We start from the raw sequence: 41175 nt of genomic DNA, 5'->3' as shown, positions 1-41175 counted from the left end.
ATCAGCCGCGATGCGATCACCAGCATTCGCGGCCAGGGCCACTCGCGCGAGGCATCGTTGCAAATTATTCGCGGCTAAAGCCGCTCCTACAGCGGCGCACCCGGGAATGATTCGGCGTAGGCCCGCCGCTAAACCCGGTCGCAAGCAGTCGCGGCTGGAAGCCGCTCCCACGAGCGCACCGGAAACCTTATGTCGAATCGCCGGAATGCCGACGTGTTTTTTCCTTTGTTCGGATAAAGTCCGTCGATAATCTGTCGATAGATTACGCAAGTGTGACGGAAGTCCGTCTTTTTAACCTGAGTCGGCGTCAAATTGTGATCGTCATCACAGGCATACCGACAACACACTGGTAGCTTTTTGGCTACCAGTCATGTTTATGTCAAACATGACGCTATGACGAGGACTGTCATGGATTGGTTTACGACATGGAGAAGTCGATGCATGCGAAAGAATCTGCTGTAGCTATCCGTTCGACTGGTACACCCGGGCAACCGGACAGATACAAAGAACACATTTCGCAGAGCCTCGGCTCGAAGCCAACCGGACTTTATCGTCCATGCGGCAAGTCCGGCCTGGTGACGATGGTGCACCGCCTGATCGACCAGGTTGCCACGTACGACACCAACGTGCTCGTACTGGGCGAATCCGGCACCGGCAAAGAGCTGGTTGCCCGCAATATCCACGAACTCTCCGATCGGGCTAACAAGCCATTCGTACCCGTCAACTGTGGTGCGATTCCGGCCGAACTCATCGAAAGCGAACTTTTTGGCCACGAAAAAGGCGCGTTCACTGGTGCAATCACCGCACGCAAGGGTCGTTTCGAAATGGCCGAGGGCGGAACGCTTTTTCTCGATGAAATTGGCGATATGGACCTGTCGATGCAGGTCAAACTGCTGCGGGTGCTGCAGGAACGCACCTACGAGCGGGTCGGCGGCAACCAGAGCCGCCACTGTAACGTCCGCATCATTGCAGCCACCCACCGTAACCTGGAGCAGCGCATTACAGAAGGCACCTTCCGCGAAGACCTCTACTATCGGCTGAGTGTATTTCCAATCGAGATGCCGCCGCTGCGGCAACGCATTGAAGACCTGCCGGAATTGATCCGCCATCTCGCCACCCGCACAGCCGCCAAAGGCCACCGCCAGCTGCGCTTTACCCGCGCGGCAATGAATTCACTGGCGCAGTGCGAGTGGCCGGGCAACGTCCGCGAACTGGCCAACCTGGTCGAACGACTCGCAATCACCAGCCACGATGACAATATCGACGTTGCCGCTCTGCCGCCGAAGTATCGTTCAGCCGAACCGGGCAGTATCAGCACCGATATCGAACATGCAGCAGCCGTGCCTGCAGCACCGGAATACGTCGATCTGCCGCCCGACGGTCTGGACCTTAAAGACTACCTGCGCAACATCGAACAACGACTGATCCGGCAGGCTTTGGGAGAAACCGACGGCGTCGTTGCCCGAGCTGCGCGCCTGCTACATATGCGACGAACCACGCTGGTGGAGAAAATGCGCAAATACGAAGTGCGCGCCAGGCCCTGAATACAATACCGCTGCGAAAGGAATCGCCAATGTCACCAACCACGAACAGCCCAACCCAAAACCGCGTCGCGGAGCTGGAGCAGGCTTTCAATGAATTCACCCGCACCTCACTGCAGCTCGAGGAAGCCTATCGCGAGCTCGAGGAGCGCGTCGAAATCCTGAGCAGCGCGCTGGCGCAGGCGCAGGACGAGCGCCTGGTACAGCTCGCGGAAAAGGAAAAGCTCGCGGACCGCCTGCAGGGGCTACTGGAAACACTTCCCGCCGGAGTCATCGTGCTCGACGGTGACGGGGTGATCCAGGAGTGCAATCCCGGCGCTACGGCTCTGCTGGGCGACGAACTGGCCGGTCATACATGGATGGAGATCGTCGAAGACAGGTTCGCCATGGAAGGCGACGCCGCCGGTGAGTTTATGCTGCACAGCGGTTACGAGGTAGAAGTTCGCAGCTGCCTGCTGCAGGCACACTCCGGGCGCATCGTGCTGATCAACGACATCACTGAAACGCGCCGCATGCAGCGCGTGCTGACGCGCAACCAGCGACTTACTGAAATGGGACAGATGAATGCACGCCTGGCTCACCAGCTGCGCACACCGCTGGCGACCGCGCTGCTTTATGCCTCGCAGCTGACCGGCAAGAATGGAACCGAGCGCAGCAACAAGTACGCGGGCAAGATTCTCGGCAGTCTCAAGTCGCTGGAACGCATGGTCAACGACATGCTGCGCTTTGCCGGCGGTAACAGTGGCGGCAGTGATGAAGAAATTGCAATCAACGAACTGTTCGCTGAAGTTGCAGCACACATGGAAGCCCACCTTGGTGATGGAACAATTCTCGAGTTTGGCGCTGCCAGTGGGTTGAATATCAACGGCAACCGCGAAGCTCTGGCTGGCGCGCTGCTGAATCTGGCTAACAACGCCGTCGAAAACAGCAGCGCGGGTGCCCATATAGTAATGAGTGCCGCCCGTACTGATGACGAGGCAGTCATTACCGTGAGTGACGACGGCCCCGGCATTGCCGATGAGCTCAAACAAAAGGTCTTCGAACCTTTCTACACCACCCGTAGCAACGGCACCGGCCTCGGTCTTGCGGTGGTTGCATCCGTCGCCCGTGCTCACGGCGGCCGGGTGGAGCTGCGCGATGCCGATGAGGGCGGTACGGCGTTTTCGATCGTGCTGCCCGTGATCGAAACTCCGGCGATACCCAGCGGTCGCAAGGCCAGCTCTATTGTCGAGGCGGTCGGGGAAGTTGCATGACTGAGCGCGCGGTGCTGGTAGTTGAAGACGATTCATCACTGCGCGACGCGCTGGCCGATACGCTGGAAAGCGCCGGTCACCAGGTGATTACTGCCGGTGACGGCCTGGCCGCACTGGCTGAACTCGAGCGCAGCGATATAGGCGTGATAGTGAGTGATGTGCAGATGGAACCCATGGGTGGTGACCAGCTGCTGCGACAGGTGCGCACTACCCGGCCCGACCTGCCGTTCGTGCTGATTACCGCATTTGGCACGATCCAGAAAGCGGTTACCGCAATGCGTGACGGCGCCACAGATTACCTGGTCAAGCCCTTCGAGGCCGATGTCCTTGTCGACATCGTCGATCAGTATCGCGGTGATGACACCCGCGATGATGACATCGTAGCGGCGGATCCGAAAAGCGCAGAATTGGCCGAACTGGCGCGCCGGGTTGCCGGCAGTAATGCCACAGTGTTGTTGAGTGGCGAAAGCGGCACCGGCAAGGAAGTCTATGCACGTTACATTCACGCTCATTCGGATCGCGCCGAAGGCCCCTTCGTGGCAATAAACTGTGCCGCTATTCCCGATAACATGCTCGAAGCGGTGCTGTTCGGCCATGAAAAAGGCGCCTTCACCGGTGCGGTGACGTCACACGCGGGAAAATTCGAACAAGCGCAAAATGGCACGCTGCTGCTCGATGAGATCTCCGAAATGGATCTGGCGCTGCAGGCCAAGCTGTTACGGGTTCTGCAGGAACGTGAAGTCGAACGTGTCGGAGGTAATAGTCAGATTGCTCTGGACGTGCGGGTGCTCGCGACCACCAACCGCGAACTGACCGAGGCGGTCGCCGATGGCCGCTTCCGTGAAGACCTCTACTATCGTCTCAACGTCTTTCCGCTAAAGCTCCCGCCGCTGCGCGAGCGGCCGGGAGATATCGTAGCGCTGTCGCAGAAACTGCTCGAGCGGCACTGCTCCGGCAAGCGCACGGTACCAACAATCAGCACGGCGGCCCGGACGCGGTTGCTGCAACACAACTGGCCAGGCAACGTGCGCGAGCTGGACAACCTGCTGCAACGGACGCTGATTCTGCTAAGTGGCGACACGATCGACGTTGTGGACCTGCATTTTGAAGCGGCCAGCCCGGCAACGGCGGCTGCCGATGCAGACCCGGACAGCGCGCCGCTGCAAAACCAGCTGCGTGATCGCGAGCACCGTCTGATTCTCGACGCTTTGCGCACCGGCGGCAGCCGCAAGGCAGCCGCGGAGATACTTGGCATCAGTCCGCGCACCCTGCGATATAAGCTCGCAAGGCTGCGCGAAGCCGGCATTGATATCCCTGCGCGAGTTGGCGCGCAAATTGCATAACTGACTATAGCCCGGTCCGCGTGACGGAATTCTGACACTTATGGGTATGACGAGATGAGCGAAATCGATATCAGCCGCGTCCTTGCAGACATGCGGGCACTGGCAGCACAGGCAAAGCAGCAGCCGACGGCAGCAGACAAACCGGCGGAAACCGGTCAGGCCGATTTCGGTGAACTGCTGCGCCAGTCAGTCGACAAGGTAAACGAGACACAGAAGGCGGCTGGAGCCATGGCAGAGAAGTTCGAGTCGGGTGATCCGAACGTCGATGTGACTCAGGTCATGCTGGCGCTGCAGAAGGCGGACGTTTCTTTCAAGGCGATGACCGAGGTACGCAACAAGCTGGTCGAAGCCTATCGCGAAATCATGAACATGCCGATCTGAATATCGTGATCATGGAGCGACACCCGGCCCAGGGATGGGCCAAGCAAGGATGAAAGCAGACAATGGCTGAAGCGACAACGACTGGTGCCCTGAGCACTACCAACCTCATGGACATCCCGGCAGTGCGCCAGGGCTTGCTGCTGACAGGCATTGCTGCCGCGGTTGCGATTGGTGTGGCAACGGTGCTGTGGTCGCGTACCCCGGATTACAGCTTGCTGTATGCCAACCTCGCCGATCGCGATGCGGGTGCAATAGTCAACGCACTGATGGCAACCGAAATCCCTCACAAGCTGGACCAGGCCAGCGGCGCGGTGATGGTGCCGGCCGATCGCGTACACGAGGCACGCCTGCTGCTTGCTGCCGATGGTCTGCCACAAGGCAGTGGCTTCGGCTTCGAGACAATCAATGAAGAAACCGGACTTGGCACCAGCCAGTCCATGGAACGAGCCCGGCTGCAGCACATGGTGGAAACCGAGCTGGTACGCACGATCAGTAACCTGCGCCCGGTGCAGGCTGCCCGCGTACACCTGGCGTTGCCGCGTCAGTCGGTTTTCGTCCGCAACCGGCAGCCCGCCAGCGCATCAGTCATGGTGCAGCTCTATCCCGGCCGCCGGCTGGAACAGTCGCAGGTGGCTGCAATCATAAACCTGGTTGCATCGAGCGTGCCGGATCTTGAGTCCGGGGACGTCACTATCGTCGACCAGCAGGGTCGACTGCTGACTGACAGCACGGCTTCGTCAGACCTGGGACTTACCGCGCAGCAGTTCGAGTACCGAACCCGGGTCGAGAATGCCTATGCCAGTCGCATTGAAAAGCTGCTGACGCCGCTGGCAGGTCAGGGCAGAGTGCGCGCCCAGGTCACCGCCGAGATGGACTTCACCATCACCGAACAAACCCAGGAGATCTTCGACCAGGACAACCCGGCGGTACGCAGCGAACAAAGCAGCAGCCAGACGCAACAGGGAGATGGCGCGATTGCCGGTGGCGTACCCGGCGCACTCAGCAACCAGCCGCCGGCACAGGCCGCGGCAGAAAACACGGAAACGACTGCGCGCAGCTCAACCAGCAGCGCGGTGAGAAACTTCGAGCTCGACCGCACCGTGAGTCACGTGCGTCAGCCAACCGGATTGATCCAGCGGCTCTCGGTAGCGGTTATCGTCGACGATCGCACAGCAACCGACGAAGATGGCGCAATCACGAACGAGCCACGCAGCGAGGATGAACTCGCTCGCATGACAAACCTGGCACGGGATGCGATAGGTTTTGATGAGCAGCGTGGCGACACGCTAAGCGTGGTCAATGCCTCATTCACCCGGCCCGAATCTGCGGATGCCGTTGCCCCGGCCTGGTGGGAAAAGCCACTGGTTGGCAGCGCAATTCGCCAGGTGGTTGGCGTGGTGCTGATCCTCGGGCTGATATTCGGCCTGCTGCGCCCGACGGTGCGCCACCTGCTGAAACCGGCCCCTGCCCCGGTCGCTGCGCTGCCGCCCGGCAGCCCGGAATATGCCGCGCTTGGTCAACCCGTCGCGCCGTCGCTCACGCATGAACAGAACATCGCCGCGGCGCGTTCGCTGGTCGGCGAAGACCCCCGGCGCGCCGCACGAGTGATGAAGGAATGGGTCGCTGAAGATGAGTGAAGCGGATCTGAAAGGTCCGCAGCGCGCGGCCGTCTTTCTCATGTCGCTAAAAGAGGAAGAAGCGGCCGAAATACTGCGTCACATGTCGGCTGACGAAGTACAGAAAGTCGGCACGGCGATGACCAGCCTGGCCAAGGTCTCGCGCAGCCAGCTGACCGAGGTGGTAACCGAATTCAATACCCAGGCCGGCGACCACACTTCGCTTGGTGTAGGCGTCGACGATTACGTGCGGCGACTGTTGACCAATGCACTCGGCGCCAAGCGCGCCCGCTCGTTGCTCGATCGTATCTTGCATCGCGCTGAAAGCACTGGCCTGGAAGCACTGGAGTGGATGGAAACGCCCGCAATTATGGAAATGATTGACGGCGAGCATCCGCAGATCATGGCCATCGTACTGGCGCACCTGGACCCCGATCGTGCAGCAGAAATTCTCAACCAGTACGAAGACGAGCTGCGTAACGAGGTGTTTCTGCGCATTGCAACGCTGGACGACATCCAGGACAACGCGCTGCAGGAACTGGAAGCCGTCATGTCGCGTCATGCAGAGCCGGGCGCCGGCAGCAAATCATCCAGTGTCGGCGGGCTGAAAGTAGCAGCCGACATACTCAACTCCCTGGGTGAAGCTGAGGAAAAAGTTATTGAGTTCGTCAACGAAACTGACGAAGAGATGGGCGAGAGAATCCAGGACCTGATGTTCTCGTTCGACATGCTGCTGCAGATCGATGACCGCGGCATGCAGACGCTTCTGCGAGAGATCTCGTCGGAAACCCTGACGGTCGCGCTGAAGGGCGCCGACCAGGAAATCCAGGACAAGATTTTCGACAACATGTCCAAGCGCGCGGCGGAACTGCTGAAAGACGACCTGCAGGTGCGTGGACCGATGCGCCTGTCAGAAGTAGAGGCAGCGCAAAAAGAAATACTCGGCGTCGCCAAGCGCCTGTCCGACGAGGGCACCATCATGCTGGGCGGCAAGGGAGAAGAGTTTGTCTGACGCCGTACGCCGCGGACGGGCCGTCGACTGCAAACCGTGGGCAGCGCCACAGGTGGGCCCGGGCGGACATGGCGCCACGCCCGGCGATATCGCACGATTGCGACAGCAGGCGCAGGAGGAAGGCTTCCAGCGCGGCCGCGCCGAGGGGCTCGAAGCTGGCCGTCAGACCATCAGTCAGCTGGCTACCCGTCTCGAACAAATAGTGTCTGCAATGCAGGAACCGCTGGAGGCCGCAGACGATGCGGTGCTGCAGCAGGTAACCAACGTCGCCATCGCAATCGCACGGCGGCTGGTACGGCGCGAACTGCGCACCAACCGTGATGAAGTTGTCGGCGTAGTACGCGAAGCGCTGGCCGTTCTGCCGCTGGGGCTTACCAACATTCGCGTTCACCTGCACCCGGAAGATGCGCGGCTGGTCGGCGAGGTACTGGTACCGGCCGAAGGTGAGGCCGCGTGGCAAATCGTCGAAGACCCGGTTATCAGCCGCGGCGGCTGCCGGATCAGCTCAAGCACATCACAGGTTGATGCCACCGTCAGCACGCGGCTCGAGCGAGTCATCAATTCAATGCTTGGCGGCGAGCGCGACAAGGATGCCGGTCTATGACCGACCAGCAGGCCGACTCACTGTCCACAGCCCGGGTCACACGCTGGCTGACGCGGCTGGAAGACTACCAGCAGCGGGTCAGGACCAGCCCCGGCCCGGCCGTTGAAGGCGTCTTGCGCCGTGTCATCGGCATGACTATGGAAGCAGAAGGCTGCCAGGCACCGGTCGGTGCCCGTTGTCATGTCATCGCGCCGGACGGCAATCGCTTCGAAGCCGAAGTCGTTGGCTTCGCCGGCGAAAAACTGTTCCTCATGCCGACCGGCGACATGCGCGGCATCGTACCGAATGCGCGCATAATTCCCGCGCAACGCGTCGACGAAATCCACGTCGGCGAAGAACTGCTGGGCCGCGTAATCGATGGCGCCGGACAGCCGCTGGACGGACTTGGCCCGATACCCAGAGACGAGCGGGTACGTCTTGCCGGCACCTCCATTAATCCGTTGCAGCGCCAGCCCATTCGCGAACCACTCGATGTGGGCATACGCGCAATCAACTCGCTGCTGACCGTCGGCCGCGGACAGCGGCTCGGACTGTTTGCCGGCAGCGGCGTCGGCAAAAGTCGACTGCTCGGCATGATGACCCGCTTCACCAGCGCCGATGTCACTGTCGTTGGCCTGATCGGCGAGCGTGGCCGCGAGGTAAAGGAATTTGTCGAAGATGTGCTGGGGCCCGAGGGCATGCGCCAGGCGGTCGTCGTAGCAACGCCGGCCGATAACCCGCCGCTGATGCGCATGCACGGCGCGTTTCTGGCAACCAGCATCGCCGAGTATTTCCGCGACCGCGGCAAGAAGGTGCTGTTGCTGATGGACTCGCTGACACGATTTGCGCAGGCACAGCGCGAGATCGCGCTGGCCATCGGCGAGCCCCCCGCTACGCGTGGATATCCGCCGTCGGTATTTGCCCGACTGCCACAACTTGTCGAGCGCGCCGGTAATGGCGCAGCCGGCAAGGGTTCGATTACGGCTTTCTATACCGTGCTGGTTGAAGGCGACGACCAGACTGACCCGATCGCCGATGCCAGCCGGGCAATACTTGATGGCCATATCGTGTTGTCACGCCAGCTTGCCGAGGCAGGTTTATATCCGGCTATAGATGTCGAGGCATCAATAAGCCGCGCGATGACAGAAATTACCAGCGAGCAGCAGCAGGAACGGGTGCGCCGGTTTCGCCAGCTGTACAGCACCTACCGCCACAATGAAGACCTGATCAGCGTCGGTGCCTACCGCAAGGGCAGCGATCCACGCATTGATGACGCTATCAAGTACTGGCCACGGATTCAGGATTTCATGCGCCAGGGACTGCAGCAGCCGGTCAACTGGCAAAACAGCCTGGCCGACCTGGAGAAACTGCTGGCACACACGCCCGCCATCGCGGAGGAAACAACTGAAACATGAACCGGTCCAAACGCCTGCAGCCAATCGCCGAGTTAGCGGCGCATCACGAGAAAGAGGCGTCAAAACAGCTGGCGGACAGCCGCGAGCGTGTGGCACAGCAGGAGCAGATGCTGGTCGAACTGATTGATTACCATGCCGAGTACAGCTCGACCGAACTGATGTCACATGCAGCAACTGCCAACCCGGTGCGTCTGCAGGACTATCGCCTGTTCCTCGACCGCCTCGAGCACGCCATCATGCGCCAGCGCGAACTGATTGCACGCCTGCGTGAAGACCTTGATCACAGCCACACCCACTGGAGTGAGCGACGCAGCCAGCGCAAGGCGCTCGATAACGTTACCGATCGCTATGCGCGTGCCGAGGCGCGCGACGAACAGACACGCGAACAGCGCCAGCTCGAAGAAGTCAGCGCCCTGCTGCGCACCCGCAAAACGCACACCAGATAGCCCTCACTGCCGGGCAGCCAGAACTGGCACGCCCCTTGCAACACTATGGCAACCAATACCTGAGCGGGCCGGCTGCCGGCCCTGACGAGGACACCATAGTGGGACCGACGACACCGTCTGCCTTGCCATTTATGCCGCTATCCGGCGCCTTGCCGGATGGGCTGCAACCCCTGAAAATACAGGGTAATACGCCTGCGTCTGCCAACCCGGTCCAGGGCGATCTGTTTGCCGTACTGCTCGACCACGCCACCATCGGCACGCCTGCCGTACAGCCGGCAGCACCCGGAGCCCGACCGGTCCTGCTGAGCCTGACCCCGGCAACGACAGACGAGCTTTTGCCGCAAACCGGCAATCTGTTGCCGCAACTCATCCAGGCCACCGGGGCTGCTGACACCGTACCGCTGCCGCAGGTCGTGCAGTTGCAGAACCAGGCTCCCGCCGAATTGACCGCAGCCGTCACCGACGACACCACCGAACAGGCACAGATCCTGCCATTGCCGCCGCTGCCACTTGAGGTACAGCTGAAAGTACCGGCATCACAACATCCACCGGTAACACAAGCCGGTCCGGTGGTCGTCACCAGGCATGCTATTGAACCGGCAATTACCGCGGATTCGTTGTCAGGCGCGAAGCCTGCGCAGATGCCGACCGATATCCGCACAACCGCACCGATCATCGCCACCGCGGGAACCGAGGACAATCCGGCGTTAACCACGCAGGGACAGACACAGGCGCCAGTACCGCAGACAGCACCGCAAGCGGCAAATGCCGCAGCAAGCTCCATCACCATCGATGGCGGGTCTGCGCCGTTACCAGCTGCCGCACCGCAGGCCGGACAGCAGCAACCCGCCTTGCAGGCTACGCAGACGGCACCGCAGAGCTACCAGCTCCATCCCCCGGTGGCTGACACGCGCTGGGGTGATGCACTCGGCCAGCGACTGGTGTGGATGACTGAGGCCGGTATCGGCCGTGCCGAAATCCGGCTTAATCCGCCGGAACTTGGACACATAGATGTCCGGGTTACTGTGGCCAACGACGAAGCACGCGTTGCCTTCAGTGTCCAGCACGGCACCACACGAGAAGCGCTGGAAGCGGCCATGCCGCGCTTGCGCGACATGTTTGCCCAACAGGGAATAGAACTGACCGATGCCAGCGTATCGCAGCATTCACCCGGAGAGCAGCAGCAGGCAGACAGCACGGGTGACAACGAAACCGGCATCAGCAGCGGCGAGGCCGACGCAGGCGAAAGCCATGCCGAGCATGAATCGGTGATAGCACTTGGTGACAGCCTGATCGACACTTACGCTTAAGTCTCTTTATCGCGCCTCCACTCAGGCCGGTACACGGATATTGTCCACCAGCTGCTGCACAGTCGCCGGCGGCGCCGCAGTCCTGCGTGACACCAGCCAGGCAACACTGAAGTTCACCGCCGCGCCGACGGCGCCAAAGGCATTCGGCTCGATGCCGAGGAACCAGTTCTCAGGCAGGCCACCAAGGAATGATGTGCCCGGCACAAACATGATGCCCTTGTGCTGGAACACGTACAGCAAGGTCACGCTCAGGCCCGCGATCATGCCGGCGATGGCCCCTGCACGGTTCATGCGGCGGCTGAAAATACCCAGCATCAGCGCCGGGAAAATGGACGATGCCGCCAGGCCAAACGCCAGCGCTACTGTACCGGCGGCAAAATCCGGCGGGTTGAAGCCGAGCGTGCCTGCAACAACTACAGCACCACCCATGGCCACGCGGCTGGCAAGCAGCTCCTGTCTTTCACTGATATCCGGCGCGAACACGCCCTTCAACACGTCATGCGATATCGCTGAAGAAATAGCCAGCAGCAGTCCGGCCGCAGTCGACAGCGCCGCCGCTAGTCCGCCGGCTGCCACCAGCGCGATAATCCAGTTGGGCAGCCGGGCAATTTCCGGATTGGCCAACACGATAATATCGCGGTCCACCCGGACCATTTCGTTGCGACCAGCGTCAGCCTCGTAGTTGATCAGGCCATCTCCGTTCTTGTCCTCGAATTGCAGCAACCCGGTCGTTTCCCAATTGCGAAACCAGTCGGGACGTTGCTCGTACTCGAGCTGCTGGCCCGGCTGCGGCTCGATGGTCTTTATCAGGTTATACCGCGCCATGGCACCAACAGCCGGCGCAGTGGTGTAAAGAAGAGCGATAAATACCAGCGCCCAGCCAGCCGAGATGCGCGCATCGCTGACCTTTGGCACGGTGAAAAAACGAATAATCACGTGCGGCAATCCGGCCGTGCCAATCATCAGGGACAGCGTATAGAAAAACATGTTGAGCTGACTCAGCCTGGCGGTAGTGGTGTATTCGTCAAAACCAATGTCGCGGACAATCTGGTCAAGCTTGTCCAGCAGGTAGGTTTCGCTGCCATTGAGCGTGCTGCCCAGGCCAATCTGTGGAATCGCGATTCCGGTCAGGTTCAGCGAGATAAATATTGCCGGAATCGTGTAGGCGAAGATCAATACGCAATACTGTGCAATCTGGGTATAAGTGATGCCCTTCATGCCGCCCAGCACCGCATAAAAGAACACGATACCCATGCCAATCACCAGGCCAATGTCATACGGCACTTCAAGGAAACGCGAAAACGCCACGCCGATTCCCTTCATCTGCCCGATTACGTACGTCAGTGAAGCGATTATCAGGCAGACCACCGCGACGATGCGCGCAGTTTTGGAGTAGAAACGCTCACCGATAAACTCCGGCACGGTAAACTTGCCAAACTTGCGCAGGTACGGGGCGAGCAGCATGGCCAGCAGCACATAGCCACCGGTCCAGCCCATCAGGAATACCGAGCCACCGTAGCCGAGAAACGCAATCATGCCCGCCATCGAGATGAACGATGCCGCCGACATCCAGTCCGCTGCCGTGGCCATGCCGTTGGCCACCGGGCTGACGTGCCCGCCGGCGACGTAAAATTCGCTGGTGTCGTGCGCCCGCGCCAGGATCGCGATGATGATATACAGGCTGAATGTCAGCCCGACCACCAGGTAGGTCATTGCTGTTAATGACAGCTCAGTCATCATCGTCGTCGACACCGTATTGGCGGTCCAGCCGGTGCATGCGGTGCGCATAGACGAAAATCAGTATGACGAATACGTAGATTGATCCCTGCTGGGCAAACCAGAAACCGAGCTTGTAGCCACCGATGCGGAACTGGTTGAGGAAATCAACCAGCAGGATGCCGCAGCCGAATGAAACCGCGAACCAGATCACCAGCAGGCCGGCCATCAGGCGCAGGTTGGCTCGCCAGTACTTGTGGTGATGAGGATCTGACACAACGGCCACAACAATAACGCCTGTCTGACGTTTTTCTGACGCGTATTCCCGCTGTGGGTGGTCAAGCTTCTGACGCTTCTGTCACGGTGCAAACGTAACTTGCTGCTTTTATTGCGTTTAAGCTTTCTGGCACGGTTGTTGCTGTATAGGGGCAACGCGTTTAAATGCACAGGACCCGACATGGCTGAACAAGCAACTGCGCCCGAGGATGTAGAAGAGAAAAAATCCGGCGGCATGATGAAGACGATGATGATGGCCGTCGGCATTTTTATCATTGTCCTGGTCGCTCAGACGGTAGCTCCTCTAATTTCAAGCAAGCTCGGGCTCGCACCGCCGGTTGTCGTGCAGGCGCCCGAGGGTGAAGCCGCGGCCGGTGAAGACGGCGAACCGGCAGTGAAACCACCAATATACTGGCCGCTCAAACCAGCCATGGTGGTCAATTTTGCCGGCTCGGGTGGTTCCAGTTTTCTGCAGATCGAAATGGAAATAATGGCGCGTGACCAGGCCACTGTCGATCAGGTCAAGGAGCACACCCCGGCGTTACGCAACGCGTTACTGCTGCTATTGGCAAGCCAGACCGACGAAGACATCTTCAGCACCGAAGGGAAACAGGCGCTGCGCGAGAACGCGCTGATTGCCATAAACGAGGTGCTGACCCCGTACATTGACGAAGACGCACCGGTTGAAGCCGTTTACTTCACGAGTTTTGTCGCCCAATGACCACCGAATCCGACACGCCGCGCGAGGAAATCCTGTCGCAGGAGGAAACGGATGCCCTTCTGCAGGGTATCGATGAAGGTTCCGTCCCAACCGAAAGCGGTACGGCAGCGAGCGGCTCGGCGAGGCTTTACGACTTTGCCGACTGCGAACGGCTGGCGCGTGGCGCCATGCCGACGCTGCAAATCATCAACAATCGAATTGCCCGGCGATTACGCGATTCGCTAAGTGAACTGTTGCGCCGGCCGGTCGAGGTCGAAGCCGAACCCAACGTGGCCGTGCGTTTTGGCGAACACGTGCCGACATTCACGCTGCCGGCATGCCTCAACCTGGTGCGGGTAGCACCGCTGCCCGGCACGATGCTGGTCGTTCCCGACGTGCGCATGGTCTACATGACCGTAGACTGCTTTTTTGGCGGTCGCGGCAAAGTCCCGGAAAATCCTGAGCCACGCGAGTTTACCCAGGTCGAGCAACGCATGGTCTCCCTGCTCCTGGAGCGCGTCTTCGAGGCGGTCAGTGATGGCTGGGAACCAGTGATGGAGCTGGAGCCTGAGCTGATCGGCCAGGAACAAAATCCACAGTTTGCCGCGATTGCCAGCAGCAGAGACGAGGTGATCGTCAGCCGCTTTATCGCAGAACTGGCCGGCGAGAACCTGGCGCTGGAAATGATCATGCCGCGCGCATTGCTCGAGCCGATCGAAGAATCGCTCGACTCGGCACCACGCACCGACGCGGAACAAGATGATGGACACTGGACGGCTGCGGTACGCGAACGACTGGAAACAACGCAAATCGGCCTGCACTCCACGCTCACACGAACGACGCTGCGCCTTGGCGATGTGCTCAGCCTGCAGCCGGGCGATGTAATCCCGGTTGATCTGCCCGACCAGGTCGTACTGCGAGCCGCGGGCACGCCAGTGTTTGCAGCCCGCATCGGGATATCACGTAACCGCAATGCGGTCGAAATCATTGCCCCTGCCGAACCGGAATCAAGCCAGAACTGAGAGAACACGAATGAGTGACACACCGACAGTAGATGACACGGACGCAGTCAGTGCGCAGGCAACGGATGCCGACGATACAACCGCAGTGGTCAGCGGCGACAGCAGCGCAGGGCTGCCCAAAGCTCAGCTGGACCCGCTGTCGGGCAACCCGTCACGACCGGCCGGCAAGGATGTTGGTCTTGAACTGATACTCGATGTGCCGGTTACGGTAACGCTGGAGCTTGGCCGCACCACGCTGACGGTGCGTGATCTACTGCAGCTCAACCAGGGCTCGGTAGTTGAGTTTGATCGCCGCGTTGGCGAACCGCTGGACCTGCTGGTCAATGGCACGCTGTTGGCGCACGGCGAACTGGTGGTCATAGACGACGGCTTTGGCATTCGCCTGACCGAGGTGATGAGCCCGAGCCAACGACTGGAAAAACTGAACTGATGATTACTGCCACGGATGGCAAAAAACGAACCCAAGGGCCGGGCCGGCTCTGCCAGGTGTTGATGGTCGCAACCTTACTCTCCCCCTCCATTGCGACTGCGGCGGAGTCGGTCCTGCCTGCGGGCTCTTTTGAAAGTGCCGGCAGCTTCATTTCAGTCATTGTCAGCCTCGCAGGTGTGCTCGCTCTTATCCTGCTGGTTGGCTGGTTCATGAACCGGCTGCAGCGCGTGCGCCGTGGCGGCAGCGCAACCCTCGAGGTTGTCGATGTGCTGCCGGTAGGGCCGAAAGAAAAGATCCTGCTGATACGGGCCGGTGAAAAACAGGTGCTGCTCGGCATGGCGCCAGGCAGAATCAGCGCGCTGGCCGAATTTGAACCCGAAGCTGCAAAACCGAAACCAAAATTCAGCATTGCCGAGCATGCCGCATGAGACTGCTGCTCCTCGCCATTGCACTGTTAAGCCCGTTATCGGCACTGGCCGAACCGGGCATCCCTGCGCTGACGATCGAAACCAGTGCGGACGGTGCACAGAACTACACGCTGACTATCCAGGTGCTGGCAATAATGACGCTGCTGACCATGTTGCCGGCAGCTCTGCTTACGATGACATCCTTCACACGCGTGATTATCGTGCTGGCAATCCTGCGTCAGGCGCTCGGCACACCGCAGTCACCGCCGAACCAGGTGCTGCTGGGACTGGCACTGTTCCTGACCATGTTCATCATGTCGCCGGTGCTCAACAACGCCTGGATTAATGGCGTGCAACCGTACATGGACGGCGACACGGAAGCGGTCACGGCTCTGAAAACCAGCACCGCACCATTCCGTGAATTCATGATCAATCAGACGCGTGACTCCGACCTCGCCCTGTTCGCCCGCATCGCGGGCGACCTGCAGTTCGATACCCCGGCAGATGTGCCGCTGTCCCTGCTGGTCCCGGCTTTTGTCACCAGCGAACTGAAAACCGCTTTCCAGATCGGCTTTCTGGTATTCATACCGTTCCTGATCATCGACCTGGTGGTCGCAAGCGTGCTGATGTCGATGGGCATGATGATGCTTTCGCCGATGCTCATCTCCCTGCCGTTCAAGATCATGCTGTTTGTGCTGGTCGATGGCTGGTCGCTGCTGATGGAAACGGTTGCCGCGAGTTTCTTCGTATGACGCCGGAAACCGTACTCATGGTGGGACAGAAATCGCTGCAGCTGACGGCGATGCTGGCCTCGCCGCTGCTGCTTTCGGCGCTGGCGGTCGGCCTGTTGATCGGCATGTTCCAGGCCGCCACCCAGATCAATGAAATGACGCTCAGCTTCATACCAAAGCTCATCACGCTGGCTGTTGCACTGGCTGCCGCAGGGTCATGGATGTTGCGGCTGATCATGGATTTCACCCGCCAGCTCATCAGCAATATCCCGTACCTGATCAGCGGCGGTTGAACCCGACTACAAGGATGGAAGCAAGTGCAGGATGCACCTGACCGACACACAGATTATCGCGTGGATAAGCAGCTATATGCTGCCGTTTGTGCGCATAGCGGCGGCACTGACCGTTGCCCCGGTGTTCAGCGCCCGGCTCGTGCCGGCTCGTATCCGGCTGTTGCTGGCGTTCGGTCTCACGCTGGTTATCGCACCGTTGCTGCCGCCGGCGCCGGTAGAGAACCCGCTCAGTGCTGCAACGGCGCTCATTGTTATACAGCAGTTTGTAATCGGCCTGATTATTGGTGCGGTATTGCAGATGGTATTCGATGCCATGGTGGTGGCCGGGCAGACGGCCGCCATGAGCATGGGGCTGGGCTTCGCATTCATGATCGATTCGCAACGCGGCGTCTCGGTGCCGGTACTCAGCCAGTTCTTTCTGGTGCTGACAACGCTGGTCTATCTCGCTATCGACGGGCACCTGGCCCTGATAAAACTGCTTGCCGACAGTTTCACGACCCTGCCGGTGGGCGAAGCCGGCGTTCTGCGCGACGGCATCTGGGCTACCGCCCTGTGGGGCAGCAAGCTGTTTGCCGGCGCCATGCTGGTGGCACTGCCGGCCGTTGCCGCACTGCTGGTGGTGAATTTTTCCTTCGGCGTCATGAGTCGTGCCGCACCGACGCTGAACCTGTTCGCCGTCGGTTTCCCGGTAACCCTGACACTCGGTTTCGTGATCATTCTGTGGAGCCTGCCGGGCCTGCAGTCAGCGATGCTGGCGATGACGGCAGATGCGTTTGCCTTCCTGAACGAGTTTCTGGCGGGTTAAAGCATGGCTGAAGAACAATTCCAGGAACGCACTGAACGCGCGACGCCGAAACGGATAAAAGACGCGCGCGAGAAAGGACAGGTTCCGCGTTCACGCGAGCTCAATGCCGCAGCAATCATGGTTGCCTCGTCTGCCTCGCTGTTCCTGCTTGGCGACAACATGAGCCGCAGCATCGCCCAGATCCTGCGCACCGGCCTGACGTTGCCGCGGGCAACCATATTCGATACCACCGCGTTGAGCGCACAGTTCCTCGCGATGGTCCGCGAGGGGCTGATTCTGATTGCCCCCTTCCTGGTTATCTGCCTGATCGTTGCCATCGCTGCGCCTACGCTGCTGGGCGGATGGTCATTTTCCACCAAGGCGCTGGCGTTCAAGGCCGAAAAGCTAAACCCCATCGCCGGGTTCAAACGTCTGTTTGCGCTGCGTAGCCTGGTAGAGCTGCTAAAGGCGCTCGCCAAGTTCGCGGTCGTCACGGCCGCAGCAATCCTGATGCTGCGCCAGCTGGCCGGCGAGTTCCTGATGCTGAGCAACGAGCCAGTGCCTTCAGCACTGGCACACACCGCCTGGCTGTGCGCGCTGTCACTGCTGGCAATGAGCAGCGTGCTGATTCTGATTGCGGCGGTCGACGTGCCGTTTCAGCTGTGGGATCACGCCAAGAAGCTGCGCATGACGCGTCAGGAAGTGCGCGACGAAAACAAGGAAACCGAGGGCCAGCCCGAGGTGAAGTCACGCATCCGCCAGACGCAGCAGGAGCTGGCGCGGCGGCGCATGATGGAACAGGTACCGGATGCCGATGTCATCGTCACCAACCCGCTGCACTACGCAGTCGCATTGAAATACGACGACAACATGGCCGCGCCCCAGGTAGTGGCCAAAGGACGCGAGCTGATCGCGCAGCAGATCCGCAAGGTCGCCATTGCTCACCGCGTACCAATTCTTGAAGCGCCGCCGCTGGCGCGTGCCCTGTACGCAACTACCGAAATCGGCGAAGAAATTCCCGCCCGGCTTTACGCCGCGGTTGCCCAGGTCATGGCCTACGTATTCCGGCTGCGCGATGCACGTGCGTCCGGCGATACACCGCCTGACAGGCCGAACATTAATTTCAGCGAGGATGATGAATGAACGCTGCCGTCGCGCTGAATCACGCCCAGACTTTTGCCCGCCGTGGCCTTGGCGTGCCGGTATTGCTGATCCTGATGCTGGCAATGATGGTGCTGCCGTTGCCACCGTTTGCACTGGACATGCTGTTCAGCTTCAACATCTCGCTGTCACTGGTGATTATCCTGGCTGTGATCTACGTCGCCCGGCCGCTCGAGTTTGGCGTGTTTCCGACGGTGCTGCTACTGGTCACATTACTGCGCCTGGCGCTGAATCTGGCTTCTACCCGCGTGGTGCTGCTCAACGGTCATAGCGGCACCGACGCGGCCGGCAAAGTAATCGAGGCGTTTGGCGAATTTGTCGTCGGCGGCAACTACACGGTCGGCCTGGTGGTTTTCTGCATCCTGGTCATCATCAACTTTGTCGTTATCACCAAGGGTGCCGGACGCATCTCGGAAGTGAGCGCACGTTTTACCCTCGATGCAATGCCGGGCAAACAGATGGCGATCGATGCCGACCTCAATGCCGGGCTGATCAGTCAGGACGAGGCACGCACGCGACGCGAGGAAGTCCGCCAGGAGGCAGACTTTTACGGTTCGATGGATGGTGCCAGCAAGTTTGTTCGTGGTGATGCCACAGCCGGCATCCTGATCCTGTTCATCAACATCATCGGCGGCATCGTCATCGGTACGCTGCAGCACGACATGGTTTTTGGCGACGCAGTTCGTACTTACACCCTGCTGACCATTGGCGACGGCCTGGTCGCGCAGATCCCTTCGCTGCTGATGTCGTCATCCGTGGCAATCATCGTTACCCGTATGTCCGGATCGCAGGACATGGGCGATCAGGTGGTACAGCAGGTATTTGGCCAGCCGCGTACGCTGGGTGTTTCCGCAGGCGTGCTGGCCTTACTCGGTTTTATACCCGGCATGCCAAACGTGGCTTTCCTGACGCTCGCCGGCGTGTGCGCCGGGGCCGGCTGGCTGATTTTCCAGCGTGAGCAACAACCACAGCCTGTTGAAAAGCCGCCGGAAACCGAAGAACAGGCGCCGCTGCCGGAACTGAGCTGGGACGACGTGCGCCCGGTCGACCCGATCGGCCTGGAAGTCGGCTACCGGCTGATACCGCTGGTCGACCGCAAACAGGGTGGTGAACTGATGGCGCGCATCAAGGCTGTGCGCAAGAAGCTTTCGCAGGACCTGGGCTTCCTGGTCCAGCCGGTCCACATCCGCGACAACCTCAACCTGCCGCCAAATGCCTACCGCATCAATCTCATGGGAGTTCCGGTAGCACAGCATGAAGTGCATCCGGAGAAAGAACTTGCCATCAATCCCGGCCGCGTGTTTGGCGAAGTCGCCGGCGCGCCGACCAAGGAACCTGCGTTTGGTCTCGACGCGCTGTGGATCGAACCGGCGGTGCGCGAACATGCACAGACTGTGGGCTACCGGGTGGTCGATCCAAGCACCGTGGTTGCGACACACCTTAACCAGATACTGCAGATGCAGGCACATGAGTTGCTCGGCTACGAAGAAACCCAGCAGCTGCTCGACCGGCTGGCTCAAACCGCACCCAAACTGGTGGAGGACCTGGTGCCAAAAGCGCTGCCGCTGGGTGTCGTGGTGCGCGTACTGCAGGACCTGCTTGCCGAACGTGTACCGGTCAGCAACATCCGCAAGATCGCAGAAACGCTGGCGGAAAACGCCGCGCAGACCCAGGATCCGGCCACGCTGGTGGCAGCGGTTCGGGTCGGCCTCGGTCGCAGCATCGTGCAAAGCATTGTAGAGGCCGACCAGGAGCTGCCGGTGTTTACGCTGGACCCTGGTCTGGAACGTATTTTGCATGACTCCATGCAAGGGTCCGGTGATGGGCCGGGACTGGAGCCGGGATTGGCCGAAAGAGTGCAAATGGCACTGAAAAGCGCAGCGGAGCGGCAAGAAATTGCCGGTGAAGCGGCAGTTTTACTGGTAGCGCCAAATTTACGTCCCTGGCTGGCACGGCTGGCGCGCCACAGCATCCGCGGCCTGCACGTACTGGCTTACAACGAAGTACCCGACGACAAACAGCTGCGGCTGGTTGCCGCCGTCGGGCAGCAGGAAAACACGGAAGGCACAGCACTGGCTGGCGCTTAGAGCAGCCACTGAATCAGGTTTACGGAAGAACGTGGAATGAAAATAAAACGCTATGTAGCACCCGACATGCGCCGCGCCATGCGCCAGGTGCGCGACAAGCAGGGTCCCGACGCAGTGATCCTGTCGAGTCGTCGCACTACCGAAGGCGTCGAGGTGATTGCGGCTATCGATTACGACGCCAGCCAACACCCACTGCAACCACTGCCGCAGACAGAGCGGCCTGCCCCGGCCGTGCAGGAGCAACAGCAAACCGGAGACATGGCATTTGGTGGCGCAATGCAGACCTGGTCCGATGACACCGGTCTGGACAGCATGAAACAGGAGGTTGCATCGCTACGCCGGCTGCTGGAATCACAGCTTGCATCGCTGGCATGGAACGACACGGCCCGCCGCAACCCGGTGCGCGCCGCGGTGGTCCGCGAGCTGGTTTCACTGGGCCTGACACAGACTCTCGCCGAACAGCTGGCAGCAGAAGTCGGCAGCAACGACATGGAAACGGCCATCGTTGAAGTCATGAGCCTGCTGCGTGACCGCCTGCCGGTCCTGGAGGAAGAAATCATCACCACACCGGGCGCTGTCGCGCTGGTCGGCCCTACCGGCGTCGGCAAGACGACGACTATTGCCAAGCTGGCGGCGCGCTACGCGCTGCGTCATGGCACCGACGGGCTGGCGCTGCTGACCACTGACAGCTTTCGCATCGGCGCGCAGGAGCAACTGATGACTTTTGGCCGCATCCTGGGCGTGCCGGTGCAGCTGGTACGCGACAGCGCGGAAATGGCAACAGCGCTGAATGACCTGGCCGACAAGCAGCTGGTGCTGATCGACTCATCCGGCATGAGCCAGCGCGACCGTCGCATTAACGATGAGCTCGCAACGATACGCCGTAATGGCGAGAACATACGCGTGCTGCTGGCGTTGTCATGTAACGCACAAACTGCCGTACTGGATGAAACGGTGCGTGCATTCAGCCATCTGCGGCCGACCGCCTGCGTGCTCACAAAGACCGACGAGGCTGCATCGCTGGGCGGCGCGATTTCGGCGCTCCTGCGCCATGACCTGCCACTGGCTTACGTGACAGACGGGCAACGCGTTCCTGAAGACCTGCATTGGGCGAGCAGCAGACGCTTCAGCCTTGTGGAAAAAGCGCTGGAACTGCGCAATGCCGAAACCCTGCAACATGAGGCGGTGGCCAATGCCTGAGCAACTCAATGACCAGGCAACGGGCCTGCGACAGATGACCGGCAGCGACCCGGTCAAAGTAATCGCAGTGACCGGTGGCAAGGGCGGCGTTGGCAAGTCATGCGTTTCGATCAATCTTGCCGTCGCGCTGGCGCAACGCGGCAAGCGTGTGTTGTTGCTCGACGCCGATCTGGGCCTGGCCAATGTGGATGTACTGCTGGGGCTGCACCCACAGTACAACCTGTCCCATGTGCTCAGTGGTGAATGCACCCTGGAAGATATTATCTGCGACGGCCCGGAGGGCATCAGTATCGTGCCTGCGGCGTCAGGCAGACGTCGTATGGCTGACCTGAGCCCGGCTGAACACGCAGGACTGATTGCAGCCTTCAGCGAACTGGCAATGAATTTTGACGTATTGGTAGTCGATACCGCAGCAGGCATCGCCGACAGCGTCATCAGTTTCAGCCAGGCATCGCAGAATGTAGTTGTAGTGATCTGCGATGAGCCCGCTTCGATCACTGACGCATATGCCCTGATGAAAGTGCTCAGCACCGATTACGCCGTGCGCGAGTTCCAGATTCTGACCAACCAGACCGGCGACGCGGCCGAGGGTCGTGCGTTGTTCGAGAAGATCGCACGCGCCTCGCACAAGTTCCTCGATGTCAGTCTCGAACACTTTGGCAATGTGCCCTACGACACTTGCCAACGCCGCGCAGTTCAGCGGCAACAACCCATCGCCGCGGCCTTTCCCTCAGCCAGTGCCGCGCTCGCGTTCCGTGCCCTGGCCGAACATACCGAGACCTGGCGTCCCCCAACCGGCTCACACGGGCGGCTGGAATTTTTCGCCGAAAGGCTGATTAACAGCCAGGCGCAGGCGGTGACCGCATGACGACTGCTACCAGCGAATACCTGGAAGTCCAGACCGGCGACCGTGACGAACTCGTGCTGGCGAACGCTGAGCTGGTCAAGCGTATTGCCTATCACCTGGTGAGCAAGCTGCCGCCGTCAGTGGATGTGCAGGACCTGATCCAGGCCGGCATGATCGGGCTGCTCGAAGCGGCCACCAGCTACAGTCCGGACGGCGGCGCAAATTTCCGTACTTATGCGGGCATCCGTATCCGTGGCGCCATGCTGGACGAAATACGCCGGCTCGACTGGACGCCCCGCTCGGTCCATCGCAAGGTGCGCGAGCTGTCTGCCGCCATGTCGCTGATCGAAAATCGTACCGGGCGTGATGCACGCGACCGCGATATTGCCGATGAGCTGGGCATTTCAATGGAGGAATACCACAAGGTACTGCGTGATTCCGCCTCGGCGCGATTATGCAGCTTCGACCAGATCAGCTCGGAAGACGGTTCCCACGAGCCACCCCGGAACCCGGATCCCGACCCATTGCAGATACTCGAACAGAGCAACTTTATAAAGAGCCTCGCGGCCGAAATTGATCGCCTGCCGGAACGCGAGAAACTTGTGATGTCGCTTTACTACGACGATGAGCTCAACCTGCGTGAAATCGGCGAGATTCTCGAGGTAAGTGAGTCACGCGTATGCCAGATACATGGGCAGGCGCTGGGACGGTTGCGCTCGCGGCTCAATGAATGGACTGCCAGGGAGTGAACCATGCCCGACTTCAAACCGGTCAACCCTACGACGCCCATACCACCCACGCCACGCACGCACCGCGACAAACGCCGGCGGCAATCGGCGCCACAGCCGAAAGATGAAAACGTTGAAAAGGCACCCCCGGAAGCCGGCAAGGACGTGGACGGAAACGACGGCAACACGAATACGATTGACGAGTACGCATGATGAAAATGACACGCATACTGGAAGTCCCCGATTCTCTGCAGGCGCCGATTGTCGCTGTGCAGCAGGCTGATCCTTATCTGCTTACTGCGCTGGCGTTTACGTTTTTCGGGCTGGTGCTGGTAATCCACACACGGCTGCAGCGCGTCGCAGCGGCGCGCCAGGCAGAAAAACACGAGCAGACGCTTGACGCTCTCGCTACGGCCATGGGCAAAATGAGCGACAACATGCGACGCATGGACAGCAGCCTGCAGCGCCTGATTCAGCGAGTCGACCAGCTGCAGATCAGCAACAGAGGCAGCGGCGACCTGCGCCAGGCCGAGCACCTGCTGCGCGACGGCGCCAGCACGGATCAGCTGGTCGATTTATGCGGCATGAGTCGCGGCGAGGCTGAGCTGTTCCAGCGCCTGCACTCCTGAAACTCAGCCCATGGCCAGGCCGGCTATTTTTTCGTCGTCTTGCCGTTGCTTTCTTTCAGAGCCGGCACCGATACGGTTGGTGGCTCCATTTCGAGCGCATCAGCGATAGCCTGTACCAGCACCTTCACCGTTTTGACCCGCGCGTAGTATTTGTCGTTGCCCTCGACTATGACCCACGGTGCCCGCAACGTAGAGGTCTTTACCAACATCTCATTGACCGCCGCCGCATAGTCGTCCCACTTGTCGCGGTTACGCCAGTCTTCGTCGGTCAGTTTCCACGCCTTGCGCGGCGTGTTGCGGCGATTTTCAAACCGCTCCAGCTGTTCTTCGCGGCTGATATGAATCCAGAACTTCAGCACTATCGTGCCAAAGTCAGTGAGCTGTCGCTCGAAATCATTGATCTCGCGGTAGGCGCGCTTCCATTCCTCTTCGGCGGCGAAGCCCTCAAGCCGCTCGACCATCACGCGCCCGTACCAGCTGCGATCAAAAATCAGGATCTGCTTTTCGTCTGGCGGCAGCAGCCGGCGCCAGAAACGCCACAGATAATGATGAGTTGCATCATCGCCGGTTGGCGCCGCGATGGTGAACACCTGGTAACCGCGCGGATCGAGCATCTCTGTCAGGCGCCGGATATTGCCGCCCTTGCCGGCAGCATCCCAACCCTCGAAGACCACAATTACTGATCGCTTCGCCTTGTACAACTCGTACGCCAGCGTGCGCAACTGCAGCTGCGCGCGGCGCAACTCATGAACGTATGAGTCGGCATCGATGCTGACGCTCAGGTCAACGGTGTCCAGGGAGCTCATACCGGTCCGGCCTCGCCTGCATCATCATTGTCATCCGCATCAACCTCACTTAATTCGTCAGATTCCTCCGCCAGCCGCAGGTAGTCGTCCTCGAAATTGTCTTCAGGCATTTCGATGCCACGACTTGCCAGGGCCTCGTTCATTGCCTCGGCCACCGTCTGCAGCACCTTGATGCGTGCAAAACGCTTGTCCGGCGCCTCGATAATGGTCCATGGCGCCCATTCCGACTCGGTAAGTTCCAGCATTTCCTCGATCAACACCACGTAGTCGTTGTAAAGCTTGTTCTGCCGCCAGTGCTCCGGGTGCACCCGCCATGACTCCAGCGGGTTGGCTTCCAGCTTGCGAAAGCGCTTTTTCTGCTCTTTCCGTGATGTGTGCAGAAAAAACTTCAGGATCTTGTAGCCGTCATCCGCAAGCGTTCTCTCAAAATCGCTGATGTCACGGTAAGCCTCGCGCCATTCCACTTCTGACACGTCGCCCTCGACCCGGTCGACCAGCACACGCCGGTACCAGGAGCGGTCAAAAATAGCCATTTCGCCGTAGTTGGGAATCCTGAGCCAGTAGCGCCATAACCAGGGCATAAGCGCCTCGTAACTGCGCCGCGCCTGCATTGCGTGAAAGTGAAACCCGCGCGGCTCGAGCGGCTGGGTCAGCGCGTTGATAATCCCGCCCTTGCCGGTCCCTTTCCAGCCCTCGAACACAACGACCACAGGCACCTTGTTTTTCCAGCAGGCACGCTGCAGCCGCAGCAGCCGGGTACGAAGGATGCTTCGTTGGTGCCGATATTCTTCTTTGCCCAGCTTCTGGCCGAGATCGATCTTATCCAGCATACGACGATTCTATCATTGCAAAATGGACCGGGCTCGCTCAGGCCGCCTGCTGCATCGATTCCACCACGCTTGCCTTGGCGATACGCTTGGCAAAATAGTACACGCGTTTCAGATTCTCGATCAGCTCGGTTTCCATACGGTAGGTCGCCAGCCGTTGCGGCGCATCCACTGTGAGTCGCTGTTCCAGGTGATGCTCGGCTTCTTCTACCAGCTCATTGATGTCTGACTTCGCCTCGATGACGTCGAAAGCTGCATGCCGGTCATCGTCGATGACTGCTTTTGCCGAGGTGGCAACGGCCCAGTGGACCTTTTCGGCCAGTTCCCCGATGACTTTCCGGGTCTCCGGGCTGACCGTGACGTTGTGGCGAATCCGTTCGTGACCCGCATGTACAAGGTTGGTTTCCAGCGTGTCGCCGATACTCTCGAGGTTTCCGGCAATCGACATGTAATCGTGCAGCATCTCGGACTGCTCCGGCGTCAGCGGATGTATCGACAGCTCGCCGATATACGCGACGATCGCATCGTACAGCGTATCGACGCCATCATCCTGCTGGCGCAGCTTGTCAAGCTGTGCCTTGCTGCCCGTCATGACGATGCCGGGACCCTGTTCGACCATCGGCAGGACCTGCTGCGCGAGCCGGCCGAGCTCCAGCCGGACCATATCGAATGCCAGCGTCGGCGTTTCCAGCAGTTCACGATCGAGATACTTCGGTTTTATCTCTTTGACCTCCGGTTTCGGTTTATCCGGCACCAGCCGGGTCACGATCCAGACAAAGATGCCCACAAACCAGATAAACAACAGCGTATTGCCGACGTTGAACAAAGTGTGTGCGTTGGCAATCTGCCGCGGCGTTTCGGCAGCAAGCTTCTCGATGCCGCCGAGGCCGGCAACGACCGGCGACACCGTGCGGATGAGCGCTGCCACCTCGTCGATGAAGTTGAACCAGAGCGTGACGCCGAGGACGTTGAACGTCACGTGGATCAGCGCGGTGCGCACGGCCTCACGCGGTTTGCCGATCGATGCCAGCACGGCGGTTACAGAGGTGCCAATATTGGCCCCGAATACCAGCGCAATACCCTGCTCCAGCGTAATGAGCCCCTGGCTGGCCAGCACGATAATGACGCCGGTGGTGGCAGAGGAGCTCTGGATCAGCGCGGTAAAGCCGGCGCTGAGCAGCACCGCGAACAGCGGTTTCTCCATGTCACGCAGCAGATTGATAAAGGGCTCGTAATCACGCAGCGGGTAGGTAGCCTCGCCCATCATGTTCATGCCAAAAAACACCAGGCCAAAACCCAGCACCATCAGGCCATAGCGCTTTATGCGGTCTTCACGGAAAAAGAAGTTCAGCAGGAAGCCGATCGAAACGGCCAGCAGCGCAAACTTGGTAATCTTGAAGGCGATGATCTGCGCGGTGATCGTGGTACCGATCTCGGCTCCCATAATGATGCCGATAGACTGGCGCAGATTCATCAGCCCGGCTGATACAAAACCCACCGCCAGCACCGTGGTCACAGAGGAAGACTGGATAACCGCCGTAGTGAATGCACCGGCGAAAACACCCTTGAACCGGTTGGTCGTAATCCGCGCCAGCAGCGTCTTCATGCGCTCGCCGGCTACCTTTTTCAGGGAGTCGGTGAGCAACTCCATGCCGTAGAGAAAGATCGAAAGCCCGCCGACCAACCCCATGATGATCGCGCCCAGCTGTAGCGTACCTGAATCCATAAAACCCGCCCCCACGTAGATATCCGGTCAGGGTACCGCGGATTCCCATGGTCACAAATCAGGGAGATTACTGACACCGGCTGGCGAACGCCGCCGGCGAGCTGTCAGCCGTAGCGGCCTTCGATGTAGTCAGCCGTTTCCTTGTGCTGCGGCGTCACGAACATGGTGTCTGTGGCGGTATGCTCGACCACCTTGCCCATCAGCATGAACACGCATTCCTCGCTGGCACGGCGGGCCTGGGCCATATTGTGCGTGACGATGAGAATCGTGTATTCACCGCGCAGCTCCCAGATCAGCTCCTCGACTGCCTCGGTGCCTTTCGGATCGAGCGCCGAGCACGGCTCGTCCATTAGCAGTACCCGCGGCTTGACCGGCAGCAGCCGGGCGATGCAGAGCTTCTGCTGCTCTTCCAGCGACAGATCGATGGCGCGATTATTGAGCCGGTCCTTTACCTTGTCCCACAACAGGACTTCGCGCAGCGCCTTCTCGACCACATCATCCGCATTGGCTCTTGCCCCCTTGCCACGCGCCTCGTGCAGGCGATGGCCGAACAGAACATTGTCGCGAATTGACAGGGGCAGCGGATTGGGACGCTGGAACACCATGCCAACCTGCTTGCGAACCTGCAGCAGCTCGACACCAGGGGCAAAAATATTCTCGCCCATCACATCGATCGAGCCGCTGATGCGCACGTAATCCAGTCGCTCGTTGATGCGATTGACGCTGCGCAGGAATGTTGACTTGCCGCAACCCGAGGGACCGATCAGTGACGTAATAATCCCGTGACGCACGTCGAGATTGATATCGAAAAGCGCCTGGAAAGTGCCGTACCAGAGATTGAGATCCCGGGTGCGGATTGCCAAGTCGCCCGCGCTGCCTGCCTGCCTTGCCGGATCAGCCAAAACGCCCCTCCACATAGTCGCGGGTGCGCTGGTCCTGTACCGCGCCGGTGAACAGGTTCTCGGTGTCGCCGATCTCGACGCAGCGGCCCTCCAGGAAGAAAGCCGTCCGGTCGGCGAGGCGCCGCGCCTGCTGCACCAAATTTGTCACGAGGATAATAGTCATCTCGTCGCGCAGCTCCTTAAGCACATCCTCGATGCGCATGGTGGTAACCGGGTCCACCGCGATGGAAAACTCGTCCAGCATCAGCACTTCCGGCTCCTGTGACAGGGCACGCGCAATAGTCAGGCGCTGCTGCTGCCCGCCGGACAGCATGCTGCCAAGAGTATCCAGACGATCCTTCACCTCGTCCCACAGCGCCGCACGACGCAGGCAGCGTTCGACGATCACATCCAGCTCGTCTTTGTTGCGCTGGCCGCCCAGCCGTGGTGCAAGCGCCACATTATCGTAAACGTTCATTGGCAGACCGACCGGCAGCGGAAATACCACACCGATCCGCCGGCGCAATGCATAGACATTGCGCAGGTTGCGCGTGTCGCGGCCGCTGAAGCTGATATCCCCGCTGACCTGCATTTCAGTATTAAACATATCCATGCGGTTCAGCGCTTTCAGGAATGAGGTTTTACCTGCATTCGCCGGACCGATGACGCCGAAAATCTCGTTCTCGCGGATATCGAGGTTGACACCGCTCAGGGCAGCCAGATCGCCATAGCTGATCTGCAGATCGCGTACCGAGATCTTTGCCGTGTCCGCGCCGAGGGTGCCGCTCGTGCTTACCACTTCTTTTTGCCCCGCAGGTACATGCGAAACGCGATAGAAATACTGTTCATGATCAGCACAATGCCGATCAGCACCAGCGCCACGCCGAACGGCAGTTGCTCGGGCATGTCAGGCACCTGCGTTGATACGACAAACAGGTGCAGCGACAGCGCCATCGTCTGGTCGAGCACGCCCTGCGGCAGGAACGGCAGGAAAAACGCCGCGCCGGTAAACATGATCGGTGCCGTCTCACCGGATGTGCGCGACACCTCGAGAATCACGCCGGTCAGGATACCGGTGATGGCATTTGGCAGTACCACGCGGCGAATCGTCTGCCAGCGGGTTGCGCCCATGTTCCAGCACGCTTCACGAAACGCGTGTGGTACGGCCTGCAGCGACTCGCGGGTGGCAACAATAACGACCGGCAGCGTCATGATGCCCAGGGTCAGGCTGGCTGCCAGGATGCTGGTGCCAAAGCGGAAGAAAATAACGAAGGCGCCGACGCCGAACAACGCATGCACAATCGACGGCACACCGGCCAGGTTTATGATGGCGAGGTTGATGATGCGCGTGAACACGTTTGCCGGTGCGTACTCGCTGAGGTAGATGGCCGCAGCCACGCCCAGCGGCACCGAGAACAGCAACGCGACCAGCACCAGCCAGATCGTACCCAGCAGTGCCGGGAAGATGCCGCCGGCCGTCATGCCGTTGGTCGGGTTGGTGAACAGGAAATCGATCGACAATGCCGGCCCGCCCTTTACCACCAGTGTCGTGAGTATGATCAGCACCGGCAGGATCAGCAGCAGCGTCATCACTCCGAACAGCATGAAGTAAAGCCGCTGGGTACGGCGATCCTTGTCGTTCTGACTGGAGGCGGCAAACATCATGACTACTTATTCCGGATTCCGCGGACGATCAGATCCGCGGTCAGGTTGATGATGAAAGTTATTACGAACAGGAAGATCCCGATGGTGAACAACGCCTGGTAATGCGGCGAGCCGACAGCCGTTTCGCCCAGCTCAGCCGCTATAGTCGCCGTAAGTGCACGAACAGAATCGAAAATACTGCCGGGAATATTCACCGAGTGGCCGGTCGCCATCAGTACGGCCATGGTCTCACCAAAGCCGCGCCCGACACCCAGCAGCACCGCGCCGAGCAGGCCGTTCTTTGCGGCCGGCAGCACAACCCGGCTGATGACCTGCCAGCGGGTTGCTCCCATGGCTTCAGCCGCCTCGCGGTAACGGTCCGGCACTGCTTTCAGGGCGTCTTCGGCAATAGACGTCATGATCGGTGCCGCCATCAACCCCAGGATCACCCCGGCGTTGAGCACGTTGAGACCGACCGGCACGTTGAACCACTCAATGATCAGGGGGTTCATTATGGACAGTCCGATAAAACCCCACACGACCGACGGTATGGCGGCAAGCATTTCGACCAGGATCTTCAGAATCTCACGCGTCCGCCCGGTGGCAAACTCGGCGATGAATATCGCCGCGCCGAGCGAAAACGGCACCGCGACGAGCATCGCCAGCCCGGTAACGCTGGCCGTACCGGCAATCAGCGCCAGGATGCCGTAGGTCGGATTTGTTTCAGATGTCGGGCGCCACAGGGGCGACAGCAGGAATTCGCCGGCGTCGAAATCAGTGGTGAGAAAGCCGAGACCCTCGCGCGTTACGAAGACAAAAATACCGACGATGAAGATGATCGCCGAAATACCACCGAGGAAGACAACGGCCTGCAACAGGCGGTCGATATACCAGTCGAGGTTCCGGCGATCGAAATCGGTGGCTTTGGATCGACTCATCGGGAATTTCTGCCGCTCAACCTTCGCCTGCGAGCACGTCGATTAGTTCATCGATCTGCTGCTTGAGATAGCGGTATAGATCTTCGTAACCGCCCGATCCGGTCAAGTCCGATCCAACCGGCCACTCGATAGCAGAGGTGTGAAAAGGAATTTCCTCGATGTGACTCGACACCGGTCCGCTGAGGCTGACAATGATGTCGTACTCCTGCAGCTCGTGCTGGCCTGCGCGCAGCCTGCCGACCACCAGCTGGCCGGCATCGATGCCGCAGGAATCGAGAAAATCCGCCAGGCCCGTAGCCATCTCAGCACGCGGCTCGCGGGCGGCACTGGAATAGCTGGCTGCCTCAGGGTAGCTCTTGCGGCCGATACCCTGCGCCATCAGGCTGCGTTCGCAGTCGTCGCCGTCAACAAACAAGATGTTGAACGTCTTCGTTTTCTTTGTATGACCGGTGACTGCAAACAGGGTCTGCTCACAGATGTTCTTACCCTGATCGGAAATTCGCTTGAGCAGGCTGAACACGACAAACGCCGCGACGATCTCGCGCGGGCTACGGCTGCTTTCAGTGCCAATCAGCTCCGCGTAAACATCGTCCATCATGTTCTCGATGTTCTCGCTCATCGGAATCGTGGCGGCCGCGGCATCAGCATTTCTGGAGTCGAACACCTCGATGGCCTGGTGCAGGATGCGGCGGGATTCGTCAGCCACCCGGTCCAGCTCGCGTGCCAGGTGCCCGGCCGGCGGCGAAGACAGCTGCAGGGATTCGCGCGAAATCGTCACGGCGTAATCACCGATGCGTTCCAGCGCGACGTTGAGGCGTATCACGGCCGAGATCAGCCGCAGGTGCCCTGCCCCGGGCAAATGCCGGGCAATAAATGCATGACACAGCCGATCGAGTTCGCGCGAGGCACGGTTAATTCGGTTATCACGCAACACCGTCAGGTTGGCCAGCTGCGCATCGCCGTCCAGCAGCGCATGCATCGCGTCTTTCAGAGCGCGCTCCACCAGGCCCGCCATAGCGCGAACGCTGGCATTAATATGCTCCAGGTCATTTGCGAGCCGTTCTTCGTAGTGGCTCATGCTTACTACCTCCAGACTGGGTTCACCGGGGAATCAACCGCCGCAGCTTACACCACGCGCCGGTGCGTAGCCTTTCTCCAGGATGATGCATTGCCCGGTATCGGACAGGATCCAGTCCAGGTAGGCCTTGATGTGACCGGCCGGCTCGCCATTGGTGTACATGAACAGCGGCCGGGCAATCGGGTAGCTGCGGTCGCTGGCACTGGCAACCGTCGGTTCGACACACGGCGCACCTTCAGCACTCGAAATACAGGCCATCTTGATGTGATCGGTCGCGTAGGCCAGGCCGCTGTAGCCAATCGCGCAGGGTGTTTTCTCTACCAGGTCAACGACGTCCTTGGATCCGTGCATGTCGCGGGTGCCAAGACGGAACTCACGCTCTTTGCCCAGTACCGCACTGCGAAAGTACGAGTAAGTACCGGAGTTGTTCTGCCGGCTCACCAGCACCATTTCCTGGCCCTGGCAGCCCGGCACCTCGATGCCCAGATCCGTCCACTTGGAAATTGTGCTGCCGTCACCGTAGATCTCGGCCAGCAGCGCCAGCGACATGGGGCCAATCGGGTTATCTTGATGCACGAAAACGGCCAACGCATCGTAGCCAACGATATGCTGGATTGGATTCTGACCCGATGACTTCGCCAGGTCGATTTCTTTCTGTTTCATTGCCCGACTGGCGTTGGCAAGATCGACGGTGCCATTGATCAGCGCGGCAATGCCGGTACCTGAGCCGCCGCCGGATACGGCAACAACAACCGACTGATCGACCGTCTGGTACTCTTCCGCCCACGCCTGGGCAACGTTGACCAGCGTGTCGGAACCCTTGTTCTGGATCACCTGGCGGCGTTCGCCTCCACCGCAGGCAGCCAGCAGCACGGCAGCTGCCAGCACCATGCTGGCACGCAAAGGAACGCGTCGATCGGACATTTCGGTCTCCCCCGAGAAGCTGTCAAGAAGCCGGGGACCCGGACCGGGCCCCGAACGGCGCGCCTATGGTACTGAGGGATTGTTACCGCAACGTGACAACGTCAGATCGCTGAAATATCAGGTTTTTCAACGAATTATAAGGGCGGCCTTCAGGCGGACGCCGCGCTGCGTGCCGGGCCCGGCATGGTCTCGGGCAGGTTGTGCCCCGGGATGATGCCGAATACCTGTCGCGGCTTGCCGTGAAAAACCCCGGTCAGCCGGTCAATGACCACCCGTACCACTTCGTGAGTAGCCTTCTCCTTATCTATATTGCTCACGATGGGCACATCGCAGCGATCAGCCTCGGACAGCAGGAATGACTGCAGCCGCCAGATCGAATCGAATTCCCGCAGGTAACGCCGCGCGCGGCGCCGCGGTGCCTGCGTGCCACGCCCCTTGATGCGCTTGCGCAGCTCCTTCTGCTTCAGCACGGCAAGTACCAGCGGCACGATGATGGCATCGTCGACATCGCGCAGGCTCTCGGCAAATGCCGGCTGGATGTGCACGCCTTCGAGGATCAGGGCGACGCGCTCCTTGCGGGCACGATTTAGTACCGCTTCCCCTGCTACCGCCAGCAACTCGGCCTGGCTCTGGTAGCCGTCCGCGATAAGAACTTCCGGGTCCGCCTGCCGCACATCGGCAAACGGCAGCTTGCGCCAGGCGTTGAACGACGAGGTGTGCAGCACCGGCAGCATGCGCTCCGGCACCATCATGCGCATCACCTCGCGCAGCATGTCGGTTGACTGGATGCGCACGACGTCAAGCTTGTGCGCCAGCGCCGTTGCCAGCGTGCTTTTGCCGCAGCCGACGGTGCCGCCGATCAGGATCAGCAGTGGCTGACCGCTATGGGCAAATTGAAACCACACCAGGTAACGCTTTGCCGCCTTGTTGCCGAGGCTTTTTTTCAGGGCCAGGTAAGTAAGATGACTCAGCCGGCAGGTTGGAATCTTGGTGACGCCTTTACGCAGCAGGTGTTCGTACACTCGCGCGGTCACCGGTTCGGCCTGGCGCACAGTCAGGCCACTGGCTTCAAGGAACTGCATGTGCCGCCCGCGGGAAAATGGCGTAACCAGGCCATCACCGCTCTCTACCAGGATGGTGGCCGGTGCGCGCTTGCGCCGGGCCAGGTAGCGCTCGACAACGCTGGTGTCGTAGCGCTTGCGCAGCAGCTCGGCAACCTGAATGCGCAGTTGGTCGCTGCTGATCTCGGCATCGCCGAGCCGGTCGCGCATCACCGAGGCAATATCGTAGGCTTCTTCGAAAGTCAGGCCCGCATCACGCAGCGAACGGGTAAGTATGCCGCGCAGAAACGGGACCCGGGCCTGATCCTTTGTGTCGACGATGTGCGCTTTGGCCATGGTACTGGGCTAATTTGACAGCTCTGCGGTTTGATCACCCTAGGTTACACCCGCCGAGCGCCTGGCGCACTGTCGAATGAATGTTGTCTTGACAATCTACAAGATCTGACGGGAGCGGCCCGACGACGACAGTCCAAGCTGTTCGCGTATTGCCTGGCGCTGGCGTTCACGCTCGCGCTCCCAGTCGGCGTGTATCTGTTGAAATTCCGGGTCGTTGTGCAGCGGCATGAATGACCAGTACAGGAGAAGGTCACCGCCGGTCCAGCCCATATCGACCACCTCGCGCAGTCGCGCCATCGACGCTTCAGTCTGACCTTCGAGTGTCAGCAACTGGGCTTCGCGAAGCAGCGTCTCGGGATCGGCATGTCCTGCTGCTACAGTCTCGTCGTGATAGGAACGCAGCAGGCCAATGAGCTCCTGTGCCCCTTTTCCGTCCCCGGCGAGACGCCGCGCTGCAATCACGCTCGTAACCAGGGGATCGGCTTCAGTAGCGAACAGCGGCCCGACAGTCCCGGTTGTACTATTGACGACAGGCTGAAAATGCTCCAGTGCCCGTTGCGGATTCCCGGCGAACAGCTGTGAATTCGCAGCAATGTTGCGCACGAGGCTCGGCACGCCCGGTGGTTCGTTCGCAACGAGCTGTTCCATGATTTGCGCGGCCTCGGGCCAGCGCCGCTCCAGCATCACCAGCCAGACTTCGTCCAGTGGGCTCGCTGACTCCAGCTGCCGGAACTGCTCAAGCATGTCCAGGTCGCTATAAATCCACTTGAGGCCCAAAATGATGCCCTGGTTATCGGGCGCGATATCGCGCGCCTTTAGCCATATCTCATGTGCACGGTCTTTCTTGCCCTGGGCCGAGAGTATGCTGGCAAGGCCGGCGTAGCTGGTAACTGACGGTCGCACGCGCACCAGCTTCTCTATCGTTGCGACCGCCTCATCGAATTCTCCCCGGACCTGGAGCTGCACCGCGGTGTTCTGCACCGGCACATAACCCAGCGGATCGAGCATTACGGCCCTGCGCAGACTCTCGAGCTGCTCTTCGTAACGCCCAACTTCGCCGAGGGTGCTGGCCCGCCACATCAGTGCCCGCACCATATTTGGATTTAGCTCGAGCACCTGATCATAGACTGCAATTGCCTCTTCCGGACGCTGGTCCTGTTCCAGCAGGAACGCCTGTGCCACAAGCGAGTCAGCGGAGTCCGGCGCCAGCTCCAGCGCCCGCTCGACCAGCGGTTGTGCCCGCTCGATCGCTTCACGGTTCGAAAATGCACCCCTGTAACCGGGCAACAACAACACCGCTTCGGCCAGCGATGAATAGGCCGGCGCAAATTCCGGATCCAGCGCGACGGCCTTCTCCAGCATGACCTGCGCCGCCTCCAGCGGGCCCTGGCCACGCTGCTCCATCAGCTGCCGGCCCTCGAGATAGGCGTTGTAGGCTTCGAGATTGGAAGTTCGCGCCGTCGCCGGCGCCGCTCCGCGGAGCCCCAGCGTCTGCTCCAGCGCAGTAACGATCGCTGCAGCGATTTCATCCTGGATTGCAAACACGTCGTCGAGTTCGCGATCGAAAGTATCGGACCAGAGGTGATAGCCAGTGTCGGCTTCGATCAGCTGCGCGGTGATACGCAACTTTGTTCCGGCCTTGCGCACGCTGCCCTCGAGCACCTTTGCAACTTTCAGGGTGTCGGCGATCGCGCTGATATTCTCGTTACGCCCCTTGAAGGCAAACGATGAAGTCCGCGCCGCAACCTTCAGGTTTGGTATTCGTGCCAGCAGATTGAGCAATTCCTCAGAGATGCCGTCAGAAAAAAATTCCTGCTCCGGATCGGCGCTCATGTTAACGAAGGGCAACACTGCAATTGATGCAGGGTCCTTGCCGCCACCACCCGCAGGCAATACCGGGGCACCGTCCGTGATTTGAGCCGTTGCGGCGGTTGCCGCCGGCTGGTTGCGATTACTGAGCTTGTCCCAACCTAGAAAAATTACCGCAACCGCAAGCGCAACGATAATGACAAAATCCACCTTGCGTCCGGTGTTGTGAGTGATCGATTCGTCTGCATCGACCTCGTAAGTGCGCTTCAGACCCTGCGGCGTCAGCTCGAAGGCCCAGGCGAAAAAAATCGCGAAAGGAAACCCAAGGACGATCAGCGAAACAACGACCTTGGCAACCCAGGCTGGCGCCTCGAAAACCTCGAACAGTATCTGCGCGGCCTGTGCGGCAATCCACCCCATCACGGCGTAGGCAATACCAACCCGCACCACGTTGCGCCGTTTCAGTTCGTCCCACCAGCCCGCATTCTCAGTCATTGCGGGATTCTAACGCATTGGTCTAGATCTTGTTTGTATCAGGACGCAGGCGCCACGCAAAAGCGATGACTTCAGCCACAGCTTTGTAAAGCGCTTCGGGTATCTCGTCACCGAGATCGACTTTTGACAACACGCCGGCGAGCGCCGCGTCCTGCCACAAAGGAATATCGTTTTCGCGTGCCAGCTCGACTATGCGCTCGGCCACGTCACCGCGGCCCTTCGCGGCCACGCGTGGCGCACCCTTGCCGGGATAGCTCAGCGCGACGGCAACCTGTGGCGTGTCTTCGCTCATGCCTTTGCCTCCAGCAATCCGCTTTCCGGCGGTGCCGGATCAATGGGCTGGCTACCCCCGCAGGTCAGGCTGCCGACATCGAGCTCTTTTTTCTTCAGTGCATCTTCGAGCTGGCCAAGCCTGCCGCTGACCTCGGCGCGGGTGTCATCGGCGTCGGCCCAGAATGATGCCGAGACCTTGCCGGCCCGCAACGCGACCCGTGCGCGCAATGCGCCACGACGACCCAGGTCAAAAGCGAGGTCGACTGTCCACGCCGCCTGCTGCTGCAAACCGCCGCTCTCGTCATCCCGTTCGATCCGCAGCGGCACTATTTCGGCACGGCCATCGGGATGCTGTACCGGCAGCTCCAGCAGCCAGACGTGTCGCGGCGAGGTATCGGGAGTAATCGACGCGAGCTGGTTCAGACGCACCCGTGCCAGCGCGCCGTCACTCTTGTTTATCAGGTCGCCCAGCAGTAACAGCGGTTCGCCGGGCATGGCGGCAGGCTGCTGGTTCACCGGCTGCGGCTGCGGCAGCGCATGACGCATGGGCGGCGCTGCGTGCTGCAGGTTTGCGGCCGGACTCTGCACAGTAACCAGACTCTGCACGGTAACCGGCACTGCCGGCAACGGCGCTCTGGTCTGTACGACCAGCATTACGGCAGCGGTTGATTGCTGCACCGGTGCCGAATGGGTGACTACGACTGCCGGTGCCGGGTGCGCTGCACTCGTAACCCGCGGCAAGGTGTTTGCTGCCGCCGGGCGCGTGTTACCGCCTGCGGCAAGTCGCTGCTGCAGTTGCGCCAGCTGGTCTCGGAAGCGCAGCAGACCGGCCTTCCAGTCGTTGCCCGCCACGTGTGCACGGCTGACCGGTTCGCCTGCCGCGGCAGCCAGGCGGCTTTCCAGGAAAGTGCCGGACTCGCGCACCGCCGCGCGCAGGCCTTCCGGCCGGGTCAGTGTCGCAGCAGTCTGTACAGTTTCAATCAGCTTCGTCACCACAGCATTGAGCTGCGGCGGCAGGCGCACGTCGGGCTTTGCCAATTGCATCGCAGCCTCGAGCACCCGGGTCTGCGGCAGCTGCCGTGGCAGCGACTGGCGCATGCCCGCTTTTATGGTTTCGGCTGTGTTTTGCTCGGCTACATTTCGCAGCACAACGGTGCGGCCGGTCTCGGCGACTTCGAGCCGCAGCGTCTGGCCGCTGCGTAACGGCAGCGAAGTCTGAGCGTCAACAACACGGGCGCCGATCTGCAGCCGCACTCGCCCGTCGACACTGTCACTGAGCGCTATTGCATCGAGCAGCGTACCAAGCTGCCAGGCATTGCTGACTGCGGGTGTGCGCAGCACGGCGGCTGCGGCAGGTCCGGTCGCGCGCGTGGTAGCGGCGGCCGGCGCGCGTAGCGCGTCAGCGGGAATTCTGCTGGTAGGCATCTGCGGCAGCGCGACCGCGACGCAGGTTTTTAAGCTCGGCTGCGGCCTCGCCCCGCGCCTTTTCTGCCACCGGCATCAGCTGGCGGTCAAAAGTCATAACCTGCTCGGCAACTTCGTGCAGCTGCCGGACCTCGTCTGCGGTGGTCGGGGTATCAGCGAACGCGAGTTCCAGTAAATGATGCCGACGTGAGAGCAGCGTCCCTGCTGCATCCCAGTCGGCGTTGCGCACAGCGCCCTCGATGTCGGTGCACAGCCGGAATATTTCTTCCAGTTGCTCTGCGCGTTCGCTTCCGACATTCAAACTATTGCCCTCGCTCAATCAGACGGCGACCTGTTCGATACTGGCTGCCGCTACCTCTTCGGCTGCGGCTGCCGGCTCGGCGTCCAGGCCCTCCCGGGTGACCTTGCGTGCTTCCGGCGGGATCTGCTCCCACGCTTCCTTGATTTCGCGTAACAGGCCGGATACTTCGTCCAGCCAGTCGGCGTTGTCCCTGAGATTGGCCTGCAGCAGACGCTGGCCCATGTACACGTACAGCTCGTCGAGATTAGCAACCAGGTCACCACCGATTTCATGATCGAGCGAACCACGCAGACCGTCGATAATGGAAATGGCGCGGCTGATATTTGCGCCCTTCCCGGCCACTTCGCCACGCCGCAGGTGCCCTTTGGCCACCGCAATTGCGTCGAGCGCACCATTCATCAGCAACAGGATGAGCTGGTGCGGATCCGAGGCTGCCACGCCGCCGTGGGCGCTGACCTGCTGGTACTGACTGACATCGTTGTTCATCATTACTTGGTCCTCAAATCCTTGTTGATCAGCCCTTGCCCAGCAGTGCTGCCGGGCTGGGCAGGTTGGCCAGCTGGGCGCCGAGAAACCCGCTGGTGTTGTTCAGGCTGGCGATCAGCGAATCCAGTGACTGAAACTGGATGCGATAACGCTCTTCGACTGCAATCAGGTGCTGGTCGAGCCGCTCGCGTTGATCGTTAATACGCCCGATGCTGTCGTTGAGCCCGTCAACCCGTGAATCGATCAGGCCGTCGGCCTGCAGGTATTCGTCCATCAGCACATCGAAACGCACCGCAAAGCCGTTCTCGCCGTCGGCAAACAGGTTGCTGACGTCATTAAAATTCTCGGCCAGCACTTCATCAAGCGTTGGCTTGTCGGTTGTCAATCCCAGCGGATTGGCATCAATCTCGATAGTACCGTCCAGCGCGACGCTGAGATTGATATCGCGCAACGACCGCAGGTAGCCATCGACGGTGCGATTGAACTCCCGCGACATGCGGTCGGTCAGCGAAGTGACGATCGAGTTGCCCTGCAACAGCCCGGCGGTCTTCGTTTCCGGGTCGTAACGGGTCAGGTCGCCCGTCGAACGTACCAGCGAGTTGTACGCATCGACAAAGTCTTCGATTAATACGCGTGTCTGATCGAGATCCAGGCCAACCGACAGGGTGGCCGGGGTTCCGGGATCAGCGCTTTCCAACTCTATCGTCAACCCGTCGATCGCCGCGGATACGATATTCGTGGCACTGAGGTGCGAGAATGAGTCGATCAGAATTTCTGCGTCCGCCGCAGCCTGGCTCTCGCTCAGGTTGGTAGTTCCACCGGCCGGATCGTAGATAAACGGCGTAAGGCCGCCATCACCACCGCTTACCTGTACGGTAATTTCGTTGTCGGCACCGGTTTTTGTGCTGCTCAGCACCAGGTGGGCACCATCCTGTGCATTGACGATGCTGGCTATTACATCTTTTTCTTCGGCGTTGATTGCATCACGGATATTGCGCAGCGAACTCTCACCGAGATCGAGAATTTCAACATCGAATGAAGTAGTGTCCAGGGAAATCGTCAGCGTCCCGGTACCGATCGGGTCATCGGAACTGGCAAATGCCGCTGAGCTGAGCTTGTGTGACTGCGCCAGGCTGACAACTTCGATCGAGTATTCACCCGGATCGGCAGTGCCATCCGCGGAAACAGTAAACAGGTCCTCGTTACTGCTGCTGGCGGTGCGGGCGCTGAACTTGTCAACGTCCTTGAGCGGCTCCAGCGCGGAGCGGAATGAATCGAGTGCCGCACGAAAGGTACCAAGCCCACTCAGCGTCGCCTGGAATCCGGCCTCGCGTCGTGACAGCCGATCGGCTGCATTCTGCCCCTCGAACGCCACCAACTGGCTGACCAGCGACTGGATATCGAGACCCGAACCGATTCCGGGCGAAGTGACAGATGGCATAGGTTAGCTACCCGACAAAGTAAAAAAAGGAGCCGGGCCCTCAGGCCCGGCTGTCTATCAGGTTGACGCTGCCACCCCTGGCCAGGGTGTCAGCGATCTGCAGCACTTCCTCCGACGGAATCTGCCGTACGACACGACCATTTTCACTGTCAATGACGGTGATAATGGTGCGTCCGCTGTCCTCATCGACAGTAAACTGCAGATCACGCTGCATGCCGTTGACAAACTTGCGTACGGAGTCGACTGCTGCTTTGAGCTCAGGCGCCTGTCTTTCGACAGGCTCGGGTGTGGTACTGGCGGTGCGGATTATATTCTCCGCGACTTGTTGTCCATCAGCACGATTCACCGCTGTGTCACCACCGGAGGCACGCGCGGTAGCTGCGCGAACCGGCTCATTGGCAACCAAGGTTATCTGGCTGGACATGTTGAAAGTCCTCCTGCTCTACACCCGGATCAGCCCGGGGTTACCCCCGGGCTGTCCGATCTGCCTTACTGCAGCAATCCCAGTACCGCCTGCGGTACTGCGTTTGCCTGCGCCAACACGGCTATGCCGGCCTGCTGCAAAATCTGAGCTTTTGTCAGTTTCGCAGTTTCAGCGGCAAAGTCGGCATCGAGAATACGACTGCGTGAAGCAGACAAATTCTCCGACACCGTTTGCAGGTTGACGATGGTTGACTCGAAGCGGTTCTGGATCGCACCAAGCGTGCTGCGGAAGCTGCTGACCGAGGTCAGCGCCGCGTCGACCCGTTGAATCACGTTGTTCGCGTCCGCAACACTGGTGATATCAACGGTGGCAAGCGTCGTGGTATCGAC

At 60.3% G+C, this 41175-nt stretch carries 42 protein-coding genes and 1 pseudogene; 24 read left to right on the top strand and 19 right to left on the bottom strand.

Annotation, left to right across the window (positions count from 1 at the left end; all coding sequences use genetic code 11):
- Positions 1 to 425 precede the first annotated feature (425 nt).
- The 10 genes from HKN06_01895 to HKN06_01850 all read left to right on the top strand — a co-directional run bounded on the left by HKN06_01895 (position 426) and on the right by HKN06_01850 (position 10900).
- Positions 426 to 1544, top strand: a complete 1119-nt coding sequence (locus HKN06_01895) for a sigma-54-dependent Fis family transcriptional regulator (protein NNF60063.1) — start codon at positions 426 to 428, stop codon at positions 1542 to 1544.
- A 29-nt stretch (positions 1545 to 1573) separates the two neighbouring features.
- Positions 1574 to 2794 carry a PAS domain-containing sensor histidine kinase gene (locus HKN06_01890; GenBank protein NNF60062.1) on the top strand — a complete coding sequence of 407 codons (1221 nt, stop codon included), beginning with the start codon at positions 1574 to 1576 and terminating at the stop codon, positions 2792 to 2794.
- Positions 2791 to 4137, top strand: a complete 1347-nt coding sequence (locus tag HKN06_01885; protein ID NNF60061.1) for a sigma-54-dependent Fis family transcriptional regulator — start codon at positions 2791 to 2793, stop codon at positions 4135 to 4137. The genes HKN06_01890 and HKN06_01885 overlap by 4 nt, the downstream gene beginning before the upstream one ends.
- Before the next feature lie 54 nt (positions 4138 to 4191).
- Entirely contained in the window at positions 4192 to 4518 is a 327-nt protein-coding gene (gene fliE, locus HKN06_01880) for a flagellar hook-basal body complex protein FliE (GenBank protein NNF60060.1), read from the top strand.
- 62 nt (positions 4519 to 4580) lie between these two features.
- A complete protein-coding gene (gene fliF / locus HKN06_01875) occupies positions 4581 to 6155 on the top strand; it encodes a flagellar M-ring protein FliF (GenBank protein NNF60059.1) in 1575 nt (524 codons plus the stop codon).
- A complete protein-coding gene (gene fliG, locus HKN06_01870; protein NNF60058.1) occupies positions 6148 to 7146 on the top strand; it encodes a flagellar motor switch protein FliG in 999 nt (332 codons plus the stop codon). Before fliF ends, fliG begins: the two co-directional genes overlap by 8 nt.
- Entirely contained in the window at positions 7139 to 7750 is a 612-nt protein-coding gene (locus tag HKN06_01865) for a flagellar assembly protein FliH (GenBank protein NNF60057.1), read from the top strand. Before fliG ends, HKN06_01865 begins: the two co-directional genes overlap by 8 nt.
- Entirely contained in the window at positions 7747 to 9144 is a 1398-nt protein-coding gene (gene fliI, locus HKN06_01860) for a flagellar protein export ATPase FliI (GenBank protein ID NNF60056.1), read from the top strand. The genes HKN06_01865 and fliI overlap by 4 nt, the downstream gene beginning before the upstream one ends.
- Complete coding sequence (fliJ, locus tag HKN06_01855; GenBank protein ID NNF60055.1) at positions 9141 to 9590, top strand: flagellar export protein FliJ; 450 nt, start codon at positions 9141 to 9143, stop codon at positions 9588 to 9590. Before fliI ends, fliJ begins: the two co-directional genes overlap by 4 nt.
- A 35-nt stretch (positions 9591 to 9625) precedes the next feature.
- The gene (locus tag HKN06_01850; GenBank protein ID NNF60054.1) at positions 9626 to 10900 is read left to right on the top strand and encodes a hypothetical protein; all 1275 of its coding nucleotides are present in this window, start codon (positions 9626 to 9628) and stop codon (positions 10898 to 10900) included.
- A gap of 21 nt (positions 10901 to 10921) precedes the next feature.
- On the opposite strand, the gene HKN06_01845 is transcribed toward HKN06_01850, so the two are convergent.
- Together HKN06_01845 and HKN06_01840 are read right to left on the bottom strand one after the other, a co-directional pair.
- Complete coding sequence (locus tag HKN06_01845) at positions 10922 to 12628, bottom strand: cation acetate symporter (GenBank protein NNF60053.1); 1707 nt, start codon at positions 12626 to 12628, stop codon at positions 10922 to 10924.
- A 1-nt stretch (position 12629) separates the two neighbouring features.
- Positions 12630 to 12845 (bottom strand): DUF4212 domain-containing protein, encoded by a 216-nt coding sequence (locus HKN06_01840; GenBank protein NNF60052.1) that lies wholly within the window; start codon positions 12843 to 12845, stop codon positions 12630 to 12632.
- Positions 12846 to 13073: 228 nt separating this feature from the next.
- Between HKN06_01840 and HKN06_01835 the strand changes: the two genes are divergently transcribed.
- The 14 genes from HKN06_01835 to HKN06_01770 are packed head-to-tail and all read left to right on the top strand — an operon-like array spanning position 13074 to position 23911.
- The gene (locus HKN06_01835) at positions 13074 to 13613 is read left to right on the top strand and encodes a flagellar basal body protein FliL (protein NNF60051.1); all 540 of its coding nucleotides are present in this window, start codon (positions 13074 to 13076) and stop codon (positions 13611 to 13613) included.
- Entirely contained in the window at positions 13610 to 14614 is a 1005-nt protein-coding gene (fliM, locus tag HKN06_01830; protein ID NNF60050.1) for a flagellar motor switch protein FliM, read from the top strand. Before HKN06_01835 ends, fliM begins: the two co-directional genes overlap by 4 nt.
- A gap of 10 nt (positions 14615 to 14624) precedes the next feature.
- Positions 14625 to 15044 (top strand): flagellar motor switch protein FliN, encoded by a 420-nt coding sequence (gene fliN, locus HKN06_01825; protein NNF60049.1) that lies wholly within the window; start codon positions 14625 to 14627, stop codon positions 15042 to 15044.
- Positions 15044 to 15472: a flagellar biosynthetic protein FliO gene (gene fliO, locus HKN06_01820; GenBank protein ID NNF60048.1), complete on the top strand. Its 429-nt coding sequence runs from the start codon at positions 15044 to 15046 to the stop codon at positions 15470 to 15472. The genes fliN and fliO overlap by 1 nt, the downstream gene beginning before the upstream one ends.
- On the top strand, positions 15469 to 16203 hold the full coding sequence (gene fliP, locus HKN06_01815; protein NNF60047.1) for a flagellar type III secretion system pore protein FliP: 735 nt from the start codon (positions 15469 to 15471) through the stop codon (positions 16201 to 16203). Before fliO ends, fliP begins: the two co-directional genes overlap by 4 nt.
- Complete coding sequence (fliQ, locus tag HKN06_01810) at positions 16200 to 16475, top strand: flagellar biosynthesis protein FliQ (protein NNF60046.1); 276 nt, start codon at positions 16200 to 16202, stop codon at positions 16473 to 16475. The genes fliP and fliQ overlap by 4 nt, the downstream gene beginning before the upstream one ends.
- Before the next feature lie 31 nt (positions 16476 to 16506).
- Positions 16507 to 17280 carry a flagellar biosynthetic protein FliR gene (gene fliR, locus HKN06_01805; GenBank protein ID NNF60045.1) on the top strand — a complete coding sequence of 258 codons (774 nt, stop codon included), beginning with the start codon at positions 16507 to 16509 and terminating at the stop codon, positions 17278 to 17280.
- Between the two features lie 3 nt (positions 17281 to 17283).
- Entirely contained in the window at positions 17284 to 18402 is a 1119-nt protein-coding gene (flhB, locus tag HKN06_01800; GenBank protein NNF60044.1) for a flagellar biosynthesis protein FlhB, read from the top strand.
- Entirely contained in the window at positions 18399 to 20507 is a 2109-nt protein-coding gene (gene flhA / locus HKN06_01795) for a flagellar biosynthesis protein FlhA (protein ID NNF60043.1), read from the top strand. Before flhB ends, flhA begins: the two co-directional genes overlap by 4 nt.
- 36 nt (positions 20508 to 20543) lie before the next feature.
- Positions 20544 to 21707 (top strand): flagellar biosynthesis protein FlhF, encoded by a 1164-nt coding sequence (gene flhF, locus HKN06_01790; protein ID NNF60042.1) that lies wholly within the window; start codon positions 20544 to 20546, stop codon positions 21705 to 21707.
- Complete coding sequence (locus HKN06_01785) at positions 21700 to 22575, top strand: MinD/ParA family protein (GenBank protein NNF60041.1); 876 nt, start codon at positions 21700 to 21702, stop codon at positions 22573 to 22575. Before flhF ends, HKN06_01785 begins: the two co-directional genes overlap by 8 nt.
- Complete coding sequence (locus HKN06_01780) at positions 22572 to 23303, top strand: RNA polymerase sigma factor FliA (GenBank protein ID NNF60040.1); 732 nt, start codon at positions 22572 to 22574, stop codon at positions 23301 to 23303. Before HKN06_01785 ends, HKN06_01780 begins: the two co-directional genes overlap by 4 nt.
- A 3-nt stretch (positions 23304 to 23306) precedes the next feature.
- Positions 23307 to 23495: a hypothetical protein gene (locus HKN06_01775; GenBank protein NNF60039.1), complete on the top strand. Its 189-nt coding sequence runs from the start codon at positions 23307 to 23309 to the stop codon at positions 23493 to 23495.
- Positions 23492 to 23911 carry a DUF2802 domain-containing protein gene (locus tag HKN06_01770; protein ID NNF60038.1) on the top strand — a complete coding sequence of 140 codons (420 nt, stop codon included), beginning with the start codon at positions 23492 to 23494 and terminating at the stop codon, positions 23909 to 23911. Before HKN06_01775 ends, HKN06_01770 begins: the two co-directional genes overlap by 4 nt.
- A 23-nt stretch (positions 23912 to 23934) precedes the next feature.
- Here HKN06_01770 and HKN06_01765 read toward each other — a convergent pair.
- The 17 genes and pseudogenes from HKN06_01765 to HKN06_01685 all read right to left on the bottom strand — a co-directional run.
- Positions 23935 to 25547: pseudogene (locus HKN06_01765) on the bottom strand (phosphate--AMP phosphotransferase).
- Positions 25548 to 25584: 37 nt separating this feature from the next.
- Positions 25585 to 27270, bottom strand: a complete 1686-nt coding sequence (locus HKN06_01760; GenBank protein NNF60037.1) for a Na/Pi cotransporter family protein — start codon at positions 27268 to 27270, stop codon at positions 25585 to 25587.
- 104 nt (positions 27271 to 27374) lie between these two features.
- Positions 27375 to 28187 (bottom strand): phosphate ABC transporter ATP-binding protein, encoded by an 813-nt coding sequence (locus HKN06_01755; GenBank protein ID NNF60036.1) that lies wholly within the window; start codon positions 28185 to 28187, stop codon positions 27375 to 27377.
- Positions 28165 to 28950: a phosphate ABC transporter ATP-binding protein gene (locus HKN06_01750; protein ID NNF60035.1), complete on the bottom strand. Its 786-nt coding sequence runs from the start codon at positions 28948 to 28950 to the stop codon at positions 28165 to 28167. Before HKN06_01750 ends, HKN06_01755 begins: the two co-directional genes overlap by 23 nt.
- Positions 28944 to 29813 carry a phosphate ABC transporter permease PstA gene (gene pstA / locus HKN06_01745; protein NNF60034.1) on the bottom strand — a complete coding sequence of 290 codons (870 nt, stop codon included), beginning with the start codon at positions 29811 to 29813 and terminating at the stop codon, positions 28944 to 28946. Before pstA ends, HKN06_01750 begins: the two co-directional genes overlap by 7 nt.
- 5 nt (positions 29814 to 29818) lie before the next feature.
- On the bottom strand, positions 29819 to 30733 hold the full coding sequence (gene pstC / locus HKN06_01740) for a phosphate ABC transporter permease subunit PstC (GenBank protein NNF60033.1): 915 nt from the start codon (positions 30731 to 30733) through the stop codon (positions 29819 to 29821).
- A gap of 16 nt (positions 30734 to 30749) precedes the next feature.
- A complete protein-coding gene (gene phoU, locus HKN06_01735) occupies positions 30750 to 31811 on the bottom strand; it encodes a phosphate signaling complex protein PhoU (protein ID NNF60032.1) in 1062 nt (353 codons plus the stop codon).
- A 33-nt stretch (positions 31812 to 31844) separates the two neighbouring features.
- Positions 31845 to 32702 carry a PstS family phosphate ABC transporter substrate-binding protein gene (locus HKN06_01730; protein ID NNF60031.1) on the bottom strand — a complete coding sequence of 286 codons (858 nt, stop codon included), beginning with the start codon at positions 32700 to 32702 and terminating at the stop codon, positions 31845 to 31847.
- A 182-nt stretch (positions 32703 to 32884) separates the two neighbouring features.
- Positions 32885 to 34132 (bottom strand): AAA family ATPase, encoded by a 1248-nt coding sequence (locus HKN06_01725; protein NNF60030.1) that lies wholly within the window; start codon positions 34130 to 34132, stop codon positions 32885 to 32887.
- Between the two features lie 96 nt (positions 34133 to 34228).
- Positions 34229 to 36436, bottom strand: a complete 2208-nt coding sequence (locus HKN06_01720; GenBank protein NNF60029.1) for a tetratricopeptide repeat protein — start codon at positions 36434 to 36436, stop codon at positions 34229 to 34231.
- Between the two features lie 22 nt (positions 36437 to 36458).
- Positions 36459 to 36728, bottom strand: coding sequence for a type III secretion protein (locus HKN06_01715; protein NNF60028.1), 270 nt, complete (start codon positions 36726 to 36728; stop codon positions 36459 to 36461).
- The gene (locus HKN06_01710) at positions 36725 to 38134 is read right to left on the bottom strand and encodes a flagellar hook-length control protein FliK (protein ID NNF60027.1); all 1410 of its coding nucleotides are present in this window, start codon (positions 38132 to 38134) and stop codon (positions 36725 to 36727) included. Before HKN06_01710 ends, HKN06_01715 begins: the two co-directional genes overlap by 4 nt.
- On the bottom strand, positions 38109 to 38435 hold the full coding sequence (locus HKN06_01705) for a flagellar protein FliT (GenBank protein ID NNF60026.1): 327 nt from the start codon (positions 38433 to 38435) through the stop codon (positions 38109 to 38111). Before HKN06_01705 ends, HKN06_01710 begins: the two co-directional genes overlap by 26 nt.
- A gap of 18 nt (positions 38436 to 38453) precedes the next feature.
- A complete protein-coding gene (gene fliS, locus HKN06_01700; GenBank protein ID NNF60025.1) occupies positions 38454 to 38921 on the bottom strand; it encodes a flagellar export chaperone FliS in 468 nt (155 codons plus the stop codon).
- A gap of 28 nt (positions 38922 to 38949) precedes the next feature.
- Positions 38950 to 40362, bottom strand: coding sequence for a flagellar filament capping protein FliD (gene fliD / locus HKN06_01695; protein NNF60024.1), 1413 nt, complete (start codon positions 40360 to 40362; stop codon positions 38950 to 38952).
- Positions 40363 to 40402: 40 nt separating this feature from the next.
- Complete coding sequence (locus tag HKN06_01690; GenBank protein ID NNF60023.1) at positions 40403 to 40786, bottom strand: flagellar protein FlaG; 384 nt, start codon at positions 40784 to 40786, stop codon at positions 40403 to 40405.
- Between the two features lie 65 nt (positions 40787 to 40851).
- The coding region (locus HKN06_01685; GenBank protein ID NNF60022.1) for a flagellar protein FlaB at positions 40852 to 41175 on the bottom strand (324 nt) is incomplete at its 5' end.

Source organism: Gammaproteobacteria bacterium, from assembly GCA_013003425.1.
GTDB lineage: Bacteria > Pseudomonadota > Gammaproteobacteria > Steroidobacterales > JABDKV01 > JABDJB01.
This window is presented reverse-complemented; position numbering and strand designations above follow the sequence as displayed.

What these genes read in the sequence shown, in the direction of transcription:
- fliI (NNF60056.1), top strand. Translation starts at nt 7,747, where the DNA reads ATGACCGACCAGCAGGCCGACTCACTGTCCACAGCCCGGGTCACACGC.
- fliQ (NNF60046.1), top strand. Translation starts at nt 16,200, where the DNA reads ATGACGCCGGAAACCGTACTCATGGTGGGACAGAAATCGCTGCAGCTG.
- fliN (NNF60049.1), top strand. Translation starts at nt 14,625, where the DNA reads ATGAGTGACACACCGACAGTAGATGACACGGACGCAGTCAGTGCGCAG.
- fliG (NNF60058.1), top strand. Translation starts at nt 6,148, where the DNA reads ATGAGTGAAGCGGATCTGAAAGGTCCGCAGCGCGCGGCCGTCTTTCTC.
- HKN06_01780 (NNF60040.1), top strand. Translation starts at nt 22,572, where the DNA reads ATGACGACTGCTACCAGCGAATACCTGGAAGTCCAGACCGGCGACCGT.
- HKN06_01840 (NNF60052.1), bottom strand. Translation starts at nt 12,845, where the DNA reads ATGGCCGGCCTGCTGGTGATCTGGTTCGCGGTTTCATTCGGCTGCGGC.
- fliP (NNF60047.1), top strand. Translation starts at nt 15,469, where the DNA reads ATGAGACTGCTGCTCCTCGCCATTGCACTGTTAAGCCCGTTATCGGCA.
- phoU (NNF60032.1), bottom strand. Translation starts at nt 31,811, where the DNA reads ATGAGCCACTACGAAGAACGGCTCGCAAATGACCTGGAGCATATTAAT.
- HKN06_01715 (NNF60028.1), bottom strand. Translation starts at nt 36,728, where the DNA reads ATGAGCGAAGACACGCCACAGGTTGCCGTCGCGCTGAGCTATCCCGGC.
- pstA (NNF60034.1), bottom strand. Translation starts at nt 29,813, where the DNA reads ATGTTTGCCGCCTCCAGTCAGAACGACAAGGATCGCCGTACCCAGCGG.
- HKN06_01725 (NNF60030.1), bottom strand. Translation starts at nt 34,132, where the DNA reads ATGGCCAAAGCGCACATCGTCGACACAAAGGATCAGGCCCGGGTCCCG.
- flhB (NNF60044.1), top strand. Translation starts at nt 17,284, where the DNA reads ATGGCTGAAGAACAATTCCAGGAACGCACTGAACGCGCGACGCCGAAA.
- fliO (NNF60048.1), top strand. Translation starts at nt 15,044, where the DNA reads ATGATTACTGCCACGGATGGCAAAAAACGAACCCAAGGGCCGGGCCGG.
- HKN06_01895 (NNF60063.1), top strand. Translation starts at nt 426, where the DNA reads ATGGAGAAGTCGATGCATGCGAAAGAATCTGCTGTAGCTATCCGTTCG.
- HKN06_01770 (NNF60038.1), top strand. Translation starts at nt 23,492, where the DNA reads ATGATGAAAATGACACGCATACTGGAAGTCCCCGATTCTCTGCAGGCG.
- HKN06_01720 (NNF60029.1), bottom strand. Translation starts at nt 36,436, where the DNA reads ATGACTGAGAATGCGGGCTGGTGGGACGAACTGAAACGGCGCAACGTG.
- fliD (NNF60024.1), bottom strand. Translation starts at nt 40,362, where the DNA reads ATGCCATCTGTCACTTCGCCCGGAATCGGTTCGGGTCTCGATATCCAG.
- fliR (NNF60045.1), top strand. Translation starts at nt 16,507, where the DNA reads ATGCACCTGACCGACACACAGATTATCGCGTGGATAAGCAGCTATATG.
- HKN06_01885 (NNF60061.1), top strand. Translation starts at nt 2,791, where the DNA reads ATGACTGAGCGCGCGGTGCTGGTAGTTGAAGACGATTCATCACTGCGC.
- HKN06_01755 (NNF60036.1), bottom strand. Translation starts at nt 28,187, where the DNA reads ATGTGGAGGGGCGTTTTGGCTGATCCGGCAAGGCAGGCAGGCAGCGCG.
- HKN06_01730 (NNF60031.1), bottom strand. Translation starts at nt 32,702, where the DNA reads ATGGTGCTGGCAGCTGCCGTGCTGCTGGCTGCCTGCGGTGGAGGCGAA.
- pstC (NNF60033.1), bottom strand. Translation starts at nt 30,733, where the DNA reads ATGAGTCGATCCAAAGCCACCGATTTCGATCGCCGGAACCTCGACTGG.
- HKN06_01710 (NNF60027.1), bottom strand. Translation starts at nt 38,134, where the DNA reads ATGCCTACCAGCAGAATTCCCGCTGACGCGCTACGCGCGCCGGCCGCC.
- HKN06_01690 (NNF60023.1), bottom strand. Translation starts at nt 40,786, where the DNA reads ATGTCCAGCCAGATAACCTTGGTTGCCAATGAGCCGGTTCGCGCAGCT.
- flhF (NNF60042.1), top strand. Translation starts at nt 20,544, where the DNA reads ATGAAAATAAAACGCTATGTAGCACCCGACATGCGCCGCGCCATGCGC.
- fliS (NNF60025.1), bottom strand. Translation starts at nt 38,921, where the DNA reads ATGAACAACGATGTCAGTCAGTACCAGCAGGTCAGCGCCCACGGCGGC.
- HKN06_01890 (NNF60062.1), top strand. Translation starts at nt 1,574, where the DNA reads ATGTCACCAACCACGAACAGCCCAACCCAAAACCGCGTCGCGGAGCTG.
- fliE (NNF60060.1), top strand. Translation starts at nt 4,192, where the DNA reads ATGAGCGAAATCGATATCAGCCGCGTCCTTGCAGACATGCGGGCACTG.
- fliJ (NNF60055.1), top strand. Translation starts at nt 9,141, where the DNA reads ATGAACCGGTCCAAACGCCTGCAGCCAATCGCCGAGTTAGCGGCGCAT.
- HKN06_01785 (NNF60041.1), top strand. Translation starts at nt 21,700, where the DNA reads ATGCCTGAGCAACTCAATGACCAGGCAACGGGCCTGCGACAGATGACC.
- flhA (NNF60043.1), top strand. Translation starts at nt 18,399, where the DNA reads ATGAACGCTGCCGTCGCGCTGAATCACGCCCAGACTTTTGCCCGCCGT.
- HKN06_01760 (NNF60037.1), bottom strand. Translation starts at nt 27,270, where the DNA reads ATGGATTCAGGTACGCTACAGCTGGGCGCGATCATCATGGGGTTGGTC.
- HKN06_01775 (NNF60039.1), top strand. Translation starts at nt 23,307, where the DNA reads ATGCCCGACTTCAAACCGGTCAACCCTACGACGCCCATACCACCCACG.
- fliF (NNF60059.1), top strand. Translation starts at nt 4,581, where the DNA reads ATGGCTGAAGCGACAACGACTGGTGCCCTGAGCACTACCAACCTCATG.
- fliM (NNF60050.1), top strand. Translation starts at nt 13,610, where the DNA reads ATGACCACCGAATCCGACACGCCGCGCGAGGAAATCCTGTCGCAGGAG.
- HKN06_01835 (NNF60051.1), top strand. Translation starts at nt 13,074, where the DNA reads ATGGCTGAACAAGCAACTGCGCCCGAGGATGTAGAAGAGAAAAAATCC.